Below are 56,109 nucleotides of genomic sequence, written 5' to 3' on the forward strand. Positions count from 1 at the left end.
GACGTCCAGCTGGTCGGCGACCGCCCGGAGCATCCCGGCGATCTTCCGGCCCTGGGCGCGTTCGGGATAGCGGCCTCGCTCAAGCTGCTGCGAGACGCTCTCCAGCACCGTGGTGAGGTCCTGGACGATCGAGGCCAGTTCGTCCGGTTTCCGCCGCTGGGCGGCGGCCACGGACGGCGTCGGGTCCAGCACGGTCACCGAGAGGGCCTGGTCACCGCGGTGCCCTGCGACCACGCCGAACTCGACCCGCTGACCCGGCTTCAGCGTCTCGACTCCGGCCGGAAGCACCGAGGAGTGCACGAAGACGTCGCCGCCGTCATCACGGGAGAGGAAGCCGAAGCCCTTCTCGCTGTTGAACCACTTGACCTTGCCGGTAGGCACGTCCGTCCTCGTCCTCGTCCTCGTCGGGCCCATGGGAGACACAAACAGCTCCGAAGAGCGTTAGAGCGGTCCGCAGACCCGCCCCGGGTTCCGCACAGAACGGCCGCCCGACCCGCGCTCCGGTGGAGCACGCTTCGGACGCCCGTTCTGTGCGGAACCCTAAGGCTAATGATCGCGCACCCGGTGACAAGGTGTCGCCGGATGGCTCCCGTCTGTTCGCGGTGTCCCCGCGTCCGAGGACCCCATCCGGATCTACCCTGGTCCGGTGAGCGGTGAAACCCCGGCGAGCAGCGCCGGACCAGGCGACCGGCTGGTGCTGGTCGGCGCGGTCATCTTCCTGGTGGGGGCAGTCGCCACCGTGGTCACCGTGGCACCGCTGTTCCTGGGGGTCGCTCCGCTGCCGATCGCCGCCTACCTGATGAGCATGCTGATGGCCCTGGGATTCCTCCTCGCCGGAGCCGGATTCCTGCGGTCGATCGCCGCCCAGCGGCACCGGGACGGCTCGGAGCCGCCCACTCCCGGCCCCCGGTGAGGCCCCGGGCCCCGCGGACGCCGCTCGGCCCTACCGCTCACCGTGCCCGGCCAGCCACCGGGGGAAGGCGGTCAGATCCGGCAGCACCACGTCGGCGCCCGCGGCGCGCAGTTCCTCCGCGGTGCAGGGCCCGGTCGGGACCGCCACCGAGAGCGCCCCGGCCGTCCGGGCCCCGCGCACATCCCCGGTGTGGTCCCCCACGTACACCGAGGCCCCGTACTCCCGCAGCGCCTCCCCCTTGGCCTCCGCCCAGAGCCAGCCGATGACGGCGTCCGGCTCGATGCCCACGTGGCTGAGGTGGAGTTCGGCGTTGGGCTGGTGCTTCGCGGTGACCACGATCACCCTGCCGCCCGCCCGCCGTACCGATTCGACGGCCTCCCGGGCCCCGGGAAGGGGCGGCGAGGGGCTGATGGCGTGGCGGGGGTAGATCGCCCGGTACCGGTCGCCCACCTCCTCGATCCGCTCGTCGGGGAACCAGTGGGCGAGTTCCTGTTCCAGCGGCGGCCCGAGCCGGGAGACGGCGAGGTCGGCGTCGATATGCGTGCCGGTCTCCGCGGACAACGCCCGGTAGGCCGCCCGGATGCCGGGCCGTGAGTCGATGAGCGTCATGTCGAGGTCGAAGCCGACCGTCAGCGCAGGTATTGCCACACCTCCATTCTGCCGGACCCCACCCCGTACACTTAGGCTCGCCTAACTTCCACTCCGCTCACGGTGCGGAGACCGAGCCTCGCGTGGATGGGAGCCGATGTCGGCCGTCGTCGCTGATCCCAGAGCGGCTCTGCTCCGCCGCCGCACCGCCTGGACGGCCGCCGCACTCCTCGCGCTGCTACTGGCCGTGGTGCTGAGCCTGGCCGTCGGCAGCCGTCAACTGGCCCCCTCCGAAGTACTCGGCGCGCTGCTGCACGGCGGCTCCGGCGACGCCGCCCAGGTGGTCCGCGACCTCCGGTTGCCGCGCACCCTGATCGGCCTCATGGTCGGCGCGGCGCTCGCCCTGGCCGGCACGGTGCTCCAGGGCCTCACCCGGAACCCCATCGCCGACCCCGGCATCCTGGGGATCAGCCAGGGGGCGGCGGCCGGCGTGGTGCTGGCGATCGCCTTCGCGGGGGTCCACACCCTCGTCGGCTACGTCTGGTTCGCCTTCGCCGGCGCCGGTCTGGCCGCCGTGGCGGTGTACGCCATCGCCTCCCGGGGCCGCGGCGGAGCCAGCCCGGTGAAGCTCGCGCTGGCCGGCGCGGCCGTCAACGCCCTGCTGGTCTCGGTGATCCATTCGGTGCTGACCACGGACGCGGCGACACTCGACGAGTTCCGCTTCTGGAACGTCGGCTCGATCGCCAACCGGGACCCGGAGGTGGCCGCCCGGATCCTCCCCTTCCTGCTGGTCGGCGCGGTCCTGGTGGTGGCCTCGGCCCGCGGCCTGGACGCCCTGGCGCTCGGCGACGACGTCGCCCGGGGGCTGGGGCGGAACATCGCGGCGGTGCGGATCGTCGGCGGGCTCGGCGCGACGGTGCTCACCGGCGCCGGCGTCGCGGCCGCCGGCCCTATCGCCTTCGTCGGCCTCGCGGTACCGCACATCGCGCGGGCCCTGCTCGGCACCGACCACCGGTGGCTGCTGCCGATGGCCGCCCTGCTCGGCCCGGTGATGCTGCTCCTCTCCGACGTGGTGGGCCGGATCGTCTTCCCGCCGTCGGAGGTCCCGGCCGGGGTGACCACCGCTCTGCTCGGCGTGCCGTTCCTGGTCGCCCTGGTCCGGCGGAAGGCGGTGGCGGTGTGACCACCACCGTCTCCCGGCCCGCCTCCGCCGAGTCCGCCGTCCGGCCGTTCCAGCCGGCCGGCCACCACACGCTCCGGGTGCGGCGCGCGTCGTTCCTGCTGCACCGCAGATCGGCGGCGGTCACCGCCGGGCTCGGGGTGCTGCTGGCGCTGGCCGCTCTCGGCTACCTCTGCGCCGGCGAGACGGCGGTGGCTCCGCAGGAGGCCCTGAAGGCGGTGCTCGGCCAGCCGTCCGAGGCGGACTTCGTGGTCGGCACCCTCCGACTGCCCCGGCTGGTGGTGGGCGTGCTGGTCGGCGCGGCCTTCGGCCTGTCCGGCGCGCTGATCCAGACCGTCGCCCGGAACCCGCTGGCCAGCCCCGACATCATCGGGGTCAGCCACGGCGCCGGAGCGCTCACCGTCGGCGCGATGACCTTCGGCGTCACCTCCTACACCGTCCTGCCCTATCTCTCCGTCCTCGGCGGCCTCACCGCCGCCGCCCTCGTCTACCTCTTCGCCTGGCGCGGGGGGCTGCACGCCGGCCGGTTCGTGCTCATCGGCATCGGCTTCGCGATCGCACTGCGCTCGATCACCCAGCTGTTCCTCACCAAGGGCGACCAGCAGATCGCCCTCCAGGCCCAGGTGTGGCTGACCGGCTCGCTGAACGGGCGCGGCTGGGACGAGGCCGGCCCACTCGGGTGGACGCTGCTGCTCCTGCTGCCGTGGCTGGTGTGGGCCGGCCGGGCCCAGCGCCGGGTCGCCATGGACGACGACACCGCCACCGCGCTCGGGGCGCGCCTCGCCCCGACCCGCCTGGGCCTGGTGCTGATCGGCGTGGTCCTCGCCTCGGTCGCGACCGGCATGGCCGGCCCGGTCGACTTCGTGGCGCTGCTCGCCCCGCAGATCGCCCGGCGCACCGCGCGAACAGCCCAGATCCCCCTGGCGGGGGCCGCGTTGACCGGAGCGCTGATCGTCGTCCTCGCCGACCTGCTGGCCCGGGTGCTGCTCGCCCCCACCGAACTGCCCGCCGGTGTGCTGACCGCCGCCGTCGGGGCGCCGTATCTGATCTGGCTCATCGTGCAGAGCCGCAGCCGCCGAATCGGAGGGACAGCGTGACCGCACCGACCCGCCCGACGACCGAAACGGCCGCCCGGCTCGCCGCACGCGACCTGACACTCGCCTATGAGGACCGCACCGTCGTCGACGGACTCGACCTGGCGGTCCCGCCGGGAGAGGTCACGGTCATCGTGGGCCCGAACGCCTGCGGCAAGTCGACGCTGCTGCGGGCCCTGGGACGGCTGCTGAAGCCGAGGCGCGGGGCGGTGCTGCTGGACGGCACCGAGCTGAGCCGACTGCCGACCAGGAACATCGCGCAGTCCCTCGGGCTGCTGCCGCAGTCACCGGTCGCCCCCGAGGCGATCACCGTCGCCGACCTGGTGGCCCGGGGCCGGCAGCCGCACCAGCGCTGGTGGCAGCAGTGGTCGCCGGAGGACGAGCGGGCGGTCGGCGAGGCCATGGAGCGCACGGACGTGGCGCGGCTGGCCGACCGGCCGGTCGACGAACTCTCCGGCGGGCAGCGGCAGCGGGTCTGGATCGCGATGGCGCTCGCCCAGGAAACCGAACTGCTGCTCCTCGACGAGCCGACCACCTACTTGGACATCGCCCACCAGGTCGAGGTGCTGGACCTGGTCCGGCAGCTCAACCACGAACGGGGGCGCACCGTGGTGGCGGTGCTGCACGACCTCAACCAGGCCTGCCGGTACGCGGGGCACCTGGTGGCGATGAAGGACGGCCGGATCGTCGCCCAGGGCGAACCGGCGAAGACCGTCACCGAGGAACTCGTGCGGGAGGTCTTCGGACTCAGCTCGGTCGTCGTCCCCGACCCGGTGACCGGAGGCCCGCTGGTGGTGCCGGGCAGTCCCTGGCACGCCCCTTCCGACACCGGCGCCCAGACTCCGTAGAACCACCGTCCGCCCACCGGAGGCCGTCACGGCCACACACCAGAGAGGTGTTCCAGACATGTTCGCTCATCACACTCCCCGCACCGGCCTCCGTCGGCGGGCGGCCACCGCGACGGCCACCGCACTCGTCGGCTGCCTGGCGCTGACCGCCTGCGGCGCCGACTCCGGATCCGACGAGGCGAACGGCGGCGCCAAGGCCCAGCGCACCGTGAAGACGGCGATGGGCGATGTGCGGGTGTCCGAGGCGCCGCGGCGGGTGGTCGTGCTGGACACCGCCGAGTTGGACTCGGCGATCACCCTGGGCGTCAAACCCGTCGGGGCCACCAACGCGGGCACCAGTTCCGGTTTCCTCAGCTACCTGGACGAGGACGAGGTCTCCGGCGTCAAGAACGTCGGCACCATCGGCTCCCCCAACCTCGAAGCGATCAACGCGCTCAAGCCCGACCTGATCCTGAGCAGCAAGGTCCGGGACGAGAAGAACTACAAGAACCTCTCCCAGATCGCACCGACGGTGCTCACCGAGACCACCGGCTACCCCTGGAAGGAGAACTTCCAGGTGCATGCCGAGGCGCTCGGCAAGCAGGCCGAGGCGGAGAAGGTGCTCGCCGACTACGAGAAGCACACCCGGGAGGTCACCGAGGCGCTCGGCGGCGCCGACAAGGCCGGGGACACCGAGGTCAGCGTGGTCCGCTTCGTCGAGGGGGCCGACACCCGCCTGTACGGCGAGAAGAACTACATCGGCACCATCCTGGAGGACGTGGGCCTGGCCCGCCCCGCCATCACCGCGGAGGCGCCGGACGGCTTCGCCTTGGAGGTCAGCCCCGAGCAGATCGACAAGGGCGACGCCGACACGGTCTTCTACGCCACCTACGGCGACCCGGACAAGGCCAAGGAGAAGCAGATCACCGGCGGTGGCCTGTGGAAGAACATGAAGGCGGTCAGGAACAGATCCGCGTTCCCCGTCGACGACGAGCTGTGGATCCAGGGCATCGGCTACACCGCCGCGGACAAGATCCTCGACGAGCTGCAGGAGAAGCTGACCTCCTGACCTCCGGCCCCCGACGACCGGCGGCGCCGGACGTCGGGGCCGCTCAGGCCCTGAGCCGCCGAGCCCGCCACACCAGGAAGAGCGCCGAAGCAACGGCCGCGGTGCGCAGCGCGACCGGCCAGGTGTCGACGAGCACATCGGCCATCCCGCCCTTCGGGACCGCCTCACCCCAGCGGCCGTCGAACCGTCCCCACACCCAGACCAGGGCACCCGCCGCGACAAGGCCCGGCAGTCCCAGCACCGCCCACTTGGCCTCCGCCCGGGAGAGCCGGCGCGTGGCGTAGGCGATCAACCAGCCCGCCCCGAGGACCACCAGCGACCCCACGATCGCCCCGCTCACCAGGAGCGCGGCGGCGAGCAGCAGCAGCGGACTCATCGACCCGGAGCCGCGCAGCACCCGGCCCAGCAGGCCGCCCCCCGCACGGCCGGGCTCGGCCCACTCGCCCTCCTCGGCCTCAGCCGACCGCTCCGGTTCCTTCGCCCCCTTGGACGCCTTAGCGAAAGGATCCTGCGGCGGAGGGCGCAGCATCTCCGGGATCTCGATGCCGCCCACGAACCCCGGCACCGCCTCCCCCGGACCGAACCGGGCCCCCTCCGTCCCCCCGAACGGTCCGGGCTCGACCCGCCACCAGTCCACGTCGGCCGCTCCGCTGCCGACCTCGTCCTCCCCCGCCAGGTGCGGCGGGGCGGGGCCGTCCAGCGGCACGGTGGGAACGTACAGCGGGTCCGCCCCATCCGCTTCCCGCCCCTCCGGCGGCCCGCCCTTCTCCTTCACCGGGCGGTCAGGGCTACGCGGCCCCGGAACCTTGCCGGCCAGACCACCGAGCCGCCGCAGCAGCCCCAGCCGCTCCCGGGGGCTCGGCGGTCCCTGCGGTCCGGAGGGCGGCTCTTCCGCCTCCACCGGCCGGTGAACCGGCCGCGCGGGCTCCTGACCGTCATCGGCCACCCCGCCACCGGCCTTGCGCACCACCTCCTCGGGGGTGCCCAACTTCCCCAGGATCCGCTTGACGGCACCGGGGGTGTCGGAGGCACTGGACCGCTGCCGGTCGATCGTCTCCCTCAGCCCGGAGACGAGCCGCATCCGCTCAGCGGACGACAGCTGCTGTTGCTGCGCCAGGTCGCCGACGCGGCTCAGGTAGTCGTATACGAGCTGATCGCTTTCGATCCCCACGAAATCCCCTGCGGGTACGCGCTGTTGGTGGCCGCCGCCCCTGACGTTACCGGTCCCCGCCCACATCGGGGTGCGTACGGGGCCGACGTGCTGTTGCTGTTGCCGGGTGGGTGCGGGTTCTCGGTGGGTTGCTGTTGGTGGGGTGGGTGGGTGGTGCGGGGGCGGGTCCTGCGTGGGTGGGGGTGCCGCGACCGTCTATTTACGGGGCCGTGCGGGCCGGTCTTCCGGCTCTCTCGCCGTCCGCCCCGCAAATACACGGCAGCGTCTCGGCACCCCCACCCACTCCGGCCCCACCCCCTCCCGCCGTCTCCCCGCTGGCCCACCGACTCCGGTCTCCTGCCGGTTTCCTCTCCGGCTGCCCTCCGCCGTTCCCGCCCGGTCCGCAGGGTCCTGCCAGGGGAAATGGGTCCGGAGAGAGGGGGCTAGCACCGATGAGATCTCCCGTCTGGATTTCCACACTGGGGCCACCGACATGCTGACCGAGGGATGCTGAGCGGGGGTACGGCGATGAGCCTGGCGACCGGCGAGTTGAGGGACAGACGTGCGAATCCAGGAAACCCGGTCATTCTGGTGCTGCGAGGGGTCGTGTTGACTGGGCTGGCGATCGCGGAAGCCCTTCTGCTGCTGTGGGTCGCATTGGCCGCTTGTCTGGTATTCGTTTGGGGTCGGGGTTTACCTGCTGCCCGGGGCGTTGCAGACGGCGCGCAGGACACCGATCGGCAGCGCCGTCTGGCTCGCACCTGGTCCGGCGTCAGTGTGCCGGTCGTCCACCGCTCCGAGCGCGTGGAAAGGACCGGAGCCCCGGCTTGGCGGCGCGCGTTGGGGAAACTGACCGACGCTGAGACCTGGCGCGACCTGCTCAGGCTGCTGGTGAACCCCGTGGTCGGCCCGTTGCTGGCCTTCCTGCCCGCCGTCCTCGTCGTCGACGGCCTGTGGGGGCTGCTGATGCCGTTCTTGTGGGAGCCGGTGACCACTGCCTGGGACGGCGTGTGGTTCGCCTTCATCCCCGTCGGCGGTCAGACCACAGCGAACCTCGCAGCGGTGCTCGGCGTGGCGGAGATCGCCGTCGGACGCTGGCTGGTGCCCGGACGACTGCTGGGGGCGCACGGACGATGGGTCCGACTCATACTGGGCCGGGACCGGGAGGCCCGAGCCGCTGTCTCGACTCAGCGGGACGGGCTGCTCGTCAGCTGACTCGGTGTCCGAATGGCACGGTCGGAGGGATTTCAGGCGGCCGGTTGACGGAACGGCGCGATGACGGCACGGATTCGTAGACGCGAACAGGCCGGGCTACGAGGGGGCTACCGGGGTGCCGAGGGAGACGACGTGAGGGGGTGGGGCCGGAGTGGGTGGGGGTGCCGAGACGCTGCCGTGTATTTGCGGGGCTCTACAACCGAGAGGCTGCCCACCGGCCCGCACGGCCCCGTAAATAGACGGTCGCGGCACCCCCACCCACGCAGGACCCGCCCCCGCACCACCCACCCACCCCAGAAACACCAGCCACCGAGACCCCGCACCCACCCGGCAACAGCAACAACACCCCACCAAGCAACCCGCACAACACCCCGACCGGAAGCCCATCCCCTCCGAAGCTCCTAAGGTGGGATCCGAAAGCCACCCAGCGACAGCGGAGGCGCGTGTGGAGTCACCCACCGACCGGGCCGGGCACTCCGACCGCCAACCACGCACGCTCTCCGAGGAGCTGCGTGGCCGCTCGGAGGAGCAGTTGGCCGCGCTCCTCCGGGCCCGTCCCGATCTGCTGTCCCCGCTGCCCAGCGACCTCACCCAACTCGCGACCCGGGCCGCCACCCGCGCGTCGGTCACCCGCGCCCTGGGACGGCTCGACCGGTTCGTCCTGCAGACCGCCGAGGCGCTCGCCGTGGCCGCCGACCCCTGCGACTACGACACCCTGCTCATGCTGATGGCCGGCGACGACCGCGGGCAGAGCGCCCCAGACACCGCACGGGAGCTGCCGCGGGCCGTCGCCGCCCTGCGCGGCATGGCCCTGCTGTGGGGCGGCGAGGACCGCCTCCACCTGGTGCGCACTGCCCGGGAGCTGCTCGCGCCCGGCTCCTCCAAGCCGTCTCCGACCGGTCTGGGACCGACGGTGGCCGAGGCGACCGCCGGGATGTCCCCCGGCCGCCTGCAGGAGATCATCTCCACCGCGGGGCTGGGCACCACCCCCGATCCGGTGACCGCCGTCGCCGAGCTCACCTCGTTGTTCAACGACCGTCGGCGACTGGCCGCGCTGCTCGACGGCGCCCCCGCCGACTCCCGCTCGGTGCTGGACCGACTCACCTGGGGTCCCCCATACGGCACCGTGCCGGCCGACCCCGCCGCCCCCATCAGGTGGCTGCTCGCCCGGGGCCTGCTGCTGCCCACCGGCCCCGGCTCCGTGGTGCTGCCCCGCGAAGCCGCGCTGCATCTGCGCGGCGGACGTGCGCACCGGCGGCCCGAGCCGGTGCCGCCGGCGTTGGAGACGGCCGCGGAGTACCCGGTCCGGGTGGTGGACGCCACCGCCGCGGGGCAGGCGTTCGCCGCGGTCAGCATGGTCGAGGAGTTGCTGCGGCAGTGGGACACCGGCGGCCCGTCGGTGCTGCGAGCCGGCGGGCTGAGCATCCGGGACCTGCGGCGGACGGCCACCGCGCTGGAGGTGGACGAGCCGACCGCGGCCTTCTGGCTCGAGGTCTGCTACGCCTCCGGCCTGCTGGCCGCCGACGGTGAGAGTGACGAGCGGTTCGCCGCCACTCCGGCCTGTGACGACTGGCTGCGGCTGCCCCCACAGGAGCGCTGGGCCGCGCTGGTGTCGGCGTGGTTGCCGGCGACCCGCACCGCCGGAGTCGTGGGCGACGTCGACAGCAAGGCCCGGCCGCTCGCGGCGCTCGGCCCGGGGCTGGACCGTTCGCCGGCGCCGGAGGTCCGCCGCCGGACCCTGGCGCTCCTGGCTTCCCTGCCGCCCGGTTCGGTGCCCTCCCCCGAGAGCGTCCACGCGCGGCTGCGCTGGGAGCACGGCGACCCGGCGGATCCGCAGCGGTCCGCGGAGGAGCCCACCGCCGCTTCGGGGCTGCGGGCCCGGATCGCCGCCTGGACGCTCTTGGAGGCGGAGCTGCTGGGCCTGACCGGTCGCGGCGCGCTCGCCGGCCACGGCCGCACGCTCCTGGCCCCGTCCGCGGTCCACCCCCCGGAGGCGGCTGAGGCGGCCCAAGCCGCTGCCGCCGAGCTCGCCCCGCTGCTGCCCGAGCCGCTCGACCACATCCTGCTCCAGGCCGACCTGACGGCGGTCGCCCCCGGTCCGCTCCAGCGCCCGCTGGCGGAGATGCTGAGCGTGCTCGCGGAGGTGGAGTCGACCGGCGGGGCGACGGTCTACCGCTTCACCCCCGCTTCGGTGCGCCGGGCGCTGGACGCCGGCCGTACCACCGCCGACATCCACGCCTTCCTCGCCGACCACTCCCGCACGCCGGTGCCGCAGCCGCTCAGCTATCTCGTCGACGATGTCGCGCGCCGGTACGGCCGACTCCGGGTCGGCGCCGCCTCCGCCTACGTGCGCTGCGACGACGAGGGGCAGCTCGCGGAGATCCTCGCCGACCGGCGCTCCGCGGAGCTGCGGCTGCGCCGGCTCGCCCCGACCGTGCTGGCTGCCGAGGTCGACCCGGGGTCGCTGCTGGAGGGGCTGCGGGAGATGGGCTACGCGCCGGCGGCCGAGTCGGCCGGCGGTGATCTGCTCGTCAGCCGGGCCGACTCCCGTCGCACCGGCCCGCGCACCCCACCGGAGCCGGTGCCGGGCGGTCCGCCCGCCCCGGGCGGCACCCTGGTGTCGGCGGCGGTCCGGGCCATCCGCGCGGGGGACCGCGCCTCGACCGCCGTCCGCAAGCCGGTCTCAGGGGACGGCGGCGGGGACGGGCTGCCGCGGACCAGCCCGGCCGAGACGCTCGCCACCGTGCAGGCCGCCGCGCTCACCGGAAGCCATCTGTGGATCGGCTACGTCAACGCCGAGGGCGCCGCCAGTCAGCGGGTGATCGCCCCGGTGCGCGTCGAGGGCGGGTTCGTCACCGCCTACGACCACACGGCCGGTGAGGTCCGCACCTTCCCGCTGCACCGGGTCACCGGTGCAGCGGAGCTGGCCGACGACCCGGCCTGACCGGCGGTTTCCCTCGTCATCTCGGTTATCGCGGCCGGCCAAGTAGACTTTCCTACTTCGCGCTGGGTCAAGACCCGAGCCGTGGCAGGTGTGGTGTCTGTCACATGAGACGAGCCTATCCGCGGAGGTACGCGTGTCCTGTCTGATCGTCCAGAGCGACAAGACGCTGCTGCTCGAGGTGGATCACGAGCAGGCGGATGCCTGCCGCCGCGCCATCGCGCCCTTCGCGGAGCTGGAACGGGCCCCCGAGCACATCCACACCTACCGGCTGACCCCGCTCGCCCTGTGGAACGCCCGGGCGGCCGGTCACGACGCCGAGCAGGTCGTGGACGCCCTGGTGCAGTACTCCCGCTACCCCGTGCCGCACGCCCTGCTCGTCGATGTCGCCGAGACGATGGCCCGCTACGGCCGGCTGAGGCTCCTGAAGCACCCCACCCACGGTCTGGTGCTGGAGACCACCGACCGTCCGGTACTGGAGGAGATCCTCCGCTCCAAGAAGATCCAGCCGCTGGTCGGCGCCCGGATCGACCCCGAGACCATCGCCGTGCACCCCTCGGAGCGCGGCCAGATCAAGCAGACCCTGCTGCGGCTCGGCTGGCCCGCGGAGGACCTCGCCGGCTACGTCGACGGCGAGGCGCACCCGATCGAGCTCCACGAGGACGACTGGCAGCTGCGCCCCTACCAGAAGCAGGCCGTGGAGAACTTCTGGCACGGCGGCTCCGGTGTGGTCGTCCTGCCCTGCGGCGCCGGGAAGACGCTGGTCGGCGCGGGGGCCATGGCGACGGCGCGTTCGACCACGCTCATCCTGGTCACCAACACCGTCTCGGCCCGGCAGTGGAAGGCGGAGCTGGTGCGGCGCACCTCGCTCACCGAGGACGAGGTCGGCGAGTACAGCGGCACCCGCAAGGAGATCCGGCCGGTCACCATCGCGACCTACCAGGTGCTGACCACCCGCCGGAAGGGCGTCTACCCGCACCTGGAGCTGTTCGACTCCCGCGACTGGGGCCTGGTCATCTACGACGAGGTGCATCTGCTGCCCGCTCCGGTGTTCAAGTTCACCGCCGACCTCCAGGCGCGTCGCCGGCTGGGCCTGACGGCCACCCTGGTGCGGGAGGACGGCCGGGAGTCGGACGTCTTCTCGCTCATCGGCCCCAAGCGCTTCGACGCGCCCTGGAAGGAGATCGAGGCGCAGGGGTACATCGCCCCGGCCGACTGCGTGGAGGTGCGGGTCAACCTCACCGACTCGGAACGGCTGGCCTACGCGACCGCCGAACCGGAGGAGAAGTACCGCTACTGCGCCACGACCGCCACGAAGCAGGCGGTCATCGAGACGCTGGTCGGGCGGCACGCCGGCGAGCAGACCCTGGTCATCGGCCAGTACATCGACCAGCTCGACGAGCTGGGGGAGCACCTGGACGCGCCCGTCATCAAGGGGGACACCTCCAACGCCCAGCGGGAGAAGCTCTTCGACGCCTTCCGCCGGGGGGAGATCTCCGTCCTGGTGGTCTCCAAGGTGGCGAACTTCTCCGTCGACCTGCCCGAGGCGACGGTGGCGATCCAGGTCTCCGGCACCTTCGGCTCCCGTCAGGAGGAGGCCCAGCGGCTGGGCCGGGTGCTGCGCCCCAAGGCGGACGGCCACGAGGCCCGGTTCTATTCGGTGGTCGCCCGCGACACGGTGGACCAGGACTTCGCGGCCCACCGGCAGCGGTTCCTCGCCGAGCAGGGCTACGCCTACCGCATCGTGGACGCGGCCGATCTGCTGGCGGACGAGGGCCTCTGACACCGCCGGCCGCGGCGGCGGAAAAGCCTTCGCCCCCGCCGGCCCCGCTGACTAGAATCCCCTCCCCCGCCTCCCGACCCATCGCCGCCGGAGAGTGCAGCCGACCGGACGGTAACCGGTCGGCACTCCACCCACCGCCGACCGGAGGCAGTCTCGTGCCCGCGCCCAGCCGCCCGCCCTCGACCACGACATCCGCGCCCGACGAGAGCGCCGACACCCCGCTGATCCGCGAACAGCTCCATCTCGCCGCGTCCCGGGCCGCGCTCCGGGCCATGCGGCAGGAGGTCGAGTCCCTCGACATCAGCGACGTGACCGCGAACTGGGTGAACGCCCTGGCGCTCAAGGCCCAGGTCGACGACCGGATCAAGGCGCTGGCCGACCAGGCGGACACCCCGCTGTTCTTCGGCCGTCTGGACCGCCTGGACTCCGCCCGCTACTACATCGGCCGCCGCCACGTCCACGACGCGGACGGCGATCCGATGGTCATCGACTGGCGGGCACCGGTCTCCCAGGCCTTCTACCGGGCCTCCGGGAAAGAGCCGATGGACGTCGTCCTGCGCCGTCGTTTCGGCTACACCGGCGGGGAGCTGACCGCCTACGAGGACGAGCACCTCGGCGACCCGGCCGAAGCGGAGACCGGCACGGCCAGCAAGCTCCTCCAGGCCGAGATCGAACGCCCCCGGGTGGGGCCGATGCGGGACATCGTCGCCACCATCCAGCCGGAGCAGGACGAGATCGTCCGGGCCGGACTGGCCGAGACGGTGTGCGTGCAGGGTGCGCCGGGCACCGGAAAGACGGCCGTCGGCCTGCACCGGGTCGCCTACCTCCTCTATGCCCACCGGGAGCGGCTGGCCCGCTCCGGCACCCTCGTCGTCGGGCCGAACCGCTCCTTCCTCCGCTATATCGAGCAGGTCCTGCCGGCGCTGGGCGAGCTGGAGGTGCGGCAGGCGACGGTGGGAGACCTGACGTCCCACCTGGAGGTGCGCGGCGGCGACTCGCCCGAGGCGTCCCGGCTGAAGGGTGACGCCCGGATGGCGGAAGTGCTGCGCCGGGCGGTCCGTTCGGGGGTGACGGCGCCCACCGAGCCCTGTGTGGTCGTCCGCGGCTCCCGGCGCTGGCGCGTCCCGGCCTACGAGTTGGAGGAGATCGTCACCGAACTGCTGGACCGGAACATCCGCTACAACGCCGCGCGGGAGGCCCTTCCGCAGCGCATCGCGCACGCCGTGCTCACCCGGATGGAGGCCTCCGGCGAGGCGCCGGACGACCGGGTGCAGAACGCGGTGGCGCGCAACAGCGCGGTGCGGGCCACCGTCAGGGCCTGCTGGCCGGTGGTCGACCCGGTGCGGCTCGTCTTCCGCCTCCTCTCCGACCGGGAGTTCCTCGCCGCCAACGCGGCCGGCGTGCTCACCGATGAGGAGCAGCGGGCGATCCGCTGGGCGAAGCGGCCGCGCGGTGTCGGCAGCGCCCCCTGGTCGCCGGCGGACGCCGTCCTCGTCGACGAGGTGAAGGACCTCTTGGAGCGCACCCCTTCGCTCGGCCATGTGGTCCTCGACGAGGCCCAGGACCTCTCGCCGATGCAGTACCGGGCGGTGGGCCGCCGATGCTCGACCGGTTCGGCGACCGTCCTGGGCGACATCGCGCAGGGCACCACCCCGTGGGCGACCGGCAGTTGGCCGGAGGCGCTGCTCCACCTCGGCAAACCCCAGGCCGCCGTCGAGGAGCTGACCGCCGGGTTCCGGGTACCGCGCGAGGTCATCGCGTTCGCCTCCCGGCTGCTTCCCACGATCGCGCCGGAGCTCACCGAGCCCACCTCGATCCGGGAGTCCGCCGGCGACCTGCGGCTCTGCCCCGGAACGCCGGAGAGCCTGGAGGAGCGGACCGTGGAAGCCTGCCGGCAGGCGCTGCTCCGGGAGGGATCGGTGGGGTTGATCGCCGCCGACGGCCAGGTCGAGGAGTTGGCGGAAGCGTTGCGGCGGGCGGCTCTCCCGTTCCTGTCGCCGGGTGAGGAGGCGTCCGCGCAGGCGCGGCTGACACTGGTACCCGCCTCGCTCTGCAAGGGTCTGGAGTACGACCACGTGGTCCTCGCCGAACCGGCCGCGGTCGTCGCCGGGGAACCGGACGAACGGACCGGTCTGCGCCGACTGTACGTGGCCCTGACCCGGGCCGTCTCGGGGCTCGCCGTCGTCCATGCCGCACCACTGCCCGAGGCGCTGGCGGACCGGGCCCCGGGCGGCGTCGAGGGCCGGTCGGGGGGCTGAGGCGCCCCGACCCGTGACTGGTACCGGAAGACCGGAGGACAGCACCATGCCGAACACCCCCGCCGTCACCCTGAGGGACGTCCGCGACGCCGCCTCCCGGCTGAGCGGCGTCGCGCACCGCACCCCGGTGCTGCGCTCCCGCACCCTGGACGAGCTCGTCGGGGCGGAGACCTTCCTGAAGTGCGAGAACTTCCAGCGGGTGGGCGCGTTCAAGTTCCGCGGCGCGTACAACGCCGTCTCCCGGTTGCCTCCGGAGCAGTTGGCCAGGGGCGTGGCCGCGTACTCCTCGGGCAACCACGCGCAGGCGGTCGCTCTCGCCGCACGGGAGTTGGGCGGTTCGGCGGTGATCCTGATGCCCGAGGACGCGCCTCCCTCCAAGGTGGCGGCGACCGCCGGTTACGGCGCGGAGATCGTCACCTACGACCGCTACCGCGGTGACCGGATCGCGATCGGTGAGGCGTTGGCCGCCGACCGCGGTCTGGCGCTCATCCCGCCCTACGACCATCCGCACGTCATCGCCGGCCAGGGCACCGCGACGCTGGAGCTGTTGGAGGAGGTCGGCCAGGTGGACGCCCTGGTGGTGCCGGTCGGCGGCGGCGGACTGATCGCCGGCGGTGCCACGGCCGCCAAGGGGCTGCGGACGGGGGTGCGGGTGGTCGGTGTGGAGCCGCTGGAGGGTGATGACACCAAGCGGTCGCTGGAGGCGGGCAAACGTGTCTCCGTCCCGGTGCCGCGCACCATCGCCGACGGCCAGGCGGTGGCCGTCCCCGGGGAGTTGACCTTCGAGCTGAACCGCCGGCTGGTCGACGAGGTCTGCCTGGTCGGTGACGACGAGATCCGCGCGGCGATGCGGCTGGCCTTCGAGCGTCTGAAGATCGTCGTCGAGCCGAGTGGCGCCACGGGGCTGGCCGCGCTGCTGTCGGGCCGGGTCGGCCGGCTCCCGCGCCGGGTCGCAGTGATCATCAGCGGCGGCAACGTCGGCGCCGCCCGGTTCGCCGCGCTGTGCGGGGACTGACCGGCCCTGCCTCCCGGTTCCGGCGGCGGTGTCCTCAACCCCCTGTCAGCTGGGAGCACTCCGCGCCGATGGCCTCCGCGGTCTCCTGGAGCCGGCGCAGCCAGGAGTTCCGCATGGTCTCCAGGGAGGTGCGGCTCGCGGTGGTGGAGATGTTGACGGCGGCGATGACGCGGCCCCGCTCGTCGTGGACCGGCGCCGCGATGGAGCGGAGCCCCTGTTCGAGTTCCTGGTCGGTGACCGTCCACCCCCGCCGCCGGATGCGGTGGATCTCCTTGCGGAGCTGGTCGGGGTCGGTCTTGGTACCGGCGGTCAGCTGCCGGAAGTCGGCTCGGGCGAGGTGGCTCTCCAGTTCGTCGTCGTCGAGCCCGGCCAGCAGCACCCGACCGGTGGATGTCACATGGGCGGGGAAGCGGGTGCCGACGGCGATGGCGACCGTCAGGATCCGGAATCCGTGGACGCGGGCGACGTAGACGATCTCGTCGCCGTCCAGCACGGTGAGCGAGGTGGTGTCGCGCACGTCGGCGGCCAGCCGCTCCAGGGCCGGGAGGGCCAGGTCGGGCAGGCGGAGGCTGGAGAGGTAGGCCCGTCCCAGCTCCAGCACCCGGGGTTGGAGGACGTACCCCCGGCCGTCGAAGCGCGCGTAGTCCAACTCGACGAGGGTGAGCAGGAACCGGCGGCTGGCGGCTCGGGTGAGGCCGGTCCGCCTGGTCACCTCGGCGAGGGTCAGTGAGGTGGGGGCGTCGCCGAGCGTGCGCAGCACCTGCAGTCCGCGCTCCAGGGACTGGACGAAGGGCATCTCCCGGGTGGTCGCGTCAGGCATGGGCCCCTCCTCGTGGGGTGGCGGCGGGGTCGGCCGGGTAGCTGTGCAGGTCGGCTTCGATGCGGGAGGCGGTGGAGAGCAGCGGCGGGAGCAACTGGCGGCGGATGTCCTCGACGCTGGTCCGGTTGGCGTGGGTGGAGATGTTCACAGCCGCGAAGGTGACGCCGGATCGGGAGCGTACGGGCACCGCCACCGCGCGGAGTCCCTGCTCGAGTTCCTGGTCGACGATGGACCAGCCCTGCTTGCGCACCTGCGCCAGGTCCGCCCGCAGCGCTTCCGGTTCGGTGAGGCTGTGGCTGGTCCAGGCGGTGAGGGGGGTCCGGGCGAGGTACTCCTCCAACTCCTCCTCGGGGAGCCCGGCGAGGAGGATCCTCCCCATGGAGGTCAGGTGGGCCGGGAGGCGGGTGCCGACACCGATCGCGATCGCGATGATCCGCGTTATGGAGACCCGGGCCGCGTAGACGATGTCGTCGCCGTCCAGGATGGAGAGCGAGGACGACTCGTGGACCTCGGTGGCCAGTTGCTGCAGGTGGGGCTCGGCCACGTCCCGGATGGACAGCCGGGAGAGGTACCGGTAGCCCAGGTCCAGCACCCGGGCGCGTAGTTGGTAAACGCCCCGGTCGTGGTCGTGGTCCACGTAGCCCAACTGCGCGAGGGTCAGGAGGAACCGTCGGGCGGTGGCGGGGGCCATGTCCGTGGCGCGGGCCACCTCGCTGAGGGTCATCCGCGGGTGTTCCGCGTCGAAGGCGTTGACGATGGCCAGCCCCCGGGCGAGCGACTGGACGAAGTCCGTGTCGCGGGGTGAGCGTCGAGTCCCGTCGGTCATCCGGTCCCGCTTTCTGCTTCTGCGGCAGGGGTGTGGGTGCGTGGAATGGTGGCCAGCACCTCGTTGACCCATGCCGAACCCATGCGCATGTCATGCGCATGTCGCACGCTAGTCGCCAAAGCGAAGAAATGGCAACGCGGCCGCCGCTCGTCCGACTCGACGATCCTCGCCTCAGACGCGGCGGGAAGTCCATTCAAAGGCATTGTCAGCACCATCCGGCCTCTCACGATCTTTCGAACCCACCCCTTGACGGCACCAATCGGCAGTTCTACGGTGCAATCACTTTACGCACCAACGTTCGACATGCGAAAGGGGGACCGGTGGATACTCCTCATCCGAACCGCTCCCGATCGGGCGTTCCCAGGGGCTTCGCACCAACGCTCGCGCTGTCGATGGGTGTCGGCCCGCTGGCCCTCTACGGACTCACCGCCACCGCCCCGTTGGTCACGGCCGACCTCGGGCTCAGCCGAGCCGGTCTCGGCTCACTGCCGACCGCGGCGTTCCTGACGGCCGCCCTGCTCTCGCCCCTGGTGGGCCGCTGCGCGGATCTCTTCAGTCCGCGGACGGTCCTCGCGGTGCTGTTCGGCGTGGCGGGACTGGCCCTCCTCGGTACGGCGAGCGCCGCGTCCTACGGCTGGCTGCTGGCGGCGGTCGCGCTCTGCGGTGCGGCCCAGGCCATGTCCAACCCGGTCACCAACCAGCTCATCGCGGCCCACGTCCCGCGGGGACGGCGCGGCCACCTGATGGGCCTGAAGCAGTCCGGGGTGCAGATGAGCCAGTTCGCGGCCGGCCTGCTGCTGCCGAGCGCCGCGCTGCTGTGGGGCTGGCGCGGAGCGGTGGCCCTGGCGGCCGTCGCCGCCGGGGTGGGCCTGGCGCTACTGCCGAGTTCGGTCCCCGCCGGGCGTCCGGCGCCACCGGCCGGCGGGGAGGGCGGATCAGGCGGACTGCCGCCGGTCGTCTGGTGGCTCACCGGTTACGCGTTCGCCGCCGGTGCGGCGCTGCAGGCCACCAACGTCTACCTGCCCCTGTACGGCTTCGAGCGGCTGGAGATGTCGGTGCGGACCGCTGGGCTCACCGCGGCCATCGCCGGCGGTATCGGCCTGGTCGCCCGGATCACCTGGGGCCGGATAGCCGACCGGGCGCAGCACTCCCGCGGCCCGCTGCTCACCCTGGCGGTCGTCGCCGCACTCGCCTCCTGCCTGCTGCTCGCGGCGGAGCAACTCCACACCCCGGCGCTCATCTGGGGCGGCACCGCCCTGTTCGGGGCGAGCGGCATCGCCGCCAACGTCGTCCTGATGCTCGCGCTGATGCGGGCCACGCCCGTCCACACCGTCGGCATCGCCTCCGGGATCCTCGCCGTCGGGCTGTACCTGGGATTCGCGGTCGGCCCCATGGCCTTCGGCCTCATCGTCGACCACACCGGCTCCTACCCCTCGGCCTGGCTCACCGTGATGGGAGCCAACGCCGTCGCCGCGGTCCTCGCGCTCTTCCCACGCCGCGAGCACCGCCCCACTCCAGCTCTCCGGCCGGCCTGACGGCCCACGACCGGCTTGGCGGAAACACACCAGAGAGGTAGACATGCTCACTCAAGACCAGAACGAACTCCTCACCCGGACCGGCCCCGGCACCCCGATGGGTGACCTGTTCCGCCGCTACTGGATACCGGCGCTGCTGGCGGAGGAGATCGCCGAGCCGGACTGCCCCCCGGTCCGGGTCAAGCTGCTGGGCGAGCAGCTCATCGCCTTCCGGGACTCGCAGGGCCGCATCGGCCTGCTCGACGAGTTCTGCAGCCACCGCACCGCGTCGCTCTTCTTCGGCCGCAACGAGGAGTGCGGGCTGCGCTGCTCGTACCACGGCTGGAAGTACGACGTGGACGGCAACTGCGTCGACATGCCCTCCGAGCCGGAGGGTTCGGCGTTCAAGGAGCGCATCAAGCAGCGCTCGTACCCCTGCGTGGAGCGCGGCGGTGTCATCTGGACGTACATGGGGCCCGCCGAGCAGAAGCCCGCGCCGCCGGAGCTCGAGTGGGCCATGCTCGACGACGACCAGCGGTTCGTCTCCAAGCGCCTCCAGGAGTCCAACTACCTCCAGGCGATGGAGGGCGGCATCGACTCCAGCCACGTCTCCTTCGCCCACCGCTTCAACATCGACGACGACCCGATGCACGCCGGCACCGCGGGCCTGGAGTACATCAAGGCGGACACCCGGCCGAAGTTCGAGGTCGTGGAGTCCGACGGCGGACTGGTGATCGGGGCCCGGAGGGTCGTCGACGAGGAGAGCTACTACTGGCGGATCACCCAGTGGATCATGCCCTGGTACACGATCATCCCGCCGTTCGGCACCCACAACCCGCTCGGCGGACACGCCTGGGTCCCCATCGACGACGAGAACTGCTGGGCCTGGAGCATCAACTACCACCCCACCCGCCCGCTCCGGGAGGACGAACTGGCGGCCATGCGCGCCGGTGACGGGATCCACGTCAAGTACGTCCCCGGGACCTACCGCCCGGTGGCCAACCGGGAGAACGACTTCCTCATCGACCGGCAGGCCCAGCGCGAGGGCCGGAGCTTCAGCGGTGTGGAGGGCATCTCCATGCAGGACGCCTCGCTCCAGGAGAGCATGGGCCGCATCTGCGATCGCACCAAGGAGCGGCTGGGCACCAGCGACGCCGGCATCATCCTGGCCCGGCGCAGGCTCCTCGCCGCGCTGGAGGAACTCCAGGAGAGCGGCGACGACGCGGAGCTGCCGGGCACCGACCCGGAGCACCAGCGGGTCCGCTCCACCTCCATGGTCCTGCCGACCTCCGTGCCCTTCCAGGAAGGAGCACGCGATGCCCTGGTCGCCGTGCCGGGAGAGGACTTCGTCTCCATCTGACTTCCGGAGGGCACCCGCCACCGGCCACGGCCGCCCCGGCGGGTGCCGCCGCTCCGACCGACTCGACAGACAAGGGAAACTGGGCGTGAAGGACAAGAGCAGGCCCGCGAAGGGCCGCACCACGCGGAGAGCGAGGGCCGCCGCGGCCGCTGCCACGGCCTCCCTGGCGCTGCTGGCCACCAGCTGCGCCGGCGACTCCACCGAGGCAGCCTCCGGCGGCGACGTCTGCGAGGGCAAGACGGTGCGCGTCGGCGTCACCAAGAGCGCCAGCGACGCGCCGTTCTACGTGGCCAAGGAGAAGGGCTACTTCGAGGAGCAGGGGCTGAAGGTCCGCTTCCTGCCGTTCGACTCGGCGGCGAAGATGATCGCACCGCTCGGCTCGGGACAACTCGACGTGGGGGCGGGCGCCCCCTCCGCCGGCTTCTACAACGCCGTGGCCCGGGACGTGAAGCTGCGCATCGTCGCCGACAAGGGGTCGATGCCCGAGAACTACGGCTACATGCCGCTGATGGTCCGCAAGGACCTCTACGACAGCGGAGTCAAGAGCATCCGCGACCTGAAGGGCCTGAAGCTCGCCGAGCCCGCGCAGGCGACCGCGACCTCCAGCACCGCCGCCGTCATGCTGGACAAGGAGGGGCTCGGCTACGACGACGTCAAACACGAGTACCTGGGCTTCGCCGAGCATGTGACCGCCTTCCAGAACAAGGCCATCGACGCCGGGCTGACCACCGAGCCCTCCGCGAGCATCGCCGAGAAGCAGGGCTTCGCCGTCCGGATAGCCACCCCGCCGGACTACTACGACAACCAGCAACTGGCCGTGGTGCTCTACGGCGGCGCGTTCGCCGAGAAGGACAGCCAGGTGGGCAACTGCTTCATGACCGCCTACCTCCGCGGCGCCCGCGACTACACGGCCGCGATGTCCGACGGCAAGGTGACCGGCAAGGGCTCCGAGGAGATCGTCCGCATCGTCAGCGAGGCCACCGGCATCGAGCCGAAGCTGTACCAGTCGCTGGTGGCGAACTACGTCCACCCGGACGGGAAGGTCAACGTCGAAAGCCTCCACCAGGACTACGACTTCTTCGAGAAGCAGGGCTGGCTGGAGGGCAAGGCCTCCGTCGACGACCTCGTCGACACCTCGTTCGCCGAGGCGGCCGTCAAGAAGCTCGGCCCGGCCGACAAGTCCGGCTCCTAGCACCGCATCAGGCGATGTCCGCCCCGTCGCGACGCCCGGCGCGCGTCCCCCCGGCCACCACCGGGAGGCGCCCGCCCGCCGCGTTCACCGGAAGTCCCGGTGGATCCAGTACGAGGACTTCCGGCCGCCGTGCGGCCACCCGCGCCGGACGCCGCTCCCGGACGGGCGGACGCTGCCCGGCACTGCGCCGCTCGGTGGGTCGTTCGGCTCCCTCCGGGGACCGGACGGCACACCCCCGCCCCCGTCCCGACCCACCACACCCGGCACGCACCACCCCGGCCCACCGCCGGCGGCTGCCCGCAGCCGCGTTGCCGGTCCGGTCCGAGTACGCGAAGTACGAGGACGCCCCTGCGACTCGCGCTCGCAGGCCGCAGCCGCCGCAGGCCACGCCCTCCGGGCCGGCGGCGCTATCTGTCAGACAGGGCCTGGGCCACCACCGGCCCGGCCCCGAAGGAGTGCTCATGTCCCCTCCAGCCACCTCCACCCCGACCCCCGCCACCAGCCCGGCCCGGGAGACCGCCCCCGAGAGGAGCGGTCCGCCCGCCCGCCGTGAACCCCGGCTGAGCCCGCGGCAGCGCGACCGCCTCCTGGCCGTCGTCACCCCGCTGGCCCTCCTGCTGGTCTGGGAGGTCCTCGCCCGCACCGGCGCCATCGACGCGCGGTTCTTCCCCGCCCCCAGCAACATCTTCCAGCGGATGATCGAGTCGGTCTCCAACGGCGAGCTGTGGGGCCACACCTGGGCCAGTCTGCGGCGACTCTTCTTCGGCTTCTGGCTCGGTCTGGTGCCGGGCCTGCTGCTGGGCGTCGTCATGGGACTCAGCCGAGGCGTGCGGGCCGCGCTCTCGCCGCTGATCTCGGGCACCTACCCGATCCCCAAGAGCGCGCTGCTGCCGCTGATCCTGCTGGTCTTCGGGCTCGGCGAGATGTCGAAGGTCGTCATGGTGGCGATCGGCGTGTTCTACCCCGTCATCCTCAACACCACCGCCGGTGTCCTGCAGATCCAGCCGATCTACTACGACGTGGCGAAGAACTTCGGGGCCAAGCGGCTCCAGGTCTTCCGCACCGTGGCCATCCCCGGGGCCATGCCCAGCATCATGACCGGCATCGAACTGGGGGCCGGACTGGGTCTGATCCTGATCGCGATCGCCGAGATGGTGGGCGCCGAGTCGGGCCTCGGCTTCATGATCTGGAACGCCTGGCAGCTCTACTCGGTCGAGACGATGTACGTCGGCCTGCTGGTCATCGCCCTCATCGGGTACGTCATGTCGCTGCTGCTCGACTCGATCGCCCGCGCCATCACCCCCTGGAAGGCCGACCGATGACGAACCAGAAGGGCATCACCACGCTGCCGGGCGCGGAGCCGGGCGCCGCCGCGGAGAAGCCGTCCACCACCGACACCCCCGCCGGCGCACCCTCCCCGGCCGCCGACATCAAGATCACCACGCGGGGGCTGCGCAAGGAGTTCCGCACCCAGGGCGGTGTGGTCACCGCGCTCGACTCCCTCGACCTGGACATCCCCCGGGGCCAGTTCTTCATGATCGTCGGCCCCAGCGGATGCGGTAAGACCACCCTGCTGCGCATCCTCGCCCGACTGGAGAAGGAGACCAGCGGGCACGTCGAGGTGTGCGGGCCGACCGCCGGCCGCCCCGAGAACTCCCTGGTCTTCCAGGGCGACTCGCTCTTCCCCTGGATGACCGTCCGGGAGAACGCCTCCTACGGGCTGCGTATGCGCCGGGCCCCGGAGAGCCAGATCCAGGAGACCGTCGGCCACTACCTGGCCAAGACCGGGCTGACCCAGTTCGCCGACTGCTATCCGCACCAGCTCTCCGGCGGTATGCGACAGCGTGTCTCCATCGCCCGCGCCTTCGCCAACGACCCCGACATCCTGCTGATGGACGAACCGTTCTCGGCGCTCGACGAGCAGAACAAGACGCTGCTCCAGGAAGAACTCCTGCGGATCTGGGAGGAGACCCGCAAGACGGTCGTCTTCATCACGCACAGCGTCGACGAGGCGGTGACCCTCGGCGACCGGATCATGGTGATGACCGCGCGCCCGGGCCGCGCCAAGGCGTTCTTCGACGTCCCCTTCGAGCGCCCCCGGCACGTCCTCGAACTGCGGCAGCAGCCGGAGTACGGCGAGATGGTCTACGACATCTGGCAGCACCTCCGCGAAGAGGTCGACAACAGCCAGGCCGCTCCCCCTCCCCCCAAGCGCCGGAGGTTCCGGCGATGACGGCGATCCTGCCCAACACCGCCCTGGCCGCCGTGGCCCTCCCCGAGGGCGGCACCGAGGTCCGCTCCTTCCCGCTGCCGCCGAGCGGTGCGGAGAGCGGCTGGCTGCGGGTGGAGGCCAGCGGTGTCTGCGGCACCGACGTCTCCCTCTACGCCGAGGGGGTCGACCAGCCGACCGTCCTGGGGCACCACGTCCACGGCCGGATCACCGAGGTCGGCGATGTCGCCGCCCGGCGCTGGGGCGTCGCCCCCGGAGACCGGGTGGTGGTGGAGGAGTACCTGCCGTGCCGGGACTGCGAGCAGTGCGCCGCGGGACGGTACCGGCTCTGCCCGCGCACCGACCTGTGGCAGGGCGGCCGCCGCGTCGGCCTCGTCCCCACCGACGACGAACCCTCGCTGTGGGGCGGCAACGCCCAGTACCTGCACCTGCCGCCGGAGGCCGTGGTCCACCCGGTGCCGGAGGAGGTCCCGGAGGAGCTCACCGCCTGGACCCTGCCGCTGGCCAACGCGCTCGACTGGGTCCTGGGCGCCGGGCAGCTCCGGAGCGGCGAGACGGTCGTGGTGCTGGGGCCCGGCCACCACGGGCTCGCCGCCGTCACCGCCGCCCTGCACGGCGGGGCCGGCGAGGTCCTCGTGGCCGGGCTTCCGCAGGACCGAGCCAGGCTCGCGATCGCCGCCGACCTGGGGGCGGACACCGTGGAACTCCCCGGAGCCGCACCGGCCACCGGGCCGCCGGACACGGACCCGGATTCCGACCGGCCGCGAGGGGAGGCCGCCGCGGACTCCGAGAAGGCACTGCGCGAGCACGTCACCCGCCTCACCGGAGGTCGGATGGCCGACGTCGTCCTGGACCTCACCGGCTCCCGGGCCGCGACCGCCACCGGGGCCCTGGAGCTGCTCGCCCACGGAGGCCGGGTCGTCGTGGCGGGCGGCACCGGGGCGGCCCCCTCCCCCCTGGACACCGGGCGGCTGACCCGGCTCAACGCGACCATCCGCGGGGTGCGCGGCCGGGCACCGGCACGGGTCACCCAGAGCATCCAGCTCCTGGCCACCGACGGATCGACGCTGGCGAAGGTACCGACCGTCCACCTGCCGCTCGGCGAGGTCGGCCCGATGCTCGACCGGCTGGCGGCCGGTACGGGTCCGCAGACGCCGCATGTCGTCGTCCGGCCGTGGGCCGAACCCGATCGGACAACAGGTCAAGAGCGAGAGGAAATCCGATGAACAGCACACGGCGCTCCTACGAGGCGAACGTTCTCGTCGTGCCGCTCGGCGCCGACGCCGTACGCACCCAGGAGGCGTTCGCCGACCGCGGCCTGGACCGGGTGATGACCGTGCACGGCGTCGCCGAACTCGGCTCAACGGACCGCGCGGACATCAGGCTCGCCTGCGCACCGCTGCACCGGGACGGCTGGCGGCCCTCGGCCACCGGACTCGACGTCGACGCCCTGGTGGACGGGGCCGACATGGTGGTGCTGCTCGCCAGCGACCTCGCGGAGGTGCCACCGACGCTCTGCCACGCCGTCGCGGACGCCGCCCGCGCGCAGGGCTTGCTGATAGCCGCCCTGATCGTCGGCTCGGAGAACTGGGACACCCCGCGCGGCAACACCGCGATGGCCGCGCTGCGGGAGGCCGCCGACATGCTCGTCGTGGTGCGCGGCGTGGCGCTCGCCGCCCCCTTCCTCGACGTCCTGCGCGGTGGCGCCCGCGAACCCGTGGCAGCCCCGTAAGCCGCGCGCCCCCGTGTCCGCCCACAGCCCGACGTCACGATTGCGATACCGATGACCGACCTGTTGAACCCTCCCCCGGCACCGCTCGCCGCCGCCGACACCCCAGCCGACCCGAGCACCGGCGGCAGCGAGGCGGTGCGCGAACTCCTGGTGCAGAACGTCAGCTGGCAGGCCGACGGCGTGCTGTCGCTGCGTGTGGTCGACCCTTCCGGCGCTCCGCTGCCGCCCTGGAGCCCGGGCGCCCACCTGGACCTGGTGCTGCCTTCGGGCCTGGTCCGCCAGTACTCGCTCTGCGGGCGCCCGGAGGACCGGCACGGCTACACGGTCGCCGTGCTGCTGGTCGAGGACGGCCGCGGCGGCTCCCGCGAGATCCACGAGACCGCCCTCGTCGGCAGGACGGTCTCGGTCCGGGGCCCCCGCAACCGCTTCCCGCTGGCCGACGCGGAGCACCACCTCTTCATCGCGGGCGGCATCGGCATCACACCCATTCTGGCGATGGTGCGGGAGGTGAGCGCCCGGGGACTGGACTGGCGGCTGGCGTACGGCGGCCGGTCGCGGTCGTCCATGGCGTTCACCGAGGAGCTGCGGGGGCTGGGGCCCGACCGGATCGAGTTCGTGCCGCAGGACGAGCGCGGGCCGCTGGACCTCGACGCGCTGCTCACCGGTGTCGAGCCGAACACCGCCGTGTACTGCTGCGGACCGGAAGGGCTGCTCACCGCCGTGCAGCAGCGTCATGCCGACAGCGGGGCCGCGTTCGAGCTGCACTTCGAGCGCTTCGGCGCACCGGTGACCGCCGACTCGGACGCGGACTCCGGCGAGTCGGGCGACGCGGACGGTGCGGAGAGCCCCTTCGAGGTCGAACTCCGCCGCTCCGGCGAGGTCCTGACGGTCCCGCCGGGCCGCTCGATCCTCGACACGATCCGCGAGGTGGCGCCGGAGGTGATGTCCTCCTGCGAGGAGGGCTTCTGCGGCACCTGCGAGACCCGGGTCCTGGAGGGCGTCCCGGAGCACCGCGACACGCTGCTGAGCGAGCGGGAGCGGGAGCGCGGCAAGACGATGATGATCTGCGTCGGCCGGTCGAAGACGCCCCGGCTGGTGCTCGACCTCTGAGAGCGTCCTGCCGGACGCGCTCCGGCGCGTCGACAAACGCCGCCGTGCAGAAGGCCGGCACCGCTCGGTGGCTGCTTCGGGCCGGCGTCGGTAACTGGTCCCCGGCCGGCTCAGCGGCCATCTCCGGCTCGCCTGCCGCGTGCCGTCCACGCACCGGACGTTCCCAGCGAGGGCGCCTGATCCTGGCGGGCAGGTGGCGGGTGGCGGACCACCTTTCCCAGGCGGGTCCGTCCCCAGCGCCCCTTCGTCGGTTCGCCGCGGGGAGTGGCCGGCCTCACAAGGCTGAGGGGGCGCGGAGGCATCGCAATACTGAGAGTGCTGGACGGGGATTCCCCCTCCCCGCGACCGGCCTCACCGGCTGCGGAAGGTCACCTCCTTCGAGTCCTCGCCGCGTTCGAAGGTGCCCGCGAAGCCCCAGTTCTTCCATCCGCCGTCGCCCTTGTTGGTGATGGTCCCCTCGTCGATGGCGAACACGTCGACACCGTCGACCACCGCGAGGTGTTCGAGACCGGACACCCCGGAGAAGGAGAGGTCGTTGAACGACTTCACCGCGATGATGTTGGTGTCGGGGAAGGCGCGGCTGTACTCCTCGATCAGTGAATGGGTCAGCTCGGCGTCGTCGCCCGGCACCTTGCCGGAGTAGTCGGTACCGGGGTACGGCCCGCCGTCGGTGTACTTCGGCTTCCCGTCGTTGAAGTTGACCTTGCCCTTGCCGGTGAGGGAGGAGTCGGCGTCGAGGTCGGCGGGTTCCGGCTGCTCGAAGGTCACCTTCCCGCCGTCGCGGTCGAAGTCGCCGTAGAAGGCCCAGTTGATGTAGCCGCCGTCGCCGTCGTTGCTGAAGGTGCCCTTGTCGAAGACGTAGAGGTCGAAGACGGCCCTGCCGGACTCGATGTCGTCCCCGGTCTCGTCATCGTGGTACTTGGTGGAGTTCAGCCGGTACCTGCCCTCGTGGATGAAGGAGTCCGGCTTGTCGACCCAGTGCGAGGACTGCTCGGAGTGCATCGCGACCACGTTGTAGTCGGGGAAGCAGCGGCGCATGTCGTTCACCAGCATCCGGACCGCCTGGGCCGACGCCTCCTTGTCCAGTGGGGAGTAGGTGTTGTAGTACCGGCTCCGGTCGGGCAGTTCCTCCCCCTCGATCTGGCAGCCCTCGTCGCCGGGTTTCCAGTCCTTCTTCCGCTTGCGACGGGGCGGCTCCTCGAAGGTGACGGTGCGCCGGTCGTCGCTGACGTCGTAGTAGCCGCGGAACCCGCGGTTCTTCCAGCCGAGGTCGGCATCGTCCGCCCAGGTGAACTTGCCGCTCTTGAACGCGTAGACACGGTACGTCGTACCGCTGATGTCGACAGTCTCGATCAGCGCCGCACCGTCCATCTCCTGGAGGTTGCCCTCGTGCGGCTGGGCGATGACGATGTTGTGGTCGGGCAGGCAGTAGGCGAGGTCCTCGATCGCCTTCTGGACCCGCTTCTCCTTCTTCTTCTCGTTGTTGATCTTGTCGATGACGAAGTTGACCAGCCAGGAGTAGCCCCAGGCGGCCGCCGTGCTGACGGGGCCGTTGCCCGGGACGGAGATGTTCGAGTTCGAGGCCCGCTCCCGGGGCTCGAAGCACAGCTCGGGGAGCGCGTTCCCGTTGCCGCCCTCGGCCTTGCCCTCGGATTCGCCGTCGTGCCCGCTGTTGTCCTCCCCGGAGGCGGTGGCGGGCTCGACGTCTCCGTCGGGATCGGAGTGCTGCTCACCGCCGTCACCGTCGCCCGCACCGTCGACATCGTTGTCGGAGCCACAGTCGGCACCGAAGGCGCGGCAGATCTTCCGGTGTGCGGTGCTGGAGACGTCTCCCACGACGGCGGTGCTGAGGAGCGCGCCGACAACGAGGACGATGAGGCCCACCATCCCCAGGTACTCGACCGTCGTCTGCCCCGCGCCCGTGTGCGTTCCGCGGCGTATCCGGTCCCTGTGCTTCAACGTGTCACCTCGACGTGGTTCGCTCGCGTCACCGGGGGCCCTACGCCCGCCGGGGATGGAACCGTAACGGCGGCACGGGGGCCCACCGACAGGGCCCAAAGGCCTATACCAGGCCCAAAGTCCGCAGGTGACGACCGCGCGGCCCCGACCGGAACCCGCCCGCTGCACCGCGCCCGCCCCCCGACGGCGGCAGAGCTACCGGCCTCCGGCGAGCGGGGCTCACAACCGCTCGCGCCAGGCCCTGACGGCGGCGGCGTCCACCGGACTCCGCCAGCCCTCGGGCCGGGCCGCGCCGCCGATGTGGAAGGCGCCGACCCCGGCCGCCCGGAGTTCGGCGAGGTGCTCCAGCCTAAGACCGCCGCCGACCATGAGCCGGGGTTCGTAACCCGGTTGGCCGCTCCGGGAGGCTTCGGTCCGCAGGGTGGTGAGACCGGTGTCGACGCCCTGCGGGGCGCCGGCGGTGAGGTAGGCGTCCAGCCCGGGCAGGTCGGCGAGTTGCTTGCGCAGCGCGTCCCGGTCGGCGGCGTGGTCGATGGCCCGGTGGAAGGTCCAGGGGCACCCCTCGATCACCTCGACCACTCGCTCCACCGCCACCAGGTCGGCGTGGTGGTGGGCGTCGAGGAAGCCGAGGACGAACTCCCGGGCGCCCTGTTCGAGCAGTGACTCGGCCGTGGCGCAGAGCGCGTCGATGTCGCCGGCGGCGAAGTCGCCCCGGGACCGGAGCATCACCCGCAGGGGGAGGTCGACGGCGGCCCGGACCTGCGAGAAGACCCGGCCGGGCGGGGTCAGTCCGCCGGCATCCATGTCGGCGACCAGTTCAAGGCGGTCCGCCCCTCCGTCCTGCGCGGCGGCCGCGTCCCGGGCGTCGAGGGCGATGACCTCGAGCAATGGTCTAGACATAACCCCAGACTGCCATACGCCGTACCGCACCGAAACCCGGTGACGGCGCTTTGCGGGCACGGAATCGGGGCGGTTCTGGCCCACAATGGGGATCATGGCCGATCCCCTCCTCACCCGCTGGAGCGAGCTGCTGCGCCGCTGCCGGCAGGACACCGCTCCGGACCCCACACCGTTCGGGGAGGAGTTGCTGGCCCGCTGGTCGGAGCCGCAGCGGCACTACCACACCACCCGCCATCTGGCGGCCGTCCTCGACCGGGTCGACGAGCTGGCCGACCACTGCGGTTCCCCGGACACCGTGCGGCTCGCCGCCTGGTTCCACGACGCCGTCTACCGTCCCGACCGCTCGGAGAACGAGGAGCGCAGCGCCCGTCTCGCCGAGCGGGCGCTGCCGGAGGCCGGGGTCGATCCGGCCCGCACCGCGGAGGCGGCGCGGTTGGTGCGTCTGACGGTGCGCCATGACCCCGCGCCGGGCGACCGCGAAGGCGAGGTGCTCTGTGACGCCGATCTCGCCGTCCTCGCCGGGCCCCCCGAGGCCTACGCGACGTACGCGGCGGCCGTCCGGCAGGAGTACGGCTTCGTACCCGACGCGGAGTTCCGGGAGGGGCGGGCGGCCGTCCTGCGGGATCTCCTGGCGCTCCCCCGGCTGTTCCGCACCCCTGCCGGGCACGGCCGCTGGGAGTCGATCGCCCGTCGCAACGTTCTGACCGAGCTGGAGTTGCTGGGTTCCCAGGAATAGCCGGAGGTTCCGGAACAGCTGGTTCCGCTGGGCCGCCGGCCGCCCCAGGAATAACCGCGGCCGGTGCCGCGCTGCCAACGACCGTGTCAGACAGCGATTCCCGCATGCCCATAGCCGTCTACGTACTCGGCCTCTCCGTCTTCGCCCTCGGCACCTCGGAGTTCATGCTCTCCGGGCTGCTGCCGCCGATCGCCGAGGACATGGAGGTCACCATCCCGCAGGCGGGCCTGCTGATCTCCGCCTTCGCCATCGGCATGGTGGTCGGCGCGCCACTGCTCGCCATCGCCACCCTGCGACTGCCGCGCCGGACCACGCTGGTCGCCCTGCTCGCCGCCTTCGGGGTGGGTCAGGTCGCCGGCGCGCTCGCACCGGACTACCCGTTGCTGTTCGCCTCCCGGGTGGTCAGCGCCCTGGCCTGCGCCGGCTTCTGGGCGGTCGGTTCGGCGGTGGCGATCGCGATGGTCCCGGTGACCTCCCGGGCCCGCGCCATGGCGGTGATGATCGGCGGGTTGAGCGTCGCCAACGTCCTCGGGGTGCCGGCCGGTGCCTTCCTCGGTGAACACCTGGGCTGGCGCTCGGCCTTCTGGGCGGTGGCGGCGGCCTCCGCGGTGGCCCTCGTCGGGGTGGTCACGCTCGTTCCGGCCATTCCGCTGCCGGCGGAGCGGCCCCGGGTCCGTACGGAGCTGATGGTCTTCCGGCAGCGTCAGGTGTGGCTCGCCATCGCCACGGTGGCGCTGGCGGCCGGCGGCACGTTCTGCTTCTTCAGCTACCTCGCCCCGCTGCTCACCGAGGTCGCGGGGTTGGCCGAGCACTGGGTTCCGATGGTGCTGGGGCTCTTCGGCATCGGCGCGGTGATCGGCGCCGCCATCGGCGGCCGGGTGGCGGACGCCCATCTGTTCGGGGTGCTGCTCACCGGCACCGGGGCCTCGACGCTGCTGCTCGTCACGGCCGGCCTGACCGCCGGCCTGCCGGTGGTGATCGTCGCCGTCTCGTTCCTGCTCGGCATCTCGGCCTTCTACACCGCCCCGGCGCTCAACGCCCGGATGTTCAACGTCGCGGGCGCCGCCCCGACCCTGGCCGGTGCCACCACCACCGCCGCGTTCAACCTCGGGAACACCGGCGGCCCCTGGATCGGGGGCACGGTCATCGACGCCGACCTCGGATTCGCCGCCACGGGGTGGGCGGGCGCCGTGCTCACCGCCCTCGCACTGGGCACGGCGGCCGTCTCGCTGCGCTACCAGCGCCGGGAGAGCAGCCGCCTGGTCGCCTCCTCCCTCCCACGGCAGGAGGTGCCGCAGCGCCCGTAGCCCGCATCCGCGTAGCGAGGGCGGCTCATCGGGACTCCAAGGTGGCACGGACGCCGACCGCGGGCGCACACCTGCCCTTGGGGCGCCGCAGGCCGGCGGCGTGCAGCAGCCGCACCAGCTCCTTGGAACCGATCTCCACCGCGCCGGCCGTCACCGCCGGGGCGTACCACTCGCTCGGCAGGTCGTAGTGGTCGCGTTCGAAGGCCCGCGGCGGCACACCGAGCTGTGCGGCGAAGGCGTGCAGCTCCCCGAAGGAGCGGTCGCTGATCAGGTGGGACCACATGCGCCCGTGGCCCGGCCAGTTCGGCGGGTCGATGTAGACCGTCACCCGGTCAGCCCCTCCGCACGCTGTTCAGCGCGCCGATCCGGGCGACCGCCACCCCGGTCTTCGGGCAGACCCAGTGCGGGTCGGTGCCCAGCTCGGGCTGGATGTCGAGCGGGTGCGGGTCGTTGAGGTCCGTGCAGACCGGGCAGAGCGGCCACCGTCCGTACCGTTCCAGCAGCGCGTCCTGCACGTCCTGGGCGACCAGGCCCGCCACGAAGCCGACCCCCTCCGGCCACTGCTCCACCCACCACCGCCGGTGCGCCACCGCGTCCTCGACCAGCGACACCACGTCGGCGACCGCCACATCGTCGGCCGACAGATCGGCGAGCACCAGCGCCCGGGCCGCGTGTAGCGCCTGTTCCAACTCCATGCCCCCATCCTCCCGCTTCGGTCCGCCGGGAGCACCTCGCGGCGGATCTTCCGCGACCGCGGACGCGGCCGGCGCGGCGGAGGGGTTGACGCCACCCGCCGATGAAAATAGATTTCAAATATGAGCAGCGACCTGAAGGAAAGTTTCACCAGGCCGCCGTCGTCCGGCCCGTCCCCCGCCGTGCTCCCCCCGCCGGCCGCGCTCGCGGCGAAGGTCAGGACGCTGGGGCCGTCGATGACCCGTTCCATGCAGCGGGTGGCCGAAGCGGTGGCCGCCGACCCCGCCGGCTGCGCGGCGCTCACCGTCACCGGTCTCGCCGAGCGTACCGGCACCAGTGAGGCCACCGTGGTCCGCACCGCCAGGGTCCTCGGCTATCCGGGCTACCGGGACCTCCGGCTGGCGCTCGCCGGTCTCGCGGCCCAGCAGCAGTCCGGGAACCCGCCGGCGGTGACCGCCGACATAGCCGTCGACGACCCGATCGACGATGTGGTCGCCAAGCTCGCCGAGGAGCAGCGGCAGTGCCTCGCCGACACCGCGGCGGGGCTGGACGCGGCGCAGTTGGAGCCGGTGATCGAGGCGCTGGCCACCGCCCGCCGCGTGGACGTGTACGGCATAGGGGCCTCCAACCTGGTGGCGCAGGACCTGGCGCAGAAGCTGCTGCGCATCGGTCTGATCGCGCACGCGCACCCGGACACCCATCTGGCGGTGACCAACGCCGTGCAGTTGCGCCCGGGGGACGTCGCGGTGGCCATCAGCCACTCGGGGCGCACGGTGGACGTCATCGAACCGTTGCGAGCCGCCTTCGACCAGGGGGCGACGACCGTCGCCATCACCGGTCGCCCGGACGGGGAGATCTCGCAGTACGCCGACCACCTGCTGCCCACCTCCAACGCCCGGGAGAGCGAGTTGCGGCCGGCGGCGATGTCCAGCCGGACGAGCCAACTGCTGGTGGTGGACTGCCTGTTCGTCGGGGTGGCGCAGCGCACCTACCAGACCGCGGCGCCCGCGCTCTCCGCGTCCTACGAGGCGCTGGCGCACCGGCACAGCCCTCGGCAGTGACCGAACCTCCCTCCTCGTCGTTGCTTCCTCCCGTCGTTGCTCTGTCACCCACGGATCCCAGCGAAAGTAGAGCCCCATATCCATGACCTCCACCGCCGACTCCGCGAGCCCCGAATTCGGTGAGCTTCGGGCCCAGCTGGACACCCTCGCCACCGAGGCCTTCCGCAGTGAGTTCGCCGAGATCGACCGGCTCCCCACCCCGGAGATCGCGAAGATCATGAACGGTGAGGACGCCTCCGTACCGGCCGCCGTGGCGGAGCGGCTGCCGCAGATCGCCGCCGCCATCGACGCCGTGGCGCAGCGGTTGGCCGGCGACGGACGGCTGATCTACATCGGCGCCGGCACCGCCGGCCGGCTCGGCATCCTCGACGCCAGCGAGTGCCCGCCGACCTTCAACACCGACCCGACGAAGGTCGTCGGGCTGATCGCGGGCGGCCCGTCCGCGATGGTGAGCTCCGCCGAGGGGGCCGAGGACAGCCGCCAGTTGGCCGCCGAGGACCTGGACCGCATCGGGCTCACCGCCCAGGACGCGGTGGTGGGCATCTCGGCTTCGGGCCGCACCCCGTACGCCGTGGGGGCGGTCGAGCACGCCCGGCGGCTCGGCGCGCTCACCATCGGGCTGTCCTGCAACCCCGGCTCGGCGCTCGCCGCCGCCGCGGAGCACGGCATCGAAGTGGTCGTCGGCCCGGAACTGCTCACCGGGTCCACCCGGTTGAAGGCGGGCACCGCTCAGAAGCTGGTGCTGAACATGATCTCGACCATCGCGATGATCCGGCTCGGCAAGACCTACGGCAACCTGATGGTCGACGTCCGGGCGTCGAACGAGAAGCTCCGGGCGCGTTCCCGCCGGATCGTCTCGCTGGCCACCGGCGCCTCCGAGCAGGAGGTGGACGCGGCGTTGACCGCCACCGGGGGCGAGGTGAAGAACGCCATCCTGGTGATCCTCACCGGAACCGCGCCCGAGCGGGCGGCCGAACTGCTCGCGGCCACCTCGGGCCATCTGCGTGAGGCGCTGTCGCGGACCGCGGACTGAACACGGGCGGAGGGCCTCTCCCGCCCCGGTTGGTCCCGGGTGCACGGCGGCGGGAGCGATGGCGGTCGGCGTGCGGCGGTCCCGGTCCGGCGCACGCGGACCGTGGCCCGGTGTTCCGGCGGACGTGACCGTCGGAAGACCCACCGGGGCCCACGCACCGCCCTCAGGCGTCCCGGCGTCGGTCCCGGACCTCCGGGAGCCGCTGGAAGCCGCCCGACGCGTAGGTGGCGACGGCGCCGGCGTTGGAGCTCGGGGTGCAGACGAGCGCGCTCGACGAGCCCAGCTTCCGGAGCGCGGCCGCCGCGGCGACGGTGATCGCCCTTCCGTAGCCGTGACCGCGGTGCTCCGGGTGGACGCCCATCGGTTCGAGCAGCCCGGGCTTCCCCGGCCCGGCCGACCACACCGTCACCGCCGCCACCGCCTCGCCCCGGCCGTCGTACGCGACGAGGCACCGGGCGTCGGCGTACGGCGTTCCGGCGGCCATCGCGTGCCAGCGCTCGTCGGTGAACGTCGGGCTGTCGAACGAGGCCCGGTGCACGGCGGTCCGCTCGGGCACCCGCTCCGGTCCGGTCACCTCGATCCGCACGCCCGGGTCCCGGACGGGCTCCGCTAGGTCGCGGCGGAGCGGGGTCCACGGCTCGTCGGTGTCCCAGCCGGCCGCGGAGAGCAGCTTCTGGACGAGCGCGCCCGCCGGCGCCTCGACGTACGCCTTCCCCTCCGGCAGTACACCGCGCCCCGGCTCGCTCAGGTCCGCGACGAGCCGCCGCGCCAGTTCCTCGTCCCGCCGGGCGTCCGGCGCGATCGTCAGCCGCAGCAGGCCCGGGCCGTCCAGCAGTCCGACGGCGAGGATCCGTCCGTCCCGGCTCCAGGTCCGGACCGCCGCGGCCGTCGCCTCCGCCCCGAACCGCCAGTACCAGCCCACATCGCCCGGGTGCAGCTGCATCGGGGCCCCGTCGTACTGCCAGTCGCGCAGCGCGCCCAGGGCACCGTCCAACCCGTCGACTCCCGGCTTACCCAACACCATGGCCATGGCCCGATCCCACACCACCGGCCGATGCTCCGCACCCGGTTTTCGGACGACACGGCGCGGGCTCCCGCCGACGCTCGGAGCAGGCGCCGGGAACGGCGCGAGGGCGGCACCCCCCGGTCAGGGGGTGCCGCCCTCGGTACGTCGCCTGGACGGCTGATCCTTGAGGGATCAGAAGTCCATGTCACCGCCGGGCATACCGCCCGGAGCGGCCGCGGCGGCCTTCTCCGGCTTGTCGGCGATGACCGCTTCGGTGGTGAGGAAGAGCGCGGCGATCGACGCGGCGTTCTGCAGCGCGGAGCGGGTGACCTTGGCCGGGTCGATGACGCCCTCGGCGATGAGGTCGCCGTACTCGCCGGTCGCGGCGTTCAGGCCGTGGCCCGGGGTCAGGCCGCGGACCTTCTCCACGATGACGCCGCCCTCAAGGCCGGCGTTGACCGCGATCTGCTTGAGCGGGGCCTCCAGCGCCAGCTTGACGGCCTGCGCACCGGTGGCCTCGTCACCCTCGAGCTCGAGCTTCTCGAAGACGGAGACGGTCTGCAGCAGGGCCACACCGCCACCGGCGACGATGCCCTCCTCGACGGCGGCCTTGGCGTTGCGCACCGCGTCCTCGATGCGGTGCTTGCGCTCCTTGAGCTCGACCTCGGTCGCGGCGCCGGCCTTGATGACGGCCACGCCGCCGGCCAGCTTGGCGAGCCGCTCCTGGAGCTTCTCGCGGTCGTAGTCCGAGTCCGAGTTCTCGATCTCGGCGCGGATCTGGTTGACCCGGCCCTGCACCTGCTCGCTGTCGCCGGCACCGTCGACGATGGTGGTCTCGTCCTTGGTGATGACGACCTTGCGGGCGCGGCCGAGCAGGTCGAGACCGGCGTTCTCCAGCTTGAGGCCGACCTCCTCGGAGATCACCGTGCCGCCGGTGAGGATGGCGATGTCGCCGAGCATGGCCTTGCGGCGGTCACCGAAGCCCGGGGCCTTCACCGCGACGGACTTGAAGGTGCCGCGGATCTTGTTGACGACCAGGGTGGAGAGCGCCTCGCCCTCGACGTCCTCGGCGATGATCAGCAGCGGCTTGCCGGACTGCATGACCTTCTCAAGGAGCGGCAGCAGGTCCTTGACCGAGCCGATCTTCGAGTTGACGATCAGGATGTACGGGTCGTCGAGCGACGCCTCCATACGCTCCATGTCGGTGGCGAAGTAGGCCGAGATGTAGCCCTTGTCGAAGCGCATGCCCTCGGTGAGCTCCAGCTCCAGCCCGAAGGTCTGCGACTCCTCGACGGTGATGACGCCTTCCTTGCCGACCTTGTCCATCGCCTCGGCGATGAGCTCGCCGATCTGGGGGTCGCCGGCGGAGATGGAGGCCGTGGAAGCGATCTGCTCCTTGGTCTCGACGTCCTTGGCCTGCTCCAGCAGGGCGGCGGAGACGGCCTCGACGGCCTGCTCGATACCGCGCTTGAGGGCCATCGGGTTGGCACCCGCGGCCACGTTGCGCAGGCCCTCCTTGACCAGCGCCTGGGCCAGGACGGTCGCGGTCGTCGTGCCGTCACCGGCGACGTCGTCCGTCTTCTTCGCGACCTCCTTGACCAGCTCGGCGCCGATCTTCTCGTACGCGTCCTCGAGCTCGATCTCCTTGGCGATGGAGACACCATCGTTGGTGATCGTGGGGGCGCCCCACTTCTTCTCGAGGACGACGTTGCGGCCCTTGGGGCCAAGGGTGACCTTGACGGCGTCAGCGAGCTGGTTCATCCCGCGCTCGAGACCGCGCCGTGCCTCCTCATCGAACGCGATGGTCTTGGCCATGTGAAGTGGTCCTCCCAGGACTTTGGGGTCCCCCCGGCCTAAGGGGGGAGGATTTCTCCGGACCGCGCTGGCGCCCGCGACGGACGGCCTGCCTGCCGTTCGGTTCCTTGCCCCGACGGCCTGCGGACCTCACCGACCCGGTCCTTCTGTCACTCTCACTAGGAGAGTGCTAACGCAATGATTAGCACTCGACCCATCCGAGTGCAAGCGGGCACCGCTGACGGCCGGCCACCGAAGGACCCCGCCGCGGGCGACGACGGGCGCGCGACCCGCTCCCGGGAAGGCCGAGGGGCCCGCGCCCCGTCGGGACGCGGACCCCTCTCTCGATCGGATCAGTCGCGCTAGCCGGCGACGCGGACCATGTCCGCCTGCGGCCCCTTCTGGCCCTGCGAGATCTCGAACTCGACCCGCTGACCTTCTTCGAGGGTGCGGTAGCCGTCCATCTGAATCGCGCTGTAGTGCACGAAGACGTCCGCACCACCGTCGACCGCGATGAAGCCGTACCCCTTCTCCGCGTTGAACCACTTGACGGTGCCTTGAGCCATCCCTAACTCCCCTATTACTGGCCCTTGCGCAGGACCGCACTCCGCGGACCCGGGTCAGACCTCGCCACACCTGAGCCCTCCCATACCCGGACAGCAAGGGAGAGACCCCCATGGGGCGTGCGCCGGAACGCGTCGACCGCGGCTGAATGTATCTGCATAGCTGCCCTCTGCAACAGGCCACCAGGACGAGAATTCTGACGGCCCGCAAAGGAAGATCTCCCCGCAATTCCGCGGATCTCCGGGCAACTCGGGCCAGGCAAAACGCACTTACGCGACAAATGGCATTCACACTTCAGATGCATCTTGTCGCGTTTTCATAACGGGCCACCGAGGGCCAACGCGGGGATCGCCACAACTGTACCGCGCTCAAGGGCATGGAATTGCCCCCTCCGCTTGTCGGCGGAGGGGGCAGCCCACTCCTCGGCTCAGGCGCCCGGACCTTCGGGCTGTGCTCGGAGGTGTCCGGAGCCGCCGGCGACCGCGGGGATGATCGACACCCCCACGCCGTCCGGCGTACGGGTCTCCAGCCCCTCGGCGAAGCGCACGTCCTCGTCGCCCACGTAGACGTTGACGAACCGGCGGAGCTTCCCGCTCTCGTCCAGCACCCGGGCGGCGATCCCCTCGTGGTTCCGCTCCAGGTCGGCGAGGACGTCGGCGAGGGTGGCGCCCTCGGCCGTCACCTCGGACCGGCCACCGGTGTAGGTGCGCAGAATGGTCGGAATGCGAACGTTGACGCTCATGCGAGTCCTGCCTCTCGGAACGAGTCCAGATCCGGACGGATGATGGCGGACGGTCCGGCGGTCTCGGCCACCGCGTCCAGGGTCTTCAGCCCGTCGCCGGTGTTCAGCACGACGGTCTCCTCGGCCGGATCGATCCGGCCGCTCGCCAGCAGCTTCCGCAGCACCCCGAGGGTCACTCCACCGGCGGTCTCGGCGAAGATCCCCTCGGTGCGCGCGAGCAGCCGGATCGCCTCGACGATCTGCCCGTCGTCGACGTCCTCGACGGCCCCGCCGGTCCGCCGCGCGATGTCCAGCACGTAGGGGCCGTCGGCCGGGTTGCCGATCGCCAGCGACTTGGCGATGGTGTCCGGCTTCACCGGCCGTACGACGTCCCGGCCCTCCTTGAAGGCCCGCGCCACCGGGGAGCACCCCTCCGCCTGGGCGCCGAAGATCCGGTACGGCTTGTCGGCGACCAGCCCGAGCCGGACGAGCTCCCGCAGCCCCTTGTCGATCTTGGTGAGCTGGGATCCGGAGGCGATCGGGATGACGAGGTTGTCCGGCAGCCGCCACCCGAGCTGCTCGCAGATCTCGTAGGCGAGCGTCTTGGAGCCCTCGCCGTAGTACGGGCGCAGGTTGACGTTGACGAAACCCCAGTCCGCGCCGATCGGGTCCCCGATCAGTTCGCTGCAGAAGCGGTTGACGTCGTCGTAGGTGCCCTCGATGCCGACCAGGTCCCCGCCGTAGACCGCGGCCATCACCACCTTGCCCTGTTCCAGGTCGTGCGGGATGAAAACGCAGGAGCGCAGTCCGGCCCGGGCGGCGGCGGCTCCCACGGCCCCGGCGAGGTTGCCGGTGGAGGAGCAGGACAGGGTGGTGAAGCCGAAGGCCCGGGCGGCTTCGACGGCGATCGCCACCACCCGGTCCTTGAACGAGTGGGTCGGGTTCCCCGAGTCGTCCTTGATGTGGAGCCCGCCCTCGATCCCCAGCTCGCGGGCGAGGTTCTCGGCCTTCACCAGCTTGGTGAACCCCGGGTTCAGGCTGGGGTGGGCGGCGGCGTCGGCGGGCACCGGGAGCAGCGGCGCATAGCGCCAGATGTTGTCCGGCCCGGCGGCGATCCGCCGCCGGAGGGCCTCCGGGTCGCCCTCGGGCAGCTCGTAGGCGACTTCGAGCGGCCCGAAACAGGCCTGGCAGGCGAAGCTCGGGCCGAGCGGGGAGCGCTCCCCGCACTCCCGGCAGGAGAGCGCCGCGGCGGGCCCCAGATCGACGGCGTCCGCGGTGTCCCGGGTGTTCTCGGCGTGTGTGGTGGTTGGCGCAGCCATGTAGGCGAGGCTCCTTCTCCTCATCTTTCCCACGGCGTACTTCGCCATGAGCCGGAATTGGCACCTTCCCCTCGTCGGGAGCCTCGCGCCGCGGTGACGCTGAGCGCGTCCACCGACACGAGACCGACGGGATGGTTGCCGGGGCTTCTACGGGCCGTTCCCTCTGCCCCTCTGGATGAGCGGTATGGCACCGGGTGCGGAGCACTCGGGCATTTGTTCGCGCGGCGGCCCCCGTGTGGAGGCCCGACACGCATTGCTCAAGACTGTAACCGAAGGGCAGGGGCGGTCGAGCCGCCGTCCGAAACCCGAGATGGCCTCGGGAGATCACTGACACCAGGGAGACGAGAGCACGTGCTGGAAGAGGTCGAACGCTGGATGGATCGGCGCTCCTGGTCGGCCGCCGACCGTTCGCTGGAGCTGCTGCTCACCGCGAAGAAGGCGGCGGGCGCGGCGGGGACGATCAGCGTGGTGCTTCCGGCCCTGGACGAGGAGGCCACGGTCGGTTCGATCGTCCGGACGATCCGCGAGGAGCTGATGACGCCGGGCACACCGCTCGTCGACGAGTTGGTGGTGCTGGACTCCGGCTCCACCGACCGGACCGCCGGGGTGGCGGCCGAGGCGGGGGCCCGGGTGGTGCACCGCGACTCCGTGCTGCCCCGGCTGCCCGCGCTGCCGGGCAAGGGAGAGGTGCTCTGGCGGTCGCTGCTGGTCACCAGCGGCGAGATCGTCTGCTATGTCGACTCCGACCTGCGGAATTTCCGCTCCCGCTTCGTCTCCGGCATCGTCGGCCCGCTGCTCACCGATCCCGAGCTGCAGCTGGTCAAGGCCGTCTACGACCGGCCGTTGGAGAACGGCGGCGGGCAGGGCGGCCGGGTCACGGAGTTGGTCGCGCGGCCTCTGCTCAACCTGCACTGGCCGCAGTTGGCCGGCTTCGTGCAGCCGCTCGGCGGCGAGTACGCGGCCCGCCGCTCGCTGCTCGAACGGCTACCGTTCCCGGTGGGCTACGGGGTCGAGTTGGGCATGCTCGTCGACTCGTTGGAGCTGGTCGGTCTGGACGCGCTCGCCCAGGTGGATGTCGGTGTGCGCCACCACCGCCACCAGGACGACCCGGCGCTGGGTCGGATGGCCGCCACCATCTACCGCACCGCGCAGGCCCGGCTGGCGGGCCGCGAGCGGTTCGCCGGGAGCGGGCCGGTGCGCCCGCTGCTGACCCAGTTCCACCGCTCCGCGGAGGGCGGTTTCGAGCCGAACGTGCACGAGGTGCCGACGGAGGAGCGTCCGCCGATGGTGACCGTGCCGGAGTACCTGGCCCGGCGGGCCGCGGGCCGCGTCGCCTGACCCGCCGGGGGGCCGGGGGACGGCCCCCCGGCCCCCGGCGGGCGCACCGCGCCGCCGGGGACGCCATGGCGTCGTCGTGTGGTGGTCGGACGGGTCCGGGGTCAGGAGACCTCGGAGGCCGCGGTCAACGAGTAGAGGTAGTGCATCAGCCGGAGCAGTACGTCCCGGCTGGAGGACCGGTCCCGCGCGTCGCAGTACAGGATCGGCACGGCGGGCGGCAGGTCGAGAGCGGTCCGCAGTTCCTCGATGGAGTGCTGTTGCGAGTCGGGGAAGTTGTTGACCGCCACGACGAACGGCATCTCCAGGTCCTCCAGTCGGCCCAGGACGTCGAAGCTGACGTCCAGCCGCCGGGAGTCGACCAGGACGACCGCGCCGAGCGCCCCTTCGAAGAGGCCCTTCCAGAGGAACCAGAAGCGTTCCTGGCCCGGGGTTCCGAAGAGGTAGAGCACCATGCTGTCGCTGATGCTGATGCGGCCGAAGTCCATCGCGACCGTGGTCTCGGTCTTGCTGGCCACTCCGGCGGTGTCGTCCACCCCCACCCCGGCCTGGGTCATCGTCTCCTCGGTGGTGAGTGGCCGGATCTCGCTCACCGCGCCCACCATGGTGGTCTTCCCGACCCCGAATCCGCCCACCACCACGATCTTGGCTGACGTACTCACCGATGCCGGCAGCCGGTCCTCGGCCCTCGGCTGGTCTATCGTCTCAAAGCTGTTCGAGTCCATGGATCACCGCTTGGATCAGTTCACGGTCAGGTAGCAGGGCGGCCGGAATACTCGACCGGGCGCTCACATGGCCCTCTTCCAGCAGGGTGGCCAGCAGAGCGGTGATCACGCTGACTGGGAGGTGGAGGTAGGAGGAGATCTCCACCACGGAGAGTGGAGAGCTGCACAGGCGCACGATCGCCGCGCGCTCCGGCTGCATACGGGAGTCGGGGGGCGACTCCGCGCAGATGAGCGTCGTCAGGTCAAGCGGTTCCTCTCCCGTGCCGCTCCGGCCGCCGGTGATGACGTAAAACCGGTCGGGTCGCCCTTCGTCCCATTCGCTCTCCTCCGGTGTGCTCATGTGCCTTACCTGCCATCGCGGGGTGGACTCGTCAGGTGCTCGCCGATACGGGCCACCAGGTCGCGCATGCGCTGCCCCATCAGCCCGGAATCGACCCCATCGTCGGCCAGGACCGCCAGGTAGGCCCGGTCACCGGCCGCCATGAGATAGAAGAAGCCGCCACTGACCTCGATGACGACCATGCGCATGACGCCGTCGCCGTGCGGGAACTCCGCCCCGACAGCGGCCGACAGGCTCTGCAGGCCGGCACACGCCGCCGCCAACCGGTCGGCGGTGTCCATCTCGGTGTCGTACCTGGCCATACAGAGACCGTCCGCCGACAACACGACCACATGGCGTGTGTGAGGGACACTGGATGCCAGGTCCTTGAGCATCCAGTCCATGTTCTGCTGGATCACAGCTCTTCCCTCTTCTGCTCGGCCCCGTCGCCGTCGCTCTGCGGCCGCTCCGGGGGCGTCCTGTCTTCGCTCTGACTGCTGGTGAAGGCGGCCAGCCACTCGCCCGGGGGACGCGCCGGCTGGTCCGTGGCGGCCGTCGCACCCCGGTCCGGCTCCATCCCGGAGGTCCCGGTCAGCGGCCCCGTGGGCGGCGCGGTGTCCTGCGTCCGGCGCCGGCGGCTGCTGCGCTGCGGGAGGCCCCCGGTGGTGCGGCGCGGGCTTCCGTTGACCATCCCGGCCGGCTGCCTGCTCCGGCCGGTGCGCTGCGGCAGTCCGCTGGCGGTCTGCTGAGGGGTGCCGCCCATCGTCGGACGCTTGGTGGGCCGGGCGGTGGCGCCGGCGGCCGCGGCGATGCCGTACAGACGCCCGTCGGCCGGCTCGGTGGTCAGCGCCTCGCGCGGGATGACGAGCACGGCGCGGACGCCGCCGTAGGCCGACTCCCGCAGGGAGACACGGAAGTTGTTGGCCCGGGCCAGACGTCCGACGACCGCCAGGCCGAGCCGCGGCGTCTCGCCGAGGTCGTCGAGGTCGATGCCTTCCTGGGCCTGCCTGAGCATGACCTCGGCGCGCGTCCTGCCTTCGGCGCTGAGCCCCAGGCCGCCGTCCTCGATCTCGACCGCGATACCGGACTGGACCTCGGTGGCGGAGAGGTGCACCTGGGTCTGCGGCGGCGAGTAGCGGGTCGCGTTGTCCAGCAGTTCGGCGACGGCGTGGATGAGCGGTTCGACGGTGGGCCCCACCACGGCGATGTCGCCGACCGGGTGCAGCGTCACACGCGGGTAGTCCGCGATCCGCGACATCGCCCCGCGCAAGACGGTGACCAGGGGGAAGGCGCTGCTCCAGCGGCGTCCGGAGCGGGCTCCGCCGAGGACGGCGACGCCGTCCGCCAGTCGACCGGTCAGCGCGTTGTAGTGGTCCAGCTGCATCAGGTCCTTGACGACCTGCGGGTTGCTGCCGTGCCGGTTCTGCATCTCCCGGACTTCCTCGGCCTGCTGGTGCACGATCGCCTGGACCCGGCGGGCGATGCTGACGAAGGCGCGCTGTGCCGAGTCGCGCAGCCCCTCCTCGGCCGCGACCGCCTCCAGGACGGTGCGCACCACCGCGGTCCTCGCCCCGTGCAGCGAGACCCCCTGGTCGGGGTCGGAGCTGACCTGGTGCAGTACCTCCTCCACCGAGGCGCCCTGCAGCAGCAGTTCCACCGCGTCCGGCAGCACCTGCTCGGCCAGCAGGAGCATGTCGGCGTCCTGGCGCTCGCTCTGCCGCTGCAGTTCGTCGGCGCGGCCCGCCAGTGCGGCGGAGTGGGCCAGCAGCCGGCGTCTGGTGACGGCCGTCGCCACCCACAGCAGCACGAGCGCGACGCCACCGCACCAGGCGACCGGGACGCGGGCGGCGGGGTGGACCAGGAAGCAGATCAACACCGTGGCCGCGATCAGCAGGCCACTGGCGGCCACACCGGGCCAGGCTGACGCCGGTCGGTGTTCTCCGGATGACTCTCCGGAACGAACCATTGACATCCTCGAACCATGGGAAGGGAATCGGGGGCGGGATCAGCCTGAGAACGCTGTTCGGAGGCAAGCGAACAGGCGACCGGCCGTGGGCCTGAGGCGGTACCAGTGCCACAGCAGGCAACGTTCGCCCGTGGAAGGGCGGCTTCCGGCGGCTGCTCGCGGCGCGCCGGTCAGAAGCTCGTACTGGTACTCGGACTTCCGGCCGGTGTCGGCGAGAGCGCGCGTCGGGCGTCGCGACGGGCGAACGTTGCCTGTTGGGGCACTTGTTGCCTAAGGGTTGTCTCGGCCGCCCTGGCCGACAGGGCGACCGAGACAACCCTTAGATCCTTACGGCAGTGCTGATCGGTTCGCAGCATAGCCACAGCTTGATCGACCGCATATAGAACGAGCCAATTTCTGAACGGAGTTGTTCGCTCATCGTCGCTAGCCGGGAGCGGACAGCCGAGCTGATTCCGGTGCACACACACTTCTTCGGGGACTTCAGCGGTCCACCGGACATAACGCCGACGGAACCGCCGAGCCGAAACCCATCGAGTACCACCCCACATACCGTCACTCCGGCATGAATGGGGGCGAGACCAACCGCTCCCCCGCCACCCGGCCGACCACCGAGGACTCTTGGCCCGGAAGGCCCCCTCGGCCGGCGGCACCGGCGAGGCCGGCACCACGGGTGGCCGAATCATGTCGCTCTCCCGGAGGGCGGCCTCGCTCGCTCACCGCCGCGGCAGCCGAATGGCCCTTTTCCTCCGGGGAGTTCCACCAGAACACTTGTTACTTGCAGCAGTGAAACGACTACGATGCGGCGCAGCGTTCCATACCAAAGGACACCCCCCACCCTCGGAAGGCGCGACCGTGGCCCAGCACGACGCCGGCGGCGACCCCCGGTCCATCGACCTGAGGCTCGACAGGGCGCACTCCGCCCGCATGTACGACTACTACCTGCGCGGCAAGACCAACTACGCGGCGGACCGGGCGGCCGCCGAGAAGGTCGCGGAGACCTGGCCCAGCGTCTTCGTCTGCGCCAAGGAGAACCGCTCCTTCCTGCACCGGGTCACCAGAGTGCTCGCCGAGGACCTCGGGATACGCCAGTGGCTCGACATCGGCACCGGCATCCCCACCTCGCCCAACCTCCACGAGGTCGCCCAGGAGATCGCCCCAGAGGCCAGGGTGGTCTACGTCGACAACGACCCCATCGTCCTCACCCACGCCCGCGCGCTGCTCACCAGCTCACCCGAGGGCCGCACCGCGTACATCCAGGCGGACGCCACCGACCCGGAGGCGATCCTGGGCTCCGGAGAACTGGCCGACACCCTCGACCTGCGGCGGCCGGTGGCTCTCTCCCTCAACGCCCTGCTGCACTTCCTCCCCGACAGCACGGACCCCTACGGCACCGTCGACCGCCTGATGGGCGCACTGCCCTCGGGGAGCACACTGGCCATAACCCACTGCACCGCGGACTTCGATCCCGGCACCTGGGGGGACATCCAGGCCATCTACGCCGCGGCCGGCACCGCCACCCAGGTCCGTTCCCGGAGCGAGGTCGAGCGGTTCTTCAGCGGTCTGGAGATGCTGGAGCCCGGAGTGGAAGTGGCTCACCGCTGGCGCCCGGTGGCCGACGGCGGCCACTCCTCGCCGGAGCCCGTCGAGGCGCTCTCCGACAGCGAGGTCAGCCTCTGGGTCGGGGTCGGCGTCAAGCCCTGACCGTCGCCAGTGGGAGAACTGACTCCCCGTGAGGTGGCGCTCCCCCGTCGGAGCTACGCACCCGCACCGAGGAGCTCTGCCCGGGCCGGGCACGTTTGAGTCGATCTGTCACGGGCTAGGCTCGCGTCATGGTCGCTGCGCACGCTGCCCGCATCCTCGTCGCGTCCAACCGCGGCCCCGTCTCCTACACGCTGGCCGAGAACGGCTCCCTGACCGCCAAGCGCGGCGGCGGCGGACTCGTCTCCGGTCTCTCCGCTATCAGCGGCACCGAGGCCGACACCGAGACGCTGTGGGTCTGCGCCGCCCTCGGCGACGGCGACCGGGAGGCGGTACGGCGCAGCGGGGACCGGTTGGACCCGGACGACAGCGGCGGACAGCGGGTCAGGATGCTCGGCATCGAACCGAAGGTCTTCTCCACCGCCTACAACGGCATCGCGAACTCGGTGCTCTGGTTCGTCCACCACATGCTCTACCAGACTCCGCTCGAACCGGTTTTCGACGCCGACTTCCGTCGGCAGTGGGCCGCGTACGAGACGTACAACGCCGCTTTCGCCGACGCCCTCGCGCAGGAGGCGGCGGAGGGCGCCGTGGTGCTCGTCCAGGACTACCACCTCGCCCTCGTCCCCGGGCTGCTCCGCGAGCGCCGCCCCGATCTGCGCATCGGCCACTTCTCCCACACCCCGTGGGCCCCGCCCGAGTACTTCCGGCTGCTCCCGGACGACATCGCACGGCAGCTGCTGCGGGGCATGCTGGGGGCGGACCGCGCCGCCTTCCTCACCCAGCGCTGGGCGGACGCCTTCACCGCCTGCTGCCGGGACCTGCTCGGCGAGGAGGCCGCCGGCGCCACGCGGATCGGGGTACACGGGCTCGGGGCCGACCAGGAGTTCCTGCACGAGCGGTCCCGGCGGCCCGATGTGGAGGAACTCATGGCCGCCCTGCACGAGCAGATCGGCGGCGGCCACCGCAAGGTCGTGGTCCGGGTGGACCGCACCGAACTGTCGAAGAACATCCTGCGCGGACTGAACGCCTACCGTGAGCTGCTCACCGAGCGGCCGGAGTGGCAGGGGCAGGTGGTGCACATCGCCTTCGCCTATCCGTCCCGCCAGGACCTGGCCGTCTACCGCGACTACACCGCCGAGGTCCAGCGGGTGGCCGAGGCGATCAACGCCGACTTCGGCACCGCCGACTGGCAGCCGGTCATCCTCCATGTGCGGGACGACTTCGCCCGCTCGCTGGCCGCCTACCGGATCGCGGACGTGGCGCTGGTCAACCCGATCCGGGACGGTATGAACCTGGTGGCCAAGGAAGTGCCGGTGGTCTCCGACGAGGGCTGTGCGCTGGTGCTCTCCCGGGAGGCCGGGGCCCACGAGGAACTGGGGGCGGACGCGATCACCGTGAACCCCTACGACGTGACCGGCACCGCCGACGCCCTCCACCGGGCCCTGACGATGCCGGTGGCCGAGCGCGCCGAGCGGAGCCAGCGACTGGCCGCGGCGGCCACCGCCCTGCCGCCGCAGAAGTGGTTCCTGGAACAGCTGGCAGCGCTCCGCTGACCTGGTCAGACGCTGCCGGTACCCCGGCGGGCGCGGCTCCCCGCGAACCCCGTCAGGACAACCGGTCGGCGAGCCCGGCCAGCAGCGCCACCACACCGTCGGGGCCGTCCACGACCAGGTCCGAACGGTCGGCCAGCTCCGTCACCTCCGTGCTGCCGCTGCAGACCAGCAGCCCGGCCCGGCCCTCCGCGCGGAGTTCGTCCACCGCCGAGAAGGCCGCCAGGTCGCCCAGGTCGTCTCCGGCGTAGCAGACCGTCTCCGCACCCGTCTCCCGGACGTATTCGGCCAGGGCGACGCCCTTGTCCATACCGGGCGGCCGGAGTTCGAGGACCATCCGGCCCGGCTCGACGATCAGCCCGTGCCGCCCGGCCAACTCGCCGAGCGGCCCCCGCAGGAGTTCGAGGGCGGCCTGCGGGTCGGCGGCGCCTCGGGTGTGCACGGCCACCGACCGGGCCTTGTCCTCCACCCGGGTGCCACCGGGGGCTCCGGCCCGCTCGAGCACCTCGGGCAGTTCGGCCTGGGCGGTGGCGACCCCCGGGTGCGGGGCCGGGGCCCGGACGCTCCGGGACGACGCCTCCCAGCGCTCGGACCCGTAGTGGCCGAGCACCACCAGCCGGTCCAGTCCCGGGACCCCGGCGAAGCCCCCGTAGCGCACCGCGAGCCCGGCGGGCCGACCCGTTATCACCGCGACCGACAGCAGCCGCGGGGCGAGCGCCGCGAGGGCGGGCACCGCCCCCGGATGGGCACGGGCCTGGTCCGGGTCGGAGACGATCGGTGCCAGGGTGCCGTCGAAGTCGAGCGCGAGCACCGCCCGCTCGGGCCGCTCCAGCAGGGCTGCGAGCCCCTGACGGCCGGCGGGGGTGCTGGGGGTGGGGAGGGAATCGCCCATGGGGCCGATCCTAACGACCCGGCGCCCGGTGGCGAGTGGACCCGACGGGCGGCGTTGTGCGAGTCGGCTACCGGACGGCGCGGGATCGTGGCGGTGCGCCGCCGACTACGAGGTCCTCTGGAGACGACCGCCCTGCGGGCAACACCGCGCGGTGCCGGGGGCTCTCCTCAGTCACGCGCCGCCCCTCGCGGCCAGACGATCCGCACGGGCACACCGGTCCGCTCGGCGTGGGCGACGACGTCCGCCGTACCGCCATAGCCCCGCGCCGGCTCGCCGTCCCAGACGGCCACAAGCTCCTCGACCAGTCCGACGAGGACCTGAAGAAGGCCCTCACCCGACGCTGTTCGTCAGGCGAGGGCACGCTTACGCGTTGCGCTATGCGTCGAGGAGGCCGTCGCGGACAGCCGACACGAAACTCGCTATCCGCCCCCGTGACAGCAGCAGGGCAGGCCCCGTCGGGTTCTTGCTGTCCCGCACCGCGACCGCTCGCTCATCTACGATGCCGAACTCGACGCAGTCGGTCTGGGCGCTGTGTGAGGACTTCCACCAGGCAACGGCGAGTTGCGAGGAGTCGTCAATGCTCATGCGTTTTCCTCATCTGTGTGATGCGGTCAGCGGACTCCTCGACCGGTAGCGCGGCTGCACGCAACCGCTCGAAGGCGTCCCGGTAGACGCTCACCTGTCCGCCGTCCTCAATGTACAGAGACGATGTCAGGCTCTCGACGTGGACGACGTCCAAATCCATGTGGCCCTCGAACCCCAGGATCGAGTACGAGCCCGTCTGCCCCACATGCGGTGGGGCATCGCTCGGCAGGATCTGGATATTGATGTTCGGTCGTCGCGTGAGAGAGTCCAACCGTGCGAGTTGTTCGCGCATCACTCCCTCACCGAGGCACCGTGTACGTAGCGCGCTTTCGGCAATGATGACCCACAGATCGAGCGGCTGCTCCCGGGTCAGCACCGCCTGTCTCGCCAAACGCACTTCCACGAGAGCGTCGACGCGCGCCTCCACTGCCGCTGACATGGCGGTCGCTGTGGTGATCTCCCTCGCGTACTCACCGGTCTGCAAAAGGCCGGGGATGAGGCCGGCTTGCCACATGCGAACAGTGGACGCCTCAGCCTCCAGGCTGATCAGGTCCTCGTACACGGGTGACAGGACATCGCGGTAGGACTGCCACCAACCCCGTTGAGCGCCTGCCTTGGTGAGCGCGAGCAGCGCTGTCCGCAGCTCATCATCCTCAACCCCGTAGAGGTCGAGCAGTGTCTCGACGTCGGCCGCCTTGGCGGCGGTCCGGGCCGTTTCGAGGCGCGAGAGTTTGGCGGTCGTGAAGTTCCCTGACTTCTCGGCCACATCCTCCAGGGTGAGCCCCCGGTCGTCTCGGAGCGCGCGCAGCTGGGCACCGAGACGGCGTCGACGCACTGTCGGTGTACTCACTCTTCCTCCCTCGGCTTGGCGCCCAGTCTGCCGCCCACAGCGCTGCGCTGTCACCTGACTACCGCATACCACCCCTCGAAGGTATGCAATTTTGCATGAGTGCCTCAACTTGCTTGCGCTGATAGCGGATCAGGCCTCAGAGTGCATGTGACAGATAGCACTCATCCAGCGACAGCGCGCATGGGTGTTCCCGTGCCCCCATGCCTGCCTGAGACAGGAGCCAAGATGGACGCGCATGAGACCGAGCCACCCAGCATCACGAAGGCTGCCGCGTCGGCGGAGGCGGCAGAGGCCCAGGCCGTGCTGGACGGCCTTCGCCTCGCACTCCGGGAGGCGGGCATCAAGCTCCCGTCACTCCGGGTGCACTACTCGGCGTGGGCCACCGCAGGCTCCTACAGCCCGGGCAGCCTCATCGAGTTGGGCGGCTGCAACCTCGCCACTGCCCGCGCGCTCACGTCCGCCCTTCGGAACCGGCAGCCGTGAGCCACCGCCTGACGACCGCTCGCCGCCGGTCAGTTCGGCGGCACCGATCTGGAGACATCACCGCAGTGATCCGCAGCATCCGAGACCGCGTCATGACCACCTGCGGCCTGTCCGGCCCGTTCATACTGCTCGCCGTCGGATTCGGCATCGGCTTCACCCTCGCCATCGCCTGGCACTGAAAAGCCCCCGCCCCGGCCGAAGAGGCCGGCCCGCTGCCCCCGGCGGCCATCCCCGGCCCAGGCGGGCCAGGCTCGGGTGGCACCCATCCCGCACCCGGTGCCACCCGAGCCGTCCCCTCCCCCGAGACGACCGCGCCACCGGTCGGGTGCCCCGGTCGCGCGTCTCTGCCGGACCAGCCGCAGGACGAGTGCGGCGGCCCCTTCAGACAGCGAGGTCGTCGTCTTCGGCCGGCTCGTCCTGAGCCATCAGGCCTGCCACCCAGAGCGGCATCAGCCAGTGCACCGTCAGGACCGCGATGATCATCGGCGCCGCGTAGGCGGTCAGGGCATGGCCGTCGACCGCCCCGACGATCAACAGCCCCGCGGCGGTGGCGGCGAGGAGGAAGGTCATCGCCCGGTGGGCGCGGGCCTGCACCCGGAGACGTTCGGCGGACTGCCGCTCGTCCAACGCTCGTTCGCGCAGTTCGAGCAGGCCGCGGGTGGCACCGTTGATCGCCCCGGTGGCGACCATCCACGGCAGCATCAGCACCGCCATCACCACGACGGCCCAGATCTCCTTCCCCTCCGCGAGGTAGAAGTAGGTCAGGAGTCCACCGATGCCCACGGTCAGCAGCACATGCGCGGCGAGGACCGAGCGCCGGCGTGCGGCCGTGGCGTAGAGCGGTTGTGCCCGGCGATCGTTCATCACCCGCAGCATGCTGCGGTCGTAGCGGGTCAGCGGCTTCGCTGTCATGACTTCCTCCCGTAGATCTCGTCCGTGAGCGGCCGGAACGGTTCGAGTGAGAACAACGCTTCCACCGGCAGTTCGAAGAACTTGGCGATCTTCAGCGCCAGGTCGAGGCTCGGGTTGTACTTTCCGCGCTCGACGTAGCCGATGGTCTGGTAGTGCGCCCCCACCGCTTCGGCCAGACGCTGCCGCGACACCTTCCGCTCAGCGCGCACCATGGCCAATCTGTTGTGCACCTGCTCGCTCATGTATAAGAACTACTACATATGGAGAGAGTCGTGCAACTGTCGAGAACACTTCTGTGATCGGTCTGCTCCGGCCGACCGCGGCGCTGACCAGCGGGAACCGGAACGCTGACCAGCCAGAAGGAGAGTCGGAGCCGGCGGGGGGAGCCGGGGCCGGTGGGGGGAGCGGGGCATTCAAGGCGAGGGCTCACTGCCGCAGGCGCACGTCACTCTGGGCGGAAAGGGCTCACTATCACCCGCAGCTGCCATACCCCGGGATACACTGCGCCGCGCCATCCTGACCGGAGGTCACCTCAGTGTCCCCTGCACGGCTACTTGCCGGCGCCCCGCTGGCTCTGGTGATTCTCGCCCTGTCCGGCTGTTCTTCTCTCTGGAGCTGCACCGACACGACGGCGGAGCGCGGTGAGGCCGGTGTGAGGGTGCAGGTCGAGAACGCGTCCGGGCAGCCTCTCGGCGTCACCGCCGAGGTCGTTGACTGGCGCCTTGAGCCCCACCCGCAAGTGCCCTCCAGAGGTGACCAGGTCCACTTCCACTTCCGCTTCGGCGGCGCCGACGAGGTATCCGATATACACGGCCCTGCAGTGGATGCCTGCGCGGTCGATGAGGAGCGCGTGGTGTTGGGGTGTCATACCGTCTACTCGTCTCAGGCGTTCGGGCCGGCCGACGATCCCCTCACGGGCGACGACTGGATGGCTGTCGAGAACCCCGAGCAGGTTGCGGAAATGCTATTGATCCCCAATGACCAGTCCCACCCAGGACGAACCTGCGAGCAGGACATCAAGGACGGTGGCGGGCCACATCCTCCAGAAACACCCGGGAGGGGGGACCAGTTGTAAGGCGGCGGTCGAGGCGGTTGAGCACGAGGTACGGGTCTGCCGGCGCCCCAGCTCACCCCGCGCGTGCTTGGCGACGGTCGCGTCCACGACTTCCGGCGTGAACACCTTGGTCAAGATCCCTGTGCGTGACCGGCACCCCGGCCACCCCGCCACGAGCTGACCCACGCCCCAGTCGACCCCAGGGCAACCGAATTAGCCGACGGGGGTTCCCCGCGACGCGGTTCAGCGGTTGCGGCGCCGTGAGTCGCGGAGCCGGCGGAGGCGGCCCACCGTCACCGGATCGTGGGCGAGTGCCCGCGGATCGTCCAGCAAGGCGTTGAGCAGCTGGTAGTAGCGGGTCGGCGAGATGCCCAGCCGCTCCCTGACGGCCCGCTCCTTCGCTCCCGGCCCCGGCCACGGAACGCGCTCCAGGGCGAGCACGGCGAGATCCCGGTCGGACAGTCCGTGGTTCTCGCCGCTCATGTCCGACAAGGTTACCGGCGGCCTCCGACGCTCCCCTTCTGCCAGGCCACAGAGCTGCCGAATGGACTAGACCTCTCGGCCCATCCAGGCGACACTGTCCCCCGTGAAATACGCGATCGCCCTCGACGTGGGCGGCACCTCGATGAAGGCCGCACTGGTGGGAACCGACGGCACGGTCCTCCACCGCTCCGAACGCCCGACCCGGCGGGAGCGGGGGCCCGAAGCGGTCGTCGGCTCGATCCTCGACTTCGCCGCCGATCTGGGTGAGGAGGGCCTCGGGCGCTACGGCGTTCCCGCGGCCTCGGCCGGTGTGGTGGTTCCCGGGGTCGTCGACGCGGGCGGCGGGACGGCCGTCTACGCGGCCAACCTGGGCTGGCGGGACGTGCCGCTGAGAGCCCTGCTCGCGGCCCGGCTGAGTCCGTCCGACGGCTCCCGGCTGCCGGTCGCGCTGGGCCACGACGTACACGCCGGAGGTCTCGCCGAGAGCCGGATCGGCGCGGGCGGCGGGGTGGACCGCTCGCTCTTCCTGGCGTTGGGCACCGGTATCGCGGGCGCCATCGGGATAGACGGGCGCACGGAGGTGGGAGCGCACGGCGCCGCCGGGGAGATCGGCCACATCGTGGTCCGTCCCGACGGTCCGCGCTGCGGCTGCGGTCGGGACGGATGCCTGGAGACCGTCGCCTCCGCCTCCGCCGTCTCCCGGGCCTGGGCCGCGGCGTGCGGGGACCCGGAGGCGGACGCCGCCGACTGCGCCCGGGCCGTGGAGTCGGGCGACGCCCGGGCACTCGCGGTCTGGCAGCAGGCGGTGGACGCGCTCGCCGACGGCCTGGTCACCGCCGTCACCCTGCTCGACCCGAGGGTGGTCATCATCGGCGGCGGTCTGGCGAAGGCCGGCGACACCCTGCTCGCACCGCTCCGCTCCGCGGTGCTGCGGCGCATCACCTTTCAGCGAACCCCCCACATCGTTCCGGCGGCCCTCGGGGACATCGCCGGATGCCTGGGCGCCGCCCTGCTCGCCTGGGATCTACTCGCCACGGAGGTACCCAACTGATGGTGCAGCGTCAGCTCGACACCCCGGCCCCCGACTCCGGGCGCACCGTCCTCACCGGTGCGCGACTGGCGCTGCCGAGCGGTGTCGTCGAGGACGGCCGACTCGCCGTCGAGGGGCGCACGATCGCCCCGCCCGCGGGTGGCGGCGGCACCGTCTGGGACCTCGCCGGCCACTGGGTCGTGCCCGGCTTCGTGGACATGCACGTCCACGGCGGCGGGGGCGCGTCCTTCTCGGCCGGCAGCCCGGAGGAGGCGCTCCGCGTCATCGCCACCCACCGGCGGCACGGCACCACCACGATGGCCGCCTCGACCGTCACCGGCGATCTGGAGGACCTCGCCCGGCAGGCGGCGGTCCTGGCCGAACTGGTCGAGCAGGGCGATCTCGCGGGTATCCACTTCGAGGGACCGTTCATCGCCCCCGGCCGCTGCGGCGCCCACGAGCCGGCGCTGCTGCGGGAGCCCGATCCGGCCGATGTGCGCAAGCTGCTCGGTGCCGCGCGGGGCACCGCCAGGATGGTGACGCTGGCGCCGGAGCGCCCCGGCGGGCTGGAGTCCGTCCGGCTGCTCGCCGAGAGCGGGGTGATCGCCGCGATCGGGCACACCGACGCCACCTACGACGCCACCCGAGCCGCGATCGACGCCGGTGCCACGGTGGCCACCCACCTGTTCAACGCCATGCCGGCGCTGCACCACCGGGAGCCCGGCCCGATCGCCGCGCTGCTGGCGGACGAGCGGATCACCGTCGAGCTGATCAACGACGGGGTCCATCTGCACAGCGCCGTGCTGCGGCTGGCGTTCGACCGGGCCGGCGCCGACCGGGTGGCGTTCATCACCGACGCGATGGGCGCGGCCGGCAACGGAGACGGCCGCTATCCGCTCGGCGGGATGGAGGTGGAGGTGCGCGAGGGGGTCGCCCGGCTGGTCGAGGGCGGTTCGATCGCCGGCTCCACGCTCACTCTGGACACCGCCTTCCGGCGGGCGGTGACGGTTGATCGGCTACCGGTGCCGGAGGTGGTGCGCGCCCTGTCGGCGACCCCGGCACGACTCCTGGGCTGCTACGACCGGGTGGGCTCGCTGGAGCCGGGGAAGGACGCCGACCTGGTGGTGCTCGACGAGGGCTTCTCGGTGGCCGGGGTGATGCGGCGCGGGGAGTGGCTGATCACACCCAGCGTGGTCGGGCGACAGGGCGGTTGATCCCCGAGCGGGTCGAGCACCCGTCCGGGTGAGCGTCAGGGCGGGTCACGACGGTCCCTCGATGAGCGGGGCCGTCCCGTCCAGCAGGCGCTCCAGGCCGAACTCGAAGAGCACGTCGAGGTCGAGTTCGTAACCGGTCGCCAGGAGCCGCTCGAACATCGGGAACCGGCCGGCGGCCAGGATCTCCTGGAGGGCGGGCTCCTGGGTGTCCATCCACTCCTCGTTGTCCATCCCGGTGAGTGCCTCCGCCTCCGCCTCCAGTTCCAGGTTGAAGGCCGTGCCCCGGACGTAGTTGAGCACCGTCAGGTGGATGGTGAAGAGGGTGTCCAGGTCGAGCCCGTAACCGTCCAGGGCGTCCATCACCCATTCGGTGAACGGCAGTGCGTTGGCCACCGCCTGAGGTCTGGTCAGCGACAGGGCGGGGGCGAGCCAGGGGTGGCGGCGGAACATCCGCCACATCGTCCGGGCCGCCAGCGCGAGCCGCTCCCGCCAGCCCTCCGGCGGTTCGGCCGGGAGCCTCCACCGGGCGAAGGTGGCGTCCAGCATCCGGGCCAGCAGGTCGTCCTTGTCGGCCACGTGCCGGTAGAGCGACATGGTCGCCACTCCGAGTTCGGTGGCGATCCGCCGCATGGAGACGGCGGCCAGGCCCTCCGCGTCGGCGACCGCGACCGCCGAGGCGACTATCCGCTCGACCCCCAGCGTCTGCTCCCGACCGGCCCGCCGGGCGGCCGTCGGGGCGGGCTGGACGCGGGTCCGGGCGGCGCTCGCGCGCGGCCGTTCCGGGGCGGCCGGGGCCGCCGCCACGACGGTGCCCACTCCGGGGACCGCCCGGACCAGGCCCTGGTGGCGGAGTTCGGTGAGCACCTTGGTGGCGGTCGCCATCGCCACACCCCATCGCCGGGTGATCTCGCGGGTCGACGGGACCCGGTCGCCCGGCGCCAGTTCGCCCGTCTCGATCCGGCGCCGGAGTTCGGCGACGATCTCGACGTAGCGGCTCCCACCCGTTCGCTCCAACGAACCCTCCGCACTAGTGCGCCAATGGGCTGCCGACCACCCTACGAGGCGCCCGCCCGCCCCGACGGACGCACGCTTCGTCGGCG

At 71.9% G+C, this 56,109-nt stretch carries 55 protein-coding genes and 1 riboswitch; of the genes, 29 read left to right on the forward strand and 26 right to left on the reverse strand.

Annotated features, from left to right (window positions below; all coding sequences use genetic code 11):
* Positions 1-381 (reverse strand): cold-shock protein (locus BGP73_RS23795; protein WP_069817295.1); only part of this gene is annotated, 381 nt, incomplete at its 3' end.
* A 265-nt stretch (positions 382-646) separates the two neighbouring features.
* Between BGP73_RS23795 and BGP73_RS20990 the strand changes: the two genes are divergently transcribed.
* Complete coding sequence (locus BGP73_RS20990) at positions 647-913, forward strand: hypothetical protein (RefSeq protein ID WP_069817297.1); 267 nt, start codon at positions 647-649, stop codon at positions 911-913.
* 30 nt (positions 914-943) lie between these two features.
* On the opposite strand, the gene BGP73_RS20995 is transcribed toward BGP73_RS20990, so the two are convergent.
* A complete protein-coding gene (locus BGP73_RS20995) occupies positions 944-1,561 on the reverse strand; it encodes an HAD family hydrolase (RefSeq protein WP_280138210.1) in 618 nt (205 codons plus the stop codon).
* A gap of 97 nt (positions 1,562-1,658) precedes the next feature.
* Here BGP73_RS20995 and BGP73_RS21000 point away from each other — a divergent pair, with 97 nt between their 5' ends.
* From BGP73_RS21000 to BGP73_RS21015, 4 genes are read left to right on the forward strand one after another with little or no spacing between them, the layout of a single operon-like run.
* Entirely contained in the window at positions 1,659-2,684 is a 1,026-nt protein-coding gene (locus tag BGP73_RS21000) for a FecCD family ABC transporter permease (protein ID WP_069817299.1), read from the forward strand.
* Positions 2,681-3,778 carry a FecCD family ABC transporter permease gene (locus BGP73_RS21005; RefSeq protein ID WP_069817301.1) on the forward strand — a complete coding sequence of 366 codons (1,098 nt, stop codon included), beginning with the start codon at positions 2,681-2,683 and terminating at the stop codon, positions 3,776-3,778. The genes BGP73_RS21000 and BGP73_RS21005 overlap by 4 nt, the downstream gene beginning before the upstream one ends.
* Positions 3,775-4,623 (forward strand): ABC transporter ATP-binding protein, encoded by an 849-nt coding sequence (locus BGP73_RS21010; protein WP_069817303.1) that lies wholly within the window; start codon positions 3,775-3,777, stop codon positions 4,621-4,623. Before BGP73_RS21005 ends, BGP73_RS21010 begins: the two co-directional genes overlap by 4 nt.
* A 58-nt stretch (positions 4,624-4,681) precedes the next feature.
* Positions 4,682-5,671: an ABC transporter substrate-binding protein gene (locus BGP73_RS21015; RefSeq protein WP_069817305.1), complete on the forward strand. Its 990-nt coding sequence runs from the start codon at positions 4,682-4,684 to the stop codon at positions 5,669-5,671.
* Between the two features lie 43 nt (positions 5,672-5,714).
* Here the strand turns inward: BGP73_RS21015 and BGP73_RS21020 are convergent, their stop codons facing one another.
* Positions 5,715-6,842: a hypothetical protein gene (locus BGP73_RS21020; RefSeq protein ID WP_069817307.1), complete on the reverse strand. Its 1,128-nt coding sequence runs from the start codon at positions 6,840-6,842 to the stop codon at positions 5,715-5,717.
* Between the two features lie 507 nt (positions 6,843-7,349).
* On the opposite strand from BGP73_RS21020, the gene BGP73_RS22395 reads away from it, so the two are divergent.
* From BGP73_RS22395 to BGP73_RS21045, 5 genes are all read left to right on the forward strand, one after another.
* Complete coding sequence (locus BGP73_RS22395) at positions 7,350-8,036, forward strand: sensor domain-containing protein (protein ID WP_170837905.1); 687 nt, start codon at positions 7,350-7,352, stop codon at positions 8,034-8,036.
* Between the two features lie 445 nt (positions 8,037-8,481).
* Positions 8,482-10,980, forward strand: a complete 2,499-nt coding sequence (locus BGP73_RS21030; protein ID WP_069817311.1) for a helicase-associated domain-containing protein — start codon at positions 8,482-8,484, stop codon at positions 10,978-10,980.
* 133 nt (positions 10,981-11,113) lie between these two features.
* Positions 11,114-12,760 (forward strand): DNA repair helicase XPB, encoded by a 1,647-nt coding sequence (locus BGP73_RS21035; RefSeq protein WP_069817313.1) that lies wholly within the window; start codon positions 11,114-11,116, stop codon positions 12,758-12,760.
* Positions 12,761-12,915: 155 nt separating this feature from the next.
* On the forward strand, positions 12,916-15,018 hold the full coding sequence (locus tag BGP73_RS21040) for a HelD family protein (RefSeq protein WP_069817315.1): 2,103 nt from the start codon (positions 12,916-12,918) through the stop codon (positions 15,016-15,018).
* A gap of 46 nt (positions 15,019-15,064) precedes the next feature.
* Positions 15,065-16,033: a pyridoxal-phosphate dependent enzyme gene (locus tag BGP73_RS21045; protein WP_069817317.1), complete on the forward strand. Its 969-nt coding sequence runs from the start codon at positions 15,065-15,067 to the stop codon at positions 16,031-16,033.
* Positions 16,034-16,067: 34 nt separating this feature from the next.
* Here BGP73_RS21045 and BGP73_RS21050 read toward each other — a convergent pair whose 3' ends face one another.
* Together BGP73_RS21050 and BGP73_RS21055 are read right to left on the reverse strand one after the other, a co-directional pair.
* A complete protein-coding gene (locus BGP73_RS21050) occupies positions 16,068-16,853 on the reverse strand; it encodes an IclR family transcriptional regulator domain-containing protein (protein WP_069817319.1) in 786 nt (261 codons plus the stop codon).
* The gene (locus tag BGP73_RS21055; RefSeq protein WP_069817321.1) at positions 16,846-17,679 is read right to left on the reverse strand and encodes an IclR family transcriptional regulator domain-containing protein; all 834 of its coding nucleotides are present in this window, start codon (positions 17,677-17,679) and stop codon (positions 16,846-16,848) included. Before BGP73_RS21055 ends, BGP73_RS21050 begins: the two co-directional genes overlap by 8 nt.
* A 320-nt stretch (positions 17,680-17,999) precedes the next feature.
* Between BGP73_RS21055 and BGP73_RS21060 the strand changes: the two genes are divergently transcribed.
* The 8 genes from BGP73_RS21060 (at position 18,000) to BGP73_RS21095 (ending at position 26,817) form a co-directional block, all read left to right on the forward strand.
* Positions 18,000-19,214, forward strand: a complete 1,215-nt coding sequence (locus tag BGP73_RS21060) for an MFS transporter (protein WP_170837906.1) — start codon at positions 18,000-18,002, stop codon at positions 19,212-19,214.
* 43 nt (positions 19,215-19,257) lie between these two features.
* Positions 19,258-20,553, forward strand: coding sequence for an aromatic ring-hydroxylating dioxygenase subunit alpha (locus BGP73_RS21065; RefSeq protein WP_069817325.1), 1,296 nt, complete (start codon positions 19,258-19,260; stop codon positions 20,551-20,553).
* Positions 20,554-20,638: 85 nt separating this feature from the next.
* Positions 20,639-21,745, forward strand: a complete 1,107-nt coding sequence (locus tag BGP73_RS21070; protein ID WP_107474104.1) for an ABC transporter substrate-binding protein — start codon at positions 20,639-20,641, stop codon at positions 21,743-21,745.
* Positions 21,746-22,206: 461 nt separating this feature from the next.
* Positions 22,207-23,067, forward strand: coding sequence for an ABC transporter permease (locus tag BGP73_RS21075; protein ID WP_079127741.1), 861 nt, complete (start codon positions 22,207-22,209; stop codon positions 23,065-23,067).
* Positions 23,064-23,978, forward strand: coding sequence for an ABC transporter ATP-binding protein (locus tag BGP73_RS21080; protein WP_079127742.1), 915 nt, complete (start codon positions 23,064-23,066; stop codon positions 23,976-23,978). Before BGP73_RS21075 ends, BGP73_RS21080 begins: the two co-directional genes overlap by 4 nt.
* Positions 23,975-25,201 (forward strand): zinc-dependent alcohol dehydrogenase, encoded by a 1,227-nt coding sequence (locus BGP73_RS21085; protein WP_079127743.1) that lies wholly within the window; start codon positions 23,975-23,977, stop codon positions 25,199-25,201. The genes BGP73_RS21080 and BGP73_RS21085 overlap by 4 nt, the downstream gene beginning before the upstream one ends.
* Positions 25,198-25,707 carry a hypothetical protein gene (locus BGP73_RS21090; RefSeq protein ID WP_069817326.1) on the forward strand — a complete coding sequence of 170 codons (510 nt, stop codon included), beginning with the start codon at positions 25,198-25,200 and terminating at the stop codon, positions 25,705-25,707. The genes BGP73_RS21085 and BGP73_RS21090 overlap by 4 nt, the downstream gene beginning before the upstream one ends.
* Positions 25,708-25,758: 51 nt before the next feature.
* Positions 25,759-26,817, forward strand: a complete 1,059-nt coding sequence (locus BGP73_RS21095) for a PDR/VanB family oxidoreductase (protein WP_079127744.1) — start codon at positions 25,759-25,761, stop codon at positions 26,815-26,817.
* 351 nt (positions 26,818-27,168) lie between these two features.
* Here BGP73_RS21095 and BGP73_RS23800 read toward each other — a convergent pair whose 3' ends face one another.
* Both BGP73_RS23800 and BGP73_RS21105 read right to left on the reverse strand, forming a co-directional pair.
* Positions 27,169-28,776, reverse strand: coding sequence for a hypothetical protein (locus BGP73_RS23800; RefSeq protein WP_069817328.1), 1,608 nt, complete (start codon positions 28,774-28,776; stop codon positions 27,169-27,171).
* Between the two features lie 219 nt (positions 28,777-28,995).
* The gene (locus BGP73_RS21105; RefSeq protein ID WP_069817330.1) at positions 28,996-29,676 is read right to left on the reverse strand and encodes a copper homeostasis protein CutC; all 681 of its coding nucleotides are present in this window, start codon (positions 29,674-29,676) and stop codon (positions 28,996-28,998) included.
* A gap of 85 nt (positions 29,677-29,761) precedes the next feature.
* Here BGP73_RS21105 and BGP73_RS21110 point away from each other — a divergent pair, with 85 nt between their 5' ends.
* Both BGP73_RS21110 and BGP73_RS21115 read left to right on the forward strand, forming a co-directional pair.
* A complete protein-coding gene (locus tag BGP73_RS21110) occupies positions 29,762-30,412 on the forward strand; it encodes an HD domain-containing protein (protein WP_069817331.1) in 651 nt (216 codons plus the stop codon).
* A gap of 104 nt (positions 30,413-30,516) precedes the next feature.
* On the forward strand, positions 30,517-31,719 hold the full coding sequence (locus BGP73_RS21115; RefSeq protein ID WP_069817333.1) for a Cmx/CmrA family chloramphenicol efflux MFS transporter: 1,203 nt from the start codon (positions 30,517-30,519) through the stop codon (positions 31,717-31,719).
* A 25-nt stretch (positions 31,720-31,744) separates the two neighbouring features.
* Here BGP73_RS21115 and BGP73_RS21120 read toward each other — a convergent pair whose 3' ends face one another.
* A complete protein-coding gene (locus BGP73_RS21120) occupies positions 31,745-32,047 on the reverse strand; it encodes a DUF4031 domain-containing protein (protein WP_069817335.1) in 303 nt (100 codons plus the stop codon).
* Positions 32,048-32,051: 4 nt separating this feature from the next.
* Positions 32,052-32,414 (reverse strand): hypothetical protein, encoded by a 363-nt coding sequence (locus BGP73_RS21125; protein ID WP_069817337.1) that lies wholly within the window; start codon positions 32,412-32,414, stop codon positions 32,052-32,054.
* 120 nt (positions 32,415-32,534) lie between these two features.
* Between BGP73_RS21125 and BGP73_RS21130 the strand changes: the two genes are divergently transcribed.
* Together BGP73_RS21130 and murQ are read left to right on the forward strand one after the other, a co-directional pair.
* Positions 32,535-33,473 carry a MurR/RpiR family transcriptional regulator gene (locus BGP73_RS21130; RefSeq protein ID WP_069817339.1) on the forward strand — a complete coding sequence of 313 codons (939 nt, stop codon included), beginning with the start codon at positions 32,535-32,537 and terminating at the stop codon, positions 33,471-33,473.
* Positions 33,474-33,555: 82 nt separating this feature from the next.
* On the forward strand, positions 33,556-34,506 hold the full coding sequence (gene murQ / locus BGP73_RS21135; protein ID WP_069817341.1) for an N-acetylmuramic acid 6-phosphate etherase: 951 nt from the start codon (positions 33,556-33,558) through the stop codon (positions 34,504-34,506).
* A 163-nt stretch (positions 34,507-34,669) separates the two neighbouring features.
* Here murQ and BGP73_RS21140 read toward each other — a convergent pair whose 3' ends face one another.
* The 5 genes from BGP73_RS21140 to thrC form a co-directional block, all read right to left on the reverse strand.
* Positions 34,670-35,536, reverse strand: coding sequence for a GNAT family N-acetyltransferase (locus BGP73_RS21140; RefSeq protein WP_069817442.1), 867 nt, complete (start codon positions 35,534-35,536; stop codon positions 34,670-34,672).
* A 168-nt stretch (positions 35,537-35,704) separates the two neighbouring features.
* The gene (groL, locus tag BGP73_RS21145; RefSeq protein WP_069817343.1) at positions 35,705-37,327 is read right to left on the reverse strand and encodes a chaperonin GroEL; all 1,623 of its coding nucleotides are present in this window, start codon (positions 37,325-37,327) and stop codon (positions 35,705-35,707) included.
* Positions 37,328-37,668: 341 nt separating this feature from the next.
* Complete coding sequence (locus BGP73_RS21150; RefSeq protein WP_003986833.1) at positions 37,669-37,872, reverse strand: cold-shock protein; 204 nt, start codon at positions 37,870-37,872, stop codon at positions 37,669-37,671.
* A 425-nt stretch (positions 37,873-38,297) separates the two neighbouring features.
* Positions 38,298-38,612, reverse strand: coding sequence for a MoaD/ThiS family protein (locus BGP73_RS21155; protein ID WP_069817345.1), 315 nt, complete (start codon positions 38,610-38,612; stop codon positions 38,298-38,300).
* Positions 38,609-39,910 (reverse strand): threonine synthase, encoded by a 1,302-nt coding sequence (gene thrC / locus BGP73_RS21160; protein ID WP_069817347.1) that lies wholly within the window; start codon positions 39,908-39,910, stop codon positions 38,609-38,611. Before thrC ends, BGP73_RS21155 begins: the two co-directional genes overlap by 4 nt.
* A 17-nt stretch (positions 39,911-39,927) precedes the next feature.
* A riboswitch (SAM riboswitch) is annotated at positions 39,928-40,092 on the reverse strand.
* Positions 40,093-40,261: 169 nt separating this feature from the next.
* On the opposite strand from thrC, the gene BGP73_RS21165 reads away from it, so the two are divergent.
* The gene (locus BGP73_RS21165) at positions 40,262-41,248 is read left to right on the forward strand and encodes a glucosyl-3-phosphoglycerate synthase (RefSeq protein WP_069817349.1); all 987 of its coding nucleotides are present in this window, start codon (positions 40,262-40,264) and stop codon (positions 41,246-41,248) included.
* A 101-nt stretch (positions 41,249-41,349) separates the two neighbouring features.
* On the opposite strand, the gene BGP73_RS21170 is transcribed toward BGP73_RS21165, so the two are convergent.
* From BGP73_RS21170 to BGP73_RS21185, 4 genes are read right to left on the reverse strand one after another with little or no spacing between them, the layout of a single operon-like run.
* Entirely contained in the window at positions 41,350-41,970 is a 621-nt protein-coding gene (locus tag BGP73_RS21170) for a GTP-binding protein (RefSeq protein WP_069817351.1), read from the reverse strand.
* Positions 41,951-42,310: a DUF742 domain-containing protein gene (locus BGP73_RS21175; RefSeq protein WP_069817353.1), complete on the reverse strand. Its 360-nt coding sequence runs from the start codon at positions 42,308-42,310 to the stop codon at positions 41,951-41,953. Before BGP73_RS21175 ends, BGP73_RS21170 begins: the two co-directional genes overlap by 20 nt.
* Positions 42,311-42,315: 5 nt before the next feature.
* Entirely contained in the window at positions 42,316-42,693 is a 378-nt protein-coding gene (locus BGP73_RS21180) for a roadblock/LC7 domain-containing protein (RefSeq protein WP_170837910.1), read from the reverse strand.
* 11 nt (positions 42,694-42,704) lie between these two features.
* Complete coding sequence (locus tag BGP73_RS21185; RefSeq protein ID WP_244501304.1) at positions 42,705-44,198, reverse strand: sensor histidine kinase; 1,494 nt, start codon at positions 44,196-44,198, stop codon at positions 42,705-42,707.
* 909 nt (positions 44,199-45,107) lie between these two features.
* Between BGP73_RS21185 and BGP73_RS21190 the strand changes: the two genes are divergently transcribed.
* Together BGP73_RS21190 and BGP73_RS21195 are read left to right on the forward strand one after the other, a co-directional pair.
* Complete coding sequence (locus BGP73_RS21190; protein ID WP_069817359.1) at positions 45,108-45,956, forward strand: SAM-dependent methyltransferase; 849 nt, start codon at positions 45,108-45,110, stop codon at positions 45,954-45,956.
* A 128-nt stretch (positions 45,957-46,084) separates the two neighbouring features.
* Positions 46,085-47,509: an alpha,alpha-trehalose-phosphate synthase (UDP-forming) gene (locus BGP73_RS21195; RefSeq protein WP_069817361.1), complete on the forward strand. Its 1,425-nt coding sequence runs from the start codon at positions 46,085-46,087 to the stop codon at positions 47,507-47,509.
* 52 nt (positions 47,510-47,561) lie between these two features.
* Here the strand turns inward: BGP73_RS21195 and otsB are convergent, their stop codons facing one another.
* The 4 genes from otsB to BGP73_RS21210 form a co-directional block, all read right to left on the reverse strand.
* Positions 47,562-48,398: a trehalose-phosphatase gene (otsB, locus tag BGP73_RS21200; RefSeq protein ID WP_069817363.1), complete on the reverse strand. Its 837-nt coding sequence runs from the start codon at positions 48,396-48,398 to the stop codon at positions 47,562-47,564.
* Positions 48,399-48,565: 167 nt separating this feature from the next.
* Complete coding sequence (locus BGP73_RS23805) at positions 48,566-48,688, reverse strand: hypothetical protein (protein WP_280138218.1); 123 nt, start codon at positions 48,686-48,688, stop codon at positions 48,566-48,568.
* Between the two features lie 85 nt (positions 48,689-48,773).
* Complete coding sequence (locus BGP73_RS21205; RefSeq protein ID WP_069817365.1) at positions 48,774-48,983, reverse strand: DUF397 domain-containing protein; 210 nt, start codon at positions 48,981-48,983, stop codon at positions 48,774-48,776.
* Positions 48,973-49,833: a helix-turn-helix domain-containing protein gene (locus tag BGP73_RS21210; protein WP_069817367.1), complete on the reverse strand. Its 861-nt coding sequence runs from the start codon at positions 49,831-49,833 to the stop codon at positions 48,973-48,975. Before BGP73_RS21210 ends, BGP73_RS21205 begins: the two co-directional genes overlap by 11 nt.
* A gap of 225 nt (positions 49,834-50,058) precedes the next feature.
* On the opposite strand from BGP73_RS21210, the gene BGP73_RS21215 reads away from it, so the two are divergent.
* Positions 50,059-50,316: a hypothetical protein gene (locus tag BGP73_RS21215; RefSeq protein WP_244501305.1), complete on the forward strand. Its 258-nt coding sequence runs from the start codon at positions 50,059-50,061 to the stop codon at positions 50,314-50,316.
* A 381-nt stretch (positions 50,317-50,697) separates the two neighbouring features.
* On the opposite strand, the gene BGP73_RS21220 is transcribed toward BGP73_RS21215, so the two are convergent.
* Positions 50,698-51,228 carry a hypothetical protein gene (locus BGP73_RS21220; RefSeq protein ID WP_069817368.1) on the reverse strand — a complete coding sequence of 177 codons (531 nt, stop codon included), beginning with the start codon at positions 51,226-51,228 and terminating at the stop codon, positions 50,698-50,700.
* Positions 51,225-51,470 carry a helix-turn-helix transcriptional regulator gene (locus BGP73_RS21225; RefSeq protein WP_069817370.1) on the reverse strand — a complete coding sequence of 82 codons (246 nt, stop codon included), beginning with the start codon at positions 51,468-51,470 and terminating at the stop codon, positions 51,225-51,227. Before BGP73_RS21225 ends, BGP73_RS21220 begins: the two co-directional genes overlap by 4 nt.
* 293 nt (positions 51,471-51,763) lie before the next feature.
* Here BGP73_RS21225 and BGP73_RS21230 point away from each other — a divergent pair, with 293 nt between their 5' ends.
* Positions 51,764-52,303: a hypothetical protein gene (locus BGP73_RS21230; protein WP_170837907.1), complete on the forward strand. Its 540-nt coding sequence runs from the start codon at positions 51,764-51,766 to the stop codon at positions 52,301-52,303.
* Positions 52,304-52,525: 222 nt separating this feature from the next.
* Here the strand turns inward: BGP73_RS21230 and BGP73_RS21235 are convergent, their stop codons facing one another.
* On the reverse strand, positions 52,526-52,765 hold the full coding sequence (locus BGP73_RS21235; protein ID WP_069817372.1) for a DUF3263 domain-containing protein: 240 nt from the start codon (positions 52,763-52,765) through the stop codon (positions 52,526-52,528).
* Positions 52,766-52,868: 103 nt separating this feature from the next.
* Here BGP73_RS21235 and BGP73_RS21240 point away from each other — a divergent pair, with 103 nt between their 5' ends.
* Both BGP73_RS21240 and nagA read left to right on the forward strand, forming a co-directional pair.
* Positions 52,869-53,816, forward strand: coding sequence for an ROK family protein (locus tag BGP73_RS21240; RefSeq protein WP_069817380.1), 948 nt, complete (start codon positions 52,869-52,871; stop codon positions 53,814-53,816).
* Positions 53,816-55,009 (forward strand): N-acetylglucosamine-6-phosphate deacetylase, encoded by a 1,194-nt coding sequence (nagA, locus tag BGP73_RS21245; protein WP_069817383.1) that lies wholly within the window; start codon positions 53,816-53,818, stop codon positions 55,007-55,009. Before BGP73_RS21240 ends, nagA begins: the two co-directional genes overlap by 1 nt.
* 45 nt (positions 55,010-55,054) lie before the next feature.
* Here nagA and BGP73_RS21250 read toward each other — a convergent pair whose 3' ends face one another.
* Positions 55,055-56,023 (reverse strand): TetR/AcrR family transcriptional regulator C-terminal domain-containing protein, encoded by a 969-nt coding sequence (locus BGP73_RS21250; protein WP_069817385.1) that lies wholly within the window; start codon positions 56,021-56,023, stop codon positions 55,055-55,057.
* Between the last annotated feature and the right edge of the window lie 86 nt (positions 56,024-56,109).

Origin of the sequence: Streptomyces sp. TP-A0874, assembly GCF_001748085.1 — a bacterium.
Classification (GTDB): Bacteria; Actinomycetota; Actinomycetes; order Streptomycetales; family Streptomycetaceae; genus Streptomyces.

What these genes read in the sequence shown, in the direction of transcription:
- BGP73_RS21000 (WP_069817299.1), top strand. Translation starts at nt 1,659, where the DNA reads ATGTCGGCCGTCGTCGCTGATCCCAGAGCGGCTCTGCTCCGCCGCCGC.
- BGP73_RS21015 (WP_069817305.1), top strand. Translation starts at nt 4,682, where the DNA reads ATGTTCGCTCATCACACTCCCCGCACCGGCCTCCGTCGGCGGGCGGCC.
- BGP73_RS22395 (WP_170837905.1), top strand. Translation starts at nt 7,350, where the DNA reads ATGAGCCTGGCGACCGGCGAGTTGAGGGACAGACGTGCGAATCCAGGA.
- BGP73_RS21045 (WP_069817317.1), top strand. Translation starts at nt 15,065, where the DNA reads ATGCCGAACACCCCCGCCGTCACCCTGAGGGACGTCCGCGACGCCGCC.
- BGP73_RS21050 (WP_069817319.1), bottom strand. Translation starts at nt 16,853, where the DNA reads ATGCCTGACGCGACCACCCGGGAGATGCCCTTCGTCCAGTCCCTGGAG.
- BGP73_RS21055 (WP_069817321.1), bottom strand. Translation starts at nt 17,679, where the DNA reads ATGACCGACGGGACTCGACGCTCACCCCGCGACACGGACTTCGTCCAG.
- BGP73_RS21065 (WP_069817325.1), top strand. Translation starts at nt 19,258, where the DNA reads ATGCTCACTCAAGACCAGAACGAACTCCTCACCCGGACCGGCCCCGGC.
- BGP73_RS21075 (WP_079127741.1), top strand. Translation starts at nt 22,207, where the DNA reads ATGTCCCCTCCAGCCACCTCCACCCCGACCCCCGCCACCAGCCCGGCC.
- BGP73_RS21080 (WP_079127742.1), top strand. Translation starts at nt 23,064, where the DNA reads ATGACGAACCAGAAGGGCATCACCACGCTGCCGGGCGCGGAGCCGGGC.
- BGP73_RS21085 (WP_079127743.1), top strand. Translation starts at nt 23,975, where the DNA reads ATGACGGCGATCCTGCCCAACACCGCCCTGGCCGCCGTGGCCCTCCCC.
- BGP73_RS21090 (WP_069817326.1), top strand. Translation starts at nt 25,198, where the DNA reads ATGAACAGCACACGGCGCTCCTACGAGGCGAACGTTCTCGTCGTGCCG.
- BGP73_RS21095 (WP_079127744.1), top strand. Translation starts at nt 25,759, where the DNA reads ATGACCGACCTGTTGAACCCTCCCCCGGCACCGCTCGCCGCCGCCGAC.
- BGP73_RS21105 (WP_069817330.1), bottom strand. Translation starts at nt 29,676, where the DNA reads ATGTCTAGACCATTGCTCGAGGTCATCGCCCTCGACGCCCGGGACGCG.
- BGP73_RS21110 (WP_069817331.1), top strand. Translation starts at nt 29,762, where the DNA reads ATGGGGATCATGGCCGATCCCCTCCTCACCCGCTGGAGCGAGCTGCTG.
- BGP73_RS21115 (WP_069817333.1), top strand. Translation starts at nt 30,517, where the DNA reads ATGCCCATAGCCGTCTACGTACTCGGCCTCTCCGTCTTCGCCCTCGGC.
- BGP73_RS21125 (WP_069817337.1), bottom strand. Translation starts at nt 32,414, where the DNA reads ATGGAGTTGGAACAGGCGCTACACGCGGCCCGGGCGCTGGTGCTCGCC.
- BGP73_RS21130 (WP_069817339.1), top strand. Translation starts at nt 32,535, where the DNA reads ATGAGCAGCGACCTGAAGGAAAGTTTCACCAGGCCGCCGTCGTCCGGC.
- murQ (WP_069817341.1), top strand. Translation starts at nt 33,556, where the DNA reads ATGACCTCCACCGCCGACTCCGCGAGCCCCGAATTCGGTGAGCTTCGG.
- BGP73_RS21140 (WP_069817442.1), bottom strand. Translation starts at nt 35,536, where the DNA reads ATGGCCATGGTGTTGGGTAAGCCGGGAGTCGACGGGTTGGACGGTGCC.
- groL (WP_069817343.1), bottom strand. Translation starts at nt 37,327, where the DNA reads ATGGCCAAGACCATCGCGTTCGATGAGGAGGCACGGCGCGGTCTCGAG.
- BGP73_RS21150 (WP_003986833.1), bottom strand. Translation starts at nt 37,872, where the DNA reads ATGGCTCAAGGCACCGTCAAGTGGTTCAACGCGGAGAAGGGGTACGGC.
- BGP73_RS21155 (WP_069817345.1), bottom strand. Translation starts at nt 38,612, where the DNA reads ATGAGCGTCAACGTTCGCATTCCGACCATTCTGCGCACCTACACCGGT.
- thrC (WP_069817347.1), bottom strand. Translation starts at nt 39,910, where the DNA reads ATGGCTGCGCCAACCACCACACACGCCGAGAACACCCGGGACACCGCG.
- BGP73_RS21170 (WP_069817351.1), bottom strand. Translation starts at nt 41,970, where the DNA reads ATGGACTCGAACAGCTTTGAGACGATAGACCAGCCGAGGGCCGAGGAC.
- BGP73_RS21175 (WP_069817353.1), bottom strand. Translation starts at nt 42,310, where the DNA reads ATGAGCACACCGGAGGAGAGCGAATGGGACGAAGGGCGACCCGACCGG.
- BGP73_RS21180 (WP_170837910.1), bottom strand. Translation starts at nt 42,693, where the DNA reads ATGGACTGGATGCTCAAGGACCTGGCATCCAGTGTCCCTCACACACGC.
- BGP73_RS21195 (WP_069817361.1), top strand. Translation starts at nt 46,085, where the DNA reads ATGGTCGCTGCGCACGCTGCCCGCATCCTCGTCGCGTCCAACCGCGGC.
- otsB (WP_069817363.1), bottom strand. Translation starts at nt 48,398, where the DNA reads ATGGGCGATTCCCTCCCCACCCCCAGCACCCCCGCCGGCCGTCAGGGG.
- BGP73_RS21205 (WP_069817365.1), bottom strand. Translation starts at nt 48,983, where the DNA reads ATGAGCATTGACGACTCCTCGCAACTCGCCGTTGCCTGGTGGAAGTCC.
- BGP73_RS21215 (WP_244501305.1), top strand. Translation starts at nt 50,059, where the DNA reads ATGGACGCGCATGAGACCGAGCCACCCAGCATCACGAAGGCTGCCGCG.
- BGP73_RS21220 (WP_069817368.1), bottom strand. Translation starts at nt 51,228, where the DNA reads ATGACAGCGAAGCCGCTGACCCGCTACGACCGCAGCATGCTGCGGGTG.
- BGP73_RS21225 (WP_069817370.1), bottom strand. Translation starts at nt 51,470, where the DNA reads ATGAGCGAGCAGGTGCACAACAGATTGGCCATGGTGCGCGCTGAGCGG.
- BGP73_RS21235 (WP_069817372.1), bottom strand. Translation starts at nt 52,765, where the DNA reads ATGAGCGGCGAGAACCACGGACTGTCCGACCGGGATCTCGCCGTGCTC.
- nagA (WP_069817383.1), top strand. Translation starts at nt 53,816, where the DNA reads ATGGTGCAGCGTCAGCTCGACACCCCGGCCCCCGACTCCGGGCGCACC.